Origin of the sequence: Nocardia sp. NPDC058705 (assembly GCF_042749305.1) — a bacterium.
Classification (GTDB): Bacteria; Actinomycetota; Actinomycetes; order Mycobacteriales; family Mycobacteriaceae; genus Nocardia.
Window position 1 is genome coordinate 1 of sequence record NZ_JBHYRN010000011.1, and the last position, 57,671, is coordinate 57,671.

The window sequence follows — 57,671 nt, forward strand, 5'->3', positions numbered from 1 at the left end:
GGCGAAGCTGAGAATTTAAGCCCCGGTAAACGGCGGTGGTAACTATAACCATCCTAAGGTAGCGAAATTCCTTGTCGGGTAAGTTCCGACCTGCACGAATGGCGTAACGACTTCTCTGCTGTCTCAACCACAGACTCGGCGAAATTGCATTACGAGTAAAGATGCTCGTTACGCGCGGCAGGACGAAAAGACCCCGGGACCTTCACTATAGCTTGGTATTGGTGTTCGGTACGGTTTGTGTAGGATAGGTGGGAGACTGTGAAGCTTGGACGCTAGTTCGAGTGGAGTCGTCGTTGAAATACCACTCTGATCGTATTGGACTTCTAACCTCGGACCATGATCTGGTTCAGGGACAGTGCCTGGTGGGTAGTTTAACTGGGGCGGTTGCCTCCCAAAATGTAACGGAGGCGCCCAAAGGTTCCCTCAGCCTGGTTGGCAATCAGGTGTTGAGTGCAAGTGCACAAGGGAGCTTGACTGTGAGACTGACAGGTCGAGCAGGGACGAAAGTCGGGACTAGTGATCCGGCACCGGCAAGTGGAAGCGGTGTCGCTCAACGGATAAAAGGTACCCCGGGGATAACAGGCTGATCTTCCCCAAGAGTCCATATCGACGGGATGGTTTGGCACCTCGATGTCGGCTCGTCGCATCCTGGGGCTGGAGTAGGTCCCAAGGGTTGGGCTGTTCGCCCATTAAAGCGGCACGCGAGCTGGGTTTAGAACGTCGTGAGACAGTTCGGTCTCTATCCGCCGCGCGCGTAAGAAACTTGAGGAAGGCTGTCCCTAGTACGAGAGGACCGGGACGGACGAACCTCTGGTGTGCCAGTTGTTCCGCCAGGAGCACTGCTGGTTGGCTACGTTCGGAAGGGATAACCGCTGAAAGCATCTAAGCGGGAAGCCTGTTCCAAGATGAGGTTTCTCTCCCACTTGATGGGTTAAGGCCCCCTACAGACCATGGGGTTGATAGGCCAGAATTGGAAGCCAGGTAACTGGTGTAGGTGACTGGTACTAATAGGCCGAGGGCTTACTATCGAAGGTGTTACGCGTCCACTGTGCGGTTTCTGAAACAACAGACACTGCAGCACACCCGACCAGGGGTTTGAACTCTCATGTGTGAGGGTTCGGGCTTGTTGGTGGGGGAGCGCTGTCTAGTTTCATAGAGTTACGGTAGTTATAGCGGTGGGGAAACGCCCGGTCCCATTCCGAACCCGGAAGCTAAGGCCACCTGCGCCGATGGTACTGCACTCGACAGGGTGTGGGAGAGTAGGACACTGCCGGAACATCCTTCGCGATAGGGGACCCTTCTTGGGTCCCCTATCGGCGTTTGTGGACTCGATACGAGTTCGGTACGCCAGGCGGACGATGCCCCGTCCTTCGTCCGTGGTTGAATTCTTAGTGGCGGGGCCATTGACAACACTCCCCGCAGGGTCGGGGAACCTAGAGAGGGATCGCCGTGTCGGAACACAACGACGGACGGAAGCCTTTCCGCCGGGACGGAGACGCCCCCGGTTTCGGCCGGCGCGGCGAACCGACCGATCGCCCCCGCGGCGGACACGGTGACAATCGCGGTGCGGGCCGCGGCGAGGGTGGCGGCTACCCCAAGCGCGACGACGCAGGCCGCTCGAGCAGCTCCGATCGTGGCAGCGCCAGTCGTGGTGGCTCCGATCGTGGAAGCTCCGATCGTGGCGGATTCCGTCGCAACGACGACAATCGCGGTTCCGGCCGTCCCGAGGGCCAGCGTGGCGGATACAACCGTGACGATCGTGGCGGAAGCTCCGACCGTGGCGGGTTCAAGCGCAGCGACAGTGGCGACCGCGGCGGCTACCAGCGCCGCGATGACGCCGGTCGTGGTGGCTCGAGCGATCGCGGTGGGTTCAAACGTAATGACGGCGGCAACGACCGTTCGTCCGGCGGTTTCGATCGCGGCGGCGACCGTGGTGGATACCGTGGAAACGACGATCGCCCTCGCGGCGGTTCGGATCGCGGTGGCTCCTCGGATCGTGGCGGCTATCAGCGTCGCGACGACAACAAGAGTGGCTACCCCAAGCGCGACGACGCAGGTCGCGGCGGTTACCAGAAGCGCGATGACAATGATCGCGGCGGCTATCAGAAGCGTGACGACAACGAACGTGGCGGGTTCAAGCGCAGCGACAGCGGCGACCGTGGCGGTTACCAGCGTCGTGATGACGCGGGCCGTGGTGGTTCCGGTGATCGTGGTGGGTTCAAGCGCAATGAGGGCGGTAGCGGCCGTCCGTCCGGCGGTTTCGATCGTGGCGGCGACCGTGGTGGATACCGCGGCAACAACGACGATCGCCCTCGCGGTGGCTCGGATCGTGGGGGCTCGTCGGATCGCGGTGGCTATCAGCGTCGCGACGACAACAAGAGTGGCTACCCCAAGCGCGACGACGCAGGTCGCGGCGGTTACCAGAAGCGCGATGACAACGATCGCGGCGGTTACCAGCGTCGTGACGACAATGATCGTGGCGGCTACCAGAAGCGTGACGACAACGATCGCGGCGGATTCAAGCGTAGCGACAGTGGCGACCGTGGTGGCTACCAGCGGCGCGATGACGCCGGTCGTGGCGGTTCGAGCGATCGCGGTGGATTCAAGCGTAATGACGGCGGCAACGACCGTTCGTCGGGCGGATACCGTGGCAACAACGACGACCGTCCCCGTGGCGGTTCGGGTGGCGGGTTCCGTCGTAACGAAGGCGACGACCGTTCGCGTGGCAGCTCCGATCGCGGCAGTGACCGTGGTGGCAGCTCCGATCGTGGCGGCTTCCGCCGCAATGACAGTGACGACCGTTCGCGCGGTGGTTCGGATCGTGGCGGCTACCAGAAGCGTGACGACAAGGGTGGTTACCCGCGTCGCGACGACAGCGGCAAGGGCGGCTACCAGCGTCGCGACGATGACCGCGGGCCCAGGCGTGACGACGACCGCGGCGGGTTCAAGCGTGATGCCCGTACTGCCGGCCAGGGCCGGTTCGTCGGCGAGGACGGCAAGCCGCTCAACGGCACCTACCGTGAGAAGCGCACCGAGCGCGAAAGCGATGTGCTCGGTGTCGTCTCGGCCGCGGCTGCTGACGACGTCGAGGAGTCGACCATCGAACGTGACGACAGTACGGCCACGGCCGGTGCATCGGACACCGCAGCAGCGAGCGACAAGTCGACCGCGTCCACTGAGCAGTCCGACGGCGCTGCCACCGAGCGCTCGGAGCCGAGTGCGGCTCGGGTAGCAGACGGCGACCGGACCGCGGAAGCTACGTCCACTGGTGTCAGCGATGCCGCGGACGACCGTTCGCGTGGCACGGATCGCGATGAGTCCGATAACGACGACTCGGCTCTCGACGACCGGACTCGCACTGCGGATCGTGACGAGCGCCCGCGTGCGGCCGATCTCGATAACGGGTCTCGTACCGCGGATCGCGACGAGGCCCCGCGTGCGGCGGATCTGGACGAGCGTTTGACCGACGCTTCGGATCGTGATGAGCCGTCGCGTCTTTCGGCCGGCGACGAGCCTTCGCGTGACGACCGTGCGCGTAGTGAAGCGGATCGCGACGACCGTTCGCGCGGCTCGGATCGTGACGACCGTGCGCGTAGTGAGTCTGATCGTGACGACCGTTCGCGTGGTTCGGATCGCGACGACCGGTCCGGTGGTTCGGATCGCGGCGAACGCCCGCGTAGTGACGATCGTGATGATCGCGCGCGCGGCGACGATCGCGGCGAGCGGCGTGGATTCGCGGATCGCGGTGTTCGTTCGGATCGTGACGACCGCTCGCGTGGTGGCTCGGAATCCGGCGCGGCCCGGACGAGTGGCTTCAGCGGCGGCGACGATCGTCGTCGTGGTGGTGAAGGTGCCCGTGCGGCTGGCGGGCGGCCGGATGATCGTCGGGCGGCTCGTCCCGAAGAACCCGATCTGCCCGAGGACGTGGTGGCTTCCGATCTGGATCCGGCGGTGCGCCGCGATCTGCTGAGCCTGGACAAGAACAACGCCGATTCGGTGGCCCGGCACATGGTGATGGCCGTCGAGCTGCTCGATGACGACCCGCGACTGGCGCTGGCCCACGCCCGGGCCGCACGGCAGCGTGCGGGCCGTATCGCGGTGGTGCGGGAAACCGCCGGTGTCGTGGCCTACCACGCCGAGGAGTGGGCCGAGGCGCTGTCGGAGCTGCGGACCGCACGACGCATGTCGGGTGGTGCCGGGCTGCTCGCGGTGATGGCGGACTGCGAGCGCGGTCTCGGCAGGCCGGAACGGGCCATCGAGCTCGGTCGCAGCGAGGAGGCGCAGACGCTCACCGGCGACGAAGCCGCCGAGCTGCGAATGGTCGTCGCGGGCGCCCGCATGGACCTGGGTCAGTTCGACCAGGCCGTGGTGACGCTGCAGGCCTCCGATCTGGACCCGTCGCGCACCGGTTCCGCCGCGGCGCGCCTGTTCTACGCCTACGCCGACGCGCTGGTCGCGGCAGGCCGGACCGACGAGGGCCTGCAGTGGTTCCTCAACGCCGCCGCCGCCGACCTCGATGACGAAACCGACGCCGAGGAGCGGGCAACCGAACTCACCGGCGACGCACAGTAGAACAGCACAGGCCGCAGGCAGGGAACTTCGAAGGGTTCCCAGCCTGCGGCCTTTTGCATGTCCGCAGTGTCCCGGAAAATGCCGGTGGCCGACGTGGAACCGGGCACACTGCGCCCGAACACGGCCCGCATACCCGATCATGAAGGGTGCGAGCGCTATTCGACAGCCGAGGAGAGCCGAAGCTGTCGGTGCCTTCGCCTAGGGTCGCGGATGTGTTCGACCCGGCAGTGACGACGGAGTGAGGGTGGATGAACCGGCTGCGCGATCAATACGACGCTTTGCTGCTCGACCTGGACGGAACGCTGTACCGCGGACCCGACGTGATCGCGGGTGCGCCCGAAGCGCTTGCCCCGGACGGTGATTCGGCGCAACGGCTGGTCTACGTCACCAACAACGCCGCCCGTGGTCCCGGTTCCGTGGCACACCACCTGGATGAACTCGGCTACCCGGCCACCGCCGACGACGTGGTGACCAGTGCCCAAGCCGCGGCCCGCATGCTCTCCGAACGTCTGAGCCCCGGTGACCGAGTGCTCGTCGTCGGTACCGACGATCTGGCCGCCGAGGTGAAGGCCGTCGGCCTCGAGCCCATCCGCCGGTTCGGTGACACCGCACCGGCAGCCGTCGTGCAGGGCCATTCGCCGACGACCGCGTGGCCCGACCTCGCCGAAGCCGCCTACGCCTTGCGCGCGGGCGCGCTGTGGATCGCCGCCAATGCCGACCGCACCCTGCCCAACGAGCGCGGCCTCGCCCCCGGCAACGGTTCGATGGTCGCAGCCCTGGCCACCGCCTCCGATCGCGAACCCCTCGTGGCGGGCAAGCCGTTCGCGCCGCTGATGGAAGACGCGATCGAGCGCGCTGGCACCCGCCGCGCGCTGGTGGTGGGCGACCGCCTCGACACCGATATCGAAGGCGCCAACGGCCTCGGCCTCGACTCGCTGCTGGTGCTGACCGGAGTCAGCACCCTGGACGAGGCGCTCGGCGCGTCCGCCGCCAGGATCCCCACCTACATCGCCGCCACCCTCGACGCACTCAACAACGCCGCACCGGTGGAAGCGGCCGCACCAGCAGACATCGCGGAACTGTTGCGACAGCATCCCGGCCGGGCGGTACGGGTGCGCGCAGCCGATTCGGAAATCCGATAGCGTTGACGCCACGATGAGTACAGCGAGTTCACCGCCGAACGGCGCGTCACAGCCTCCCCGGCCCGGGATTCCCGTGCCGGGCGCTCACCTGCCCGGTGCCCCGGCGCATCAGGAACCGGCCGATCCGAACCGGATCAAGGCCGACGTCGACGCACTGCTCGCCGAACTCGGCCCGCGCGCCGCGGCGAGCCCGGCGGAGAACACCGAGACCGGCGCCGACATCACCCGCCGTGCGCGCATCCTCGAGCAGGCGCACGACGTACTGGTCGACGCGCTGGCGACCGTGGACAAGATCTGAGGTGGCCAGACGAGCGCGTGTGGACGCCGAACTGGTTCGCCGCGGATTGGCGCGATCGCGAGAACATGCGGTCGAACTGATCAGCGCGGGCCGCGTCCTGATTGCCGGCACCGTCGCCGTGAAACCGGCCACGGCCGTGGAGACGGGGACCCCGCTGATCGTGCGGGAGGAACCCGACGAGGTGTCGTGGGCATCGCGTGGTGCGCACAAACTGCTCGGCGCGCTCGAGGCGTTCGAGCCCGAAGGTGTCAGCATCGCGGGAAAGCGGTGTCTGGACGCGGGCGCGTCGACCGGCGGGTTCACCGATGTGCTGCTCAACAAGGGCGCCAGCGAGGTGGTCGCGGTCGACGTCGGCTACGGCCAGCTGATCTGGCGACTGCAGAACGACGACCGGGTGACGGTGTTCGATCGCACCAACGTGCGCAACATCACCCCCGAATCCATCAGCGGCACAGTCGAAGTCGTTGTCGGTGACCTGTCGTTCATCTCGCTCGCGCTCGTCCTGCCCGCCCTGGCGGCCTGTGCTGCCGAGGGCGCCGATCTGCTGCCGATGGTGAAGCCGCAGTTCGAGGTCGGTAAGGACCGGGTCGGTTCGGGCGGGGTGGTGCGCGATCCGGCGCTGCGCATCGAAGTGGTGTGTGACGTCGCGACCGCGGCCGCCGCGCTCGGGCTTCGCACGCTCGGTGTGGTCGCCAGTCCGTTGCCTGGTCCGTCGGGCAATGTCGAGTATTTCCTGTGGCTGCGCAAGGTCGGCCCGTTCGACTACGACGCCGAACAGGTGCGGGCGCTGGTCGCGAAGGCTGTCGAGGAGGGTCCGCAGTGAGTACGCATGTCGGCGGCAGGGAGATCCTGCTCGTCGCCCATCCCGGTCGCGCGGAGATCATCGAGACCGCGCACCGGGTGGCGAAGATCTTCGCCGAAGCGGGTATCTGCCTGCGGGTACTCGCCGACGAGGCCGACAGCACCCGGTTCGAGGACGAAGCCGGGTATCCGGTGCGGGTGGTGCCGCACAGCCCGTCCGCGGCGCAGGGCTGTGAGATGGTGCTCGCCCTCGGTGGTGACGGCACGTTCTTGCGCGCGGCCGAACTCGGCAGGCCCGCCGGGGTGCCGGTGCTCGGAATCAACCTGGGCCGCATCGGTTTTCTCACCGAAGCCGAGGCCGAGAACCTCGACGAGGCACTCTCGCAGGTGGTCGACCGTGACTATCAGGTCGAAAACCGGATGACCATCGACGTCACCGTGCGCGTCGACGACACGATCGTCGAACGCGGCTGGGCGCTCAACGAGGCCAGTCTCGAGAACGCCCAGCGGATGGGTGTGCTGGAAGTTGTCCTCGAAGTGGACGGACGGCCGGTCTCGGCGTTCGGCTGCGACGGCATCCTCATTTCCACTCCTACCGGGTCGACCGCCTACGCGTTCTCGGCCGGTGGTCCAGTGGTCTGGCCGGAAGTCGAGGCGATGCTGGTGATCCCGAGCAACGCCCACGCGTTGTTCGCGCGGCCACTGGTGACAAGTCCGGATTCGCGGATCGCGGTGGAAACCGTGGCGACCGGGCACGACGCGATCGTTTTCCTCGACGGCCGACGCACCCTCGCGTTGCCGCGTGGCGGCCGCGCCGAAGTAGTGCGCGGCGAACGTCCGGTCCGGTGGGTGCGGCTCGATTCCGCGCCCTTCGCCGACCGGATGGTGCGCAAGTTCCAGCTGCCGGTCACCGGCTGGCGGGGCAGACAGCGAACGGAAGAGCACTGATGCTGACAGAGATCAGGATTGACGGACTCGGTGTCATCTCGACGGCCACCGCGCAGTTCCATGCCGGTCTGACCGTGCTCACCGGTGAGACCGGTGCGGGCAAGACCATGGTTGTCACCAGCTTGCACCTGCTCAGCGGTGCGCGCGCCGACGCGGGACGGGTACGCCTCGGCGCGGCGAAAGCCGTGGTGGAGGGCCGTTTCGTCGTCGACGACGTGAACGATGCCGCGCGCGCTGCGGTCGGGGAGGTGCTGGAATCGGCGGGTGCCGAGGCCGACGAGGACGGCAGTGTGATCGCGGTCCGCACCGTCAACAGCGACGGACGGTCGCGCGCGCATCTGGGTGGGCGCGGGGTGCCCGCCGCGGTGCTCGGTGAGTTCACCTCCCGGTTGTTGACCGTGCACGGTCAGAACGACCAGTTGCGGTTGCAGCGGCCCGAACAGCAACTGTCGGCGCTCGACCAGTTCGCCGGTGACGGCGTCGCCGGACTGCTGCGCAAGTACCAGGTGCACCGCCGGTCCTGGCTGGACGCGCGCACCGAATTGCTCGAACGCACCGCGCGCAGCAGGGAATTGGCACTCGAAGCCGACCGGCTCAAGCATTCGCTCGGCGAAATCGACGAGATCGCGCCCGAACCCGGTGAGGACACCCGCCTGGTCGCCGAGATCCGCAGGCTCAGCGACCTCGATTCGCTGCGTGAGGCGGCTGTCGCCGCGCACGAGTCACTGTCGGGACCGAGTGACGCACCGGCTGACGGTGGTGGTGTGCTCGACCTGCTCGGCGTTGCCCGTGCCCGCCTGGATTCCGCTGACGACCCGGCGCTGGCCGCGCTGGCACCACGTCTGGGCGAGGCGATCGCGGTCGTCGTCGACGCCGCCACCGAACTCAGCAGTTATCTGTCGGAGTTGCCGTCCGATCCCAGCTCACTGGACTCGATGCTCACCCGTCAGGCCGAACTCAAATCGCTGACCCGCAAATACGCACCCGATATCGACGGTGTGATCGCTTGGGCCGACGAGTCGCGTTCGCGTTTGGACTCCCTCGATGTGTCCGAAGACGCGCTGGCCAAACTGGCCGGTGAGGTCGAGACGGCCGCGGGCAAGGTGCGTGAGGCGGCCCGCAAGCTCAGTGCCGCCCGCGCCAAGTCGGCGGGCAAGCTGGCGAGCGCGGTGAGCACCGAACTCGGCGGGCTGGCGATGGGCAAGGCGCGCCTGGAAGTCCAGGTTCGCCCGATGCAGGCGAGCCCCCAGGATTCGGCGCCGCTCGACGTCGACGGTGTGCTGCTGCACGCCGGGTCCAACGGCTGCGACGAAGTGGAATTCCGGCTCTCCGCCCATTCCGGCGCGCAGTCGCTGCCGCTGAGCAAGAGCGCTTCCGGCGGTGAACTCTCGCGGGTGATGCTGGCCCTGGAAGTGGTGCTCGCGGGTTCCGATCACGGCGCGACCATGGTGTTCGACGAGGTCGACGCGGGCGTCGGCGGCCGGGCCGCGGTGGAGATCGGCAAGCGCCTCGCGCGCCTGGCCCGCACCCACCAGGTCATCGTCGTCACCCACCTGCCCCAGGTGGCGGCCTTCGCCGACACCCACCTGGTGGTGAACAAGTCCGATGACGGAAAAGGCAAGGTGGACAGCGGAGTTCGCACGCTGACCGACGAGGAACGCGTAGTGGAACTGGCCCGCATGCTCGCCGGCCTCGACGACACCGAGACCGGCCGCGCCCACGCGGAAGAACTTCTCGAAACCGCTCGCGCCGAGCGATTACCTGCCTGAAAAGCAGCGACGTCGCCTACCGCAACGGCAGGCGACGTCGGCTTCGATCAGCGCAGGGCTTTACGCACGCCGCCGAGGAGCTGGTTGGTCAGCTGACGGAGACCGAACTCCAGGACCGGGGCGGGCACGGGCAGCGACGGCTGGGACTCCATCGTGTACACCACGCGGGTGCCGCCCTCGGCGGTGTCGGTGAAGTCGATCGTGCCGACGTGGCGCTTGACCGGGGCACCCTTGACGATCTTGTACTCCATCCGCTCACCGGGGACCAGCGCGGTGATCTCCTCGGTGACGCCGACCTTGCCGAAACCGAGCAGGTGCTGGGCGCCGACGCCGGTGGCCGGGTCGCCTGCCTTGACGAGCTTGACCTGGATCGGCAGGTACGGGCTGACGCTCTCACGCTCGGTGAAGAGGCGGTAGACAATGTCGCGAGGTGCGTCGAAAACCGTCTCGACGGTGCTGCGTGGCATGAATGTGTCTCCTGTCCGAAATGTCTGTGACCCGGAGCATACGGGTAGTGGTGCGCCGGGCTCCGACCGGCGCGCCTCCACCAAAGGTTGAGGGTTTGGCTTCATCATCGGCCTCATGAAGATGCCGGCGCTGTTGTCACGGAACACGGAAACGCTGCCCGGTGTCGCCGGGATCGCCCGGGTGGATCGCGATACCGGACGATTGCTGCGGCGGGTGGGTCCAGGGGATGTCGCTGTCCTCGACGCGACCGATCTCGACCGCCACACCGCCGACCGACTCGTCGAGGCCGGGGTGCTTGCGGTGATCAACACCTCACCGTCGATTTCCGGCCGATATCCCAATCTCGGCCCGGAAGTGCTGGTGGCCAACGGGATCGTGCTGATGGACACCGTGTCCTCCGACGCGTTCGGCAAGATCAAGGACGGCGCCAAGGTGCGCATCGACGGCGGCATCGTCTACGCCGACAAGCTGACCAAGAAGGAACCCGAGGTCCTGGTCGAGGGCATCGAGTTCGACGAGGCGACCATCGCCGATCGGATGATCGAGGCGCGCAACGGTCTTGCCGACCACCTCGACGCCTTCGCGGGCAACACCACCGAATTCGTGCGCACCGAGAGCGCGCTGTTGATCGACGGTGTCGGCGTGCCCGATATCGAGTTGGACCTGCGCGACCGGCACGTGGTCGTGATCGCCGACGGCTCGGGCCATCTCGAGGAATTGCAGCGGCTCAAGCCGTTCATCAAGGAGTACGCGCCGATTCTGATCGGTGTCGGCAGCGGTGCCGACACCTTGCGCAAGCTCAAGTACACGCCTGATCTGATCGTCGGCGATCCCGACGAGATCAGCACGGAGACCTTGAAATCCGGTGCGGAGATGATCCTGCCCGCCGACACCGACGGTCACGCCAACGGACTGGAGCGCATCCAGGATCTCGGGATCGGCGCCACCACCTTCCCGTCTTCGGGTTCGCCGACCGATCTCGCGTTGATGTTGGCCGACCATCACGGCGCGTCCCTGATCGTGCTGGCAGGCGCGCACGCCTCGCTCGAGGATTTCTTCGACCGTGGCCGTCGCGACAGCAATCCGGCCACGTTCCTGACCCGGTTGAAGGTCGGTTCGAAACTGGTCGACGCGAACGCGGTGTCGACCCTGTACCGGCATCGTTCCGTGGGCGCCGCGGTGGCGCTGGTGGTGCTGGCCGCGCTGGTGGCGATCGTGGTGGTGATCCTGGCCTCGCGCAACGGTTCCGAGGTGCTGGACTGGGCGATCGAATACTGGAACAGCTTCGTCCTGTGGGTGCGTGGTCTGCTGTGATCTCGTTGCGTCAACACGCCATCTCGATCGCGGCGATCTTCCTCGCGCTGGCGATCGGGGTGGTCCTTGGTTCGCACACCCTCGCGGGTGACATGATCTCAGGCCTGCGCTCGGATAAATCCGACCTGAACACCCAGGTAGACGAGCTGTCGGCGCAGAACGCCCAACTCACCGCCCGTCTCGACGCCGCTGACCAGTTCATCGCAGGCGCGGCCCCCCGCATCCTGAACGGCACCCTGGCCGACCGCACCGTCGTCGTCCTCACCACCCCCGACGCCGACCCCGGCGACATCGACGGCGTCACCAACTCCCTGCGCACGGCAGGCGCCACCGTGACCGGCCGCGTCGCCCTCACCGACTCCTTCGTAGACGCGGGGGAGGGCGACCGCATGCGCTCGACCCTCACCAACATCGTCCCCGCGGGCGCCCAACTCAACACCGGCGCCGTAGACCAGGGCAGCCTCGCAGGCGACCTCCTCGGCCTCGCCCTACTCCAAGACCCCACAACCAACCACCCCCGCAGCACCCCCGAGGAACTGTCCCTCATTCTCGAAACCCTCCGAGGCGGCAACTTCCTCACCTACACCGACCCCCCGACGAGACCAGCGCAACTAGCCGTCGTCATCACCGGCAACGGTGTCGAATCCGACACCGGCCAGGGCGCGACTATCGCCCGCTTCACCACCGCCCTTCGAGCAAGAGCCGCAGGCACAGTCCTCGCAGGCCGCCAAGGCGCCGCCGAAGACAACGCCGCGATAGCCAACGTCCGAGCCCAAGCCCCCCTCGCGACAACAGTCACCACAGTCGACAACATCGACCGCGAAATAGGCCGAGTAACAACAACACTCGCTTTGACAGAACAGCTCACAGGCGTCGCAGGCCGCTACGGAACAGGCCCAACAGCAACGTCACTGACCCTCGTAGCAATGCCCCGCTGAGTGAGAACCTCACCACTCCCCAACGCAAGATTTCGCGCCTCGCGTTCATAACGCAACGACTGATTTCGCGAGGACATGGGTAACTCGCCGGGCACGCCCAGAAGCCTCTCACCGTCGTTCCGCCGGTCCGCGAGCTCAACACGCCGCCCGCTAACGACCGGCAAAATACGCGGAGAGGCGGACTAGCGGTACTGTGGTGGTCCGTGGGTCATCAACGGAATCAGGCTAAAAGTGCCACCAAGCACATCTTCGTGAGCGGTGGCGTCGCCTCCTCATTGGGTAAGGGTCTCACCGCCTCCAGCCTCGGTCAGCTCCTGACCGCGCGCGGCATGCGGGTGACGATGCAGAAGCTCGACCCGTATCTCAATGTCGATCCAGGCACCATGAACCCGTTCCAGCACGGCGAGGTGTTCGTCACCGAGGACGGCGCCGAGACCGACCTGGACGTGGGTCATTACGAGCGTTTCCTCGATCGCGATCTCACCATGGACGCGAACGTGACCACCGGTCAGATCTATTCGACGGTGATCGCCAAGGAGCGTCGTGGCGAGTATCTGGGCGATACGGTGCAGGTCATCCCGCATATCACCGACGAGATCAAGAACCGCATCCTCGCGATGCAGGGTCCCGATCTCGAGGGGCATGTGCCGGATGTGGTGATCACCGAGATCGGTGGCACCGTCGGTGACATCGAGTCGCAGCCGTTCCTCGAGGCGGCGCGCCAGATTCGTCACGATGTGGGTCGCGACAACGTGTTCTTCCTGCACGTGTCGCTGGTGCCGTATCTGGCGCCTTCGGGTGAGCTCAAGACCAAGCCGACGCAGCATTCGGTGGCGGCGTTGCGCAATATCGGTATCCAGCCCGACGCGCTGATCCTGCGGTGTGACCGTGAGGTGCCGCAGGGTCTCAAGAACAAGATCGCGCTGATGTGTGACGTCGACGTCGAGGCGTGCATTTCCACCCCCGACGCGCCGTCGATCTACGACATCCCGAAGGTGCTGCACAGCGAGGGCCTCGACGCCTATGTGGTGCGCAAGCTCGGGTTGCCGTTCCGCGATGTGGACTGGAAGGTGTGGGGCGATCTGCTCGATCGCGTGCATTCCCCGCGCGAGACCGTCGAGGTGGCGCTGGTCGGCAAGTACGTCGATCTGCCCGATGCCTATCTGTCGGTGACCGAGGCGCTGCGTGCGGGCGGTTTCGCGCATCGCGCCAAGGTGAACATCCGCTGGGTGCCCTCGGACGAGTGCGAGACCGAGGCGGGCGCGCAGGCGGCGTTGCGTGATGTCGACGCCGTGCTGATCCCCGGTGGGTTCGGTATTCGCGGTATCGAGGGCAAGCTCGGCGCGATCGGTTACGCCCGGCACCGGGGTATCCCGCTGCTGGGTCTGTGTCTGGGTCTGCAGTGTGTGGTCATCGAGGCGGCCCGTTCGGTCGGTATCGCCGACGCGAACTCCGCGGAATTCGAGCCCGACACCAAGAACCCGGTCATCTCGACCATGGCCGATCAGGAAGACGTCGTCGCCGGTGAAGCCGATCTGGGCGGCACCATGCGCCTGGGCGCCTACCCGGCCACGCTGAAGAAGGGCTCGGTCGTCGCGCAGGCGTACGGCACCGAGAACGTCTCCGAGCGGCACCGGCACCGGTTCGAGGTGAACAACTCCTACCGCGACGCCATCGCCAAGAGCGGCCTGGTGTTCTCGGGCACCTCGCCCGACGGGCATCTGGTGGAGTTCGTCGAGTACCCGGCTTCGGTGCATCCGTTCTTCGTCGCCACCCAGGCGCACCCGGAGCTCAAGAGCCGTCCGACGCGGCCGCATCCGCTGTTCGCGGCGCTGATCAACGCGGCGTTGAAATATAAACTGGCCGAACGCCTTCCCGTAGACTTCCCGGAGGAAGAGCTGGCTGAGCAGGCCGCGGAACTCTAGGAAGAGGCATATGAGCGAGCCCGGTAGTCACGACTTCGAGACGGTGTCGAGCCGGGTGCTCTACAGCGGCGCGATCCTGGCCCTGCGTCAGGATCAGGTCAGGATGCCGGACGGGCGGGTCGCCGAGCGTGAGGTCATCGAGCATCACGGTGCGGTGGCGGTGCTCGCGCTCGATGACGACGGCAATGTCGTGTTGATCCGGCAGTACCGGCATCCGATCGGTACCCGGTTGCTGGAGCTGCCCGCCGGGTTGCTCGATATCGACGGTGAGGACCCGCTCACCGCGGCCAAGCGTGAGCTGGCCGAGGAGACGGGCCTCGCCGCCGCGCAGTGGTCGGTGCTGGTGGATGTGGCGTTGTCGCCGGGGTTCACCGACGAGGCGCTGCGGGTGTTCTTCGCGACCGGTCTGAGCAGCACCGACCGGCCCGATCCCGAGCACGAGGAAGCCGATCTGGAACTGGTGCGGATGCCCCTCGACGAGGCGGTGCGCGCCGCGTTGGCGGGGGAGATCGTGAACGCGACCGCGGTCGCCGGGGTGCTCGCCTATGCCGCCGCGCGGGCGAGCGGGGTAGGGCTGCGGTCTCCGGATGCGCCGTGGCTCGGTCAGCCGACGAAGTTCCTGCGCCGCAAAGCCGCCGAGGCGCAGGCGAAGCCCGGTAGCGAAGCGTGAACAGCACCGCGACAGTCGGCGGGGACTAGGCGGGGCGCGTGCTCGAGCGGGAGATCGACGCCTACCTCGACCACCTGACGGTCGAGCGCGGAGCCGCGCGTAACACCCTCGGCGCCTACCGCCGCGACCTGGCCCGCTACCGGAACTTCCTCGCCGGTCGAGGCGTGGAGAGTTTGCGCGCGGTGGCCCAGGGTGACGTCGCCGAATTCACGATGGCGTTGCGTTCCGGTGGCGCCGATCATCCTGCGCTGGCGGCCGGTTCGGTGGCGCGGGCGTTGATCGCGGTGCGCGGGCTGCACCGGTTCGCCGCCGCCGAAGGCATCACCGACACCGATGTGGCGCATGCGGTCAAACCACCCGCGCCGGGTCGCCGGTTGCCCAAAGCGCTGCCCTACGACCAGGTTCTGCGATTGCTCGAATCGGCGGGCGGCGAACCGGACGGTTCCGACGGTGGACCGCGCGGGCTTCGTGATCGGGCACTGCTGGAGCTGCTCTATTCCACGGGCGCGCGCATTTCGGAAATGGTCGGACTCGACGTCGACGACATCGACACCGAACAACGCTGTGTGGTGCTGCACGGCAAGGGCGGGAAACAGCGTCTCGTCCCGATCGGCCGCCCGGCCCTCGCCGCCGTCGACGCGTATCTCGTGCGCGGTCGGCCCACTCTAGCCGCGAGCGGAAAGGGTTCCGGCGGAGCGCTTTTCCTCAATGCTCGCGGTGGCAGGCTGTCCCGGCAGAGCGCCTGGCAGGTCTTGCAGACCGCCGCCGAACGGGCCGGAATCGGGGCCACGGTCTCGCCGCACACCCTGCGTCACTCCTTCGCCACCCACCTGCTCGACGGTGGCGCCGACGTGCGCGTGGTGCAGGAACTGCTCGGCCACGCCTCGGTGACCACGACCCAGATCTACACCCTCGTGACCGTGAGCACGCTGCGCGAAGTGTGGGCAGGCGCCCATCCCCGTGCGACATGACCCGTCATCGATGTGCGCGGAGCAGGTATCGTGCGAACACGCCCGGCGTTGCCATGCCGTACCTCACCGGTCCGAGCGGTAGCGTCTACCCAGAGCTGGACCGAACGAAAGCGAGCCGGTCCCGGATCGGCCTCGCTACCCTCGACAGGGGTTACCGGCAAGGAAAACGTATAAGGAGCAGCGGATCGTGACGACAGCGGAAACACCGTGGGACGGTGGACCGGAACAGGTCACCGAGCCCGTCGAGATGGGCCCGACCGGCCGCCCGCTGCGCCTGGTGCCCGATCCACCGCAGGTCCAGCGCCATGGTGACGCGCTCGTCGTCGCCATGTGCAATCAGAAGGGCGGGGTCGGCAAGACCACCTCGACCATCAATCTCGGTGCGGCACTGGCCGAATACGGTCGTCGCGTGCTGCTGGTCGACCTCGACCCGCAGGGCGCGCTCTCGGCCGGACTCGGTGTGGCACACCACGATCTCGATCTCACCGTGCACGACCTGCTGATCGGCGGCAAGGCCAAGGTCGACGACGTGCTGCAGACCACCAAGGTCGACGGCATGGACCTGCTACCCAGCAACATCGACCTCTCCGCGGCCGAGATCCAGCTGGTCAACGAGGTCGGCCGCGAACAGTCGCTCGGCCGTGCCCTGCACGGCGTGCGCGATCGCTACGACTACATCCTCATCGACTGCCAGCCCTCGCTCGGCCTGCTCACCGTCAACGCGCTGGCCTGTTCCGACGGTGTGATCATTCCGATGGAGTGCGAGTACTTCTCGCTGCGTGGCCTCGCGCTGCTCAACGACACCGTCGAGAAAGTGCGCGACCGTCTCAACCCGCGGCTGAGCCTCTACGGCATCGTGGTCACCATGTTCGATGCGCGACTGCTGCATTCGCGTCAGGTGATGTCGCGCGTGGTCGAGGTGTTCGGCGATCTGGTCTATGACACCGCCATCTCGCGTACCGTGCGCTTCCCCGACGCCAGCGTCGCGGGGGAGCCGATCACCACCTGGTCGCCGAAATCGGGCGGCGCTGAGTCGTACCGTGCGATGGCCCGCGAAGTCATCCACCGGTCGGGCCGGTGATCGGAGCTCCACCTGCGGTGCAAGCAGTACCCGAAGACGCGGTACCGGACGCGGAGAAGTCCGGGTTCCACTTGCGGCTCACCAATTTCGAGGGGCCGTTCGATCTGCTGCTGACGCTGATCAGCTCGCGCAAACTCGATGTCACCGAAGTCGCGCTGCACCAGGTCACCGATGAATTCATCGCCTACACCAAGGCATTGACCGCCGAGCTGGCCGGCAACACCAAGCTGCGCGCGGACAAGATTCTCGATCAGACCACCGAATTCCTCGTCGTCGCCGCCACTCTGCTCGACCTCAAGGCTGCTCGGCTGCTGCCGTCGGGGGAGATGACCGACGCGGACGATCTCGAACTCCTCGACGCTCGCGATCTGCTGTTCGCGCGACTGCTGCAGTACCGCGCGTTCAAGCAGGTGGCCGAGCTGCTCGCCGAACTGGAAGCCGCGGCCCTGCGCCGGTACCCGCGCTCGGTGGCACTGGAAGAACAGTTCGAAGGGCTGCTGCCCGAGGTGACGCTCGGCGTGGATATCGCCGCGTTCGCCGAGATCGCCGCGGCCGCCTTCCGGCCACGCCCGATCGCCGAGGTCGGGCTCGGGCATCTGCACATGCACACCATCTCGGTCGCCGAACAGGCCGAGGTGGTGCTGGCCCTCTTGAAGCAACGCGGGCCGGGCGGGTGGACGACGTTCGCCGAATTGGTGGTCGACTGCACAGTCCCGGTGGAAATCGTGGCGCGGTTCCTGGCGTTGTTGGAGCTGTATCGCGGTAAGACCATCGCCTTCGACCAACCCGATCCGCTCGGGCCGCTGGCTGTCAGCTGGCTCGGCGAGCTCGACGTGGAGGCGGAAGCGGCGGCGTTGAAGTTCGAGGAGGATTACGGGTGAGCGCATCGGGCCCGCAGGCGCCGGCACAGAGTGACCACCCAGGGCCCACGATCATCCGAGGAGGCAGAGCATGACGGAAGCAGTGGCGGAATTCACCTCCGAGCCACTCGACGACCTCGAATTGCGCTCGGCCCTCGAGGCCATGTTGCTCGTCGTCGACGCCCCGGCACCGACAGAACAGCTGGCAGCGGCCCTGGACGACACCAGCGAGCGCGTCGAAACCGTGCTGCGCGCGATGTCGGCCGAACTGACCGAACGAGGCAGCGGCATCGACCTGCGTTTCGTCGGTGACGGATGGCGCTTCTATACTCGACAGGAGTACGCGCCCTACGTCGAGCGTGTACTGCTCGACGGGGCCCGGACCAAACTGACCCGGGCCGCCTTGGAAACCTTGGCGGTAGTCGCCTACCGCCAGCCGGTGACCCGCATGCGGGTCAGCGCGGTCCGAGGGGTGAACGTCGACGGAGTGATGCGCACGCTGCTGGCCAGAGGCTTGATCGCGGAAGCAGGTCAGGACCCCGAAACCAACGGCACGTTGTACCGCACCACCGAGTTGTTCCTCGAACGGATCGGGCTCGCCTCTCTCGGCGACCTGCCACTGCTGGCGCCGCTGCTTCCCGGCGTCGATCTGATCGACGAGATCAGCGAGAGCCTGGAAACCGATCCCCGGTTCACCAGGCTGAAGAAATCCGCCGAGTCCGACATGGACCTCGGCACTGACGATTGACAGGACAGATGAATAATTCCGCTCGCCGAGATGGCACACCGGATCGAAGAAGTCGCAGCGACCAGCCCCGAAGTGGCGCGAATCGAACCGCGGGTAACCGCGGCGACAGTGCGCGCACCGGGCAGGGGAGCTCCCGCGCAGGTGCTCCCGCCCGCGGCGCGGGTGGCTATCAGCGCGGCAATCAGACAGCAGCCCGGTCCGCGGGCAGCTTCCAGCGTGACGCCGAATCCGGCGGTCGTCGTGGGTCCACCGGTGGTGGCTACCAGCGTGATGACCGTCGTGGTGCGTCCACCGGTGGTGACCGTCGTGGCAGTTCGCCCGGTGGTTACCAGCGTGATGATCGACGTGGTGCCCCGGCCGGTCGCGGCGCGTCCGCCGGTGGTTACCAGCGTGATGACCGTCGTGGTGCCCCCGCCGGTGGTGACCGTCGTGGTCCGTCGGCCGGTGGTTACCAGCGTGACGACCGTCGTGGCGCTCCCGCAGGCGCGGGTCAGCGTGATGACCGTCGCGGCACCGGTGGCGGCTACCCGCGTGGTGACGTCCAGCGGGGCGGCACGGCCGGTCAGCGTAGCGGCGCTTCGGCAGGTACCCAGGCCTTCGCCGCTCGCAAGAAGACCTCCTCGAAGCCGCAGAAGAAGGTCGTCGCTCCGACGATCCTGAACAACGCCAAGCCCGCGCGTCACCAGCACGCCGAGGTCACCGAGGGCCCCAAGAAGCTCCCGTGGGGCGAAGGCGAACGCCTGCAGAAGGTCCTCGCCAAGGCCGGTGTGGCTTCGCGTCGCGCCGCCGAGGAGATGATCGCCGCCGGTCGCGTCGAGGTCGACGGCAAGATCGTGCGTGAGCAGGGTCTGCGTATCGACGCCGAGAACGCGGTCGTACGCGTCGACGGCACCCGGGTCGTCGTCCGCGACGAACTGGTGCACCTGGTGCTGAACAAGCCGAGGGGCTGGCAGTCCACCATGTCCGACGACCTGGGGCGCCCCTGCGTCGGAGATATCATCGCCGAGCGTATCGCCGCTGGTCAGCGCCTGTTCCACGTCGGCCGTCTGGATGCCGACACCGAGGGTCTGCTGCTGGTCACCAATGACGGCGAGATGGCGCATCGGCTGATGCACCCCTCGTTCGAGGTGCCCAAGACTTACCTGGCGACCGTCGACGGCGAGGTGAACTACCGCCTGGTCGGCAAGCGCCTGCGTGAAGGCGTCGAGCTCGAGGACGGCCCCGCCAAGGTCGACAAGTTCATGATGCTCGAGGCCAACCAGGGTCGTTCGCTGGTGAAGCTCGTGTTGCACGAGGGGCGCAAGCACATCGTGCGTAGGCTGCTCGACGAGGTCGGCCACCCGGTGATCCGGCTGGTGCGCACCCACCTCGGCCCGGTGGCACTGGGTGACCAGCGCCCCGGCACGCTGCGGGTGCTCGGCCGCGACGAGATCGGCAAACTCTACGAGGCGGTGCAGCTGTGAACGGTGTGGACTTTCCCCTGGAATTCGCCAGTGACCGGATGACCGGTGACGCGACGCTCGTCGTCGCGATGGACGGTCCCTCCGGCACCGGCAAGTCCAGCGTGTCGCGTCGTCTCGCGACGCGCCTCGGTGCCCGCTACCTCGACACCGGTGCCATGTACCGCGTGGCGACCCTGTGCGTGCTGCGTGCGGGCGTCGACCTGACCGACTCGGTCGCTATCGCGGAAACCGTTGCCGCGCTGCCTCTTTCGATCGGCACCGATCCCAGCCACGAGGTCATCGAACTCGACGGCGAGGACGTGTCGAGTGAGATCCGCGGCGATGCCGTCACCAAGGCCGTTTCGGCGGTCTCGGCAGTGGGTCAGGTGCGCGAGCAGTTGGTGTCGCTGCAGCAGGAGATCGCGGCCTCGTCCGGGCGCATCGTGGTCGAAGGCCGCGATATCGGCACCGTCGTGCTCACCGGCGCCGACGCCAAGATCTACCTCACCGCCTCCCCGGAGGCACGCGCCGAACGGCGCAACGCGCAGAACATCCGCGAGGGCCGTGGCGACGACTACGAGGCCGTGCTGGCCGACGTCGTCCGCCGCGACACCCTCGACTCCACCCGCACAGTGTCGCCCTTGCGCCCCGCCGCCGACGCGGTGCTCGTCGACACCAGCGACCTGACGATGGCGCAGACCATCGAGGAGCTGTATCGCGTGGTGGCTCAGCAGCTTTCGGCCACGACAGGAGGTCCGCGATGATCGAAGAGATTCTCGTAGGCGACGGAACCTGGACCGACGAGTCCGAGTGGGAAAACCTCGATATCGACGCCGACGGTGAGGGTGAACAGTTCGTCGCCATGCCGACGCTTGCCGTGGTCGGGCGCCCGAACGTGGGCAAGTCGACCCTGGTCAACCGCATTCTCGGCCGTCGCGAAGCGGTGGTCGAAGACGTTCCCGGTGTCACCCGTGACCGTATTTCGTACGAGGCCAACTGGGCCGGGCGCCGCTTCATGGTGCAGGACACCGGCGGTTGGGAACCCGACGCCAAGGGCCTGCAGGCCCATGTCGCGCGCCAGGCCGAGGTGGCGATGGAAACCGCCGACGCGATCCTGCTCGTCGTCGACGCCACCGTCGGCGCGACCACGACCGACGAGGCCGCGGTGCGCAAGCTGCGCCGCTCCAAGATCCCGGTGATCCTGGTGGCCAACAAGGTCGACGACCAGAAGGTCGAACTCGAGGCCGCGTCGCTGTGGTCGCTGGGTCTTGGCGAGCCGCGCATGGTCTCGGCCGCACACGGTCGTGGCACCGGTGACCTCCTCGACGACGTGCTCAGCGCACTGCCCGAGACCCCGCGTGAGGGCACCGCTGTCGCGGGTCCGCGTCGCGTTGCCCTGGTCGGCAAGCCGAACGTCGGCAAGTCCAGCCTGCTCAACAAGCTGGCGGGCGACGAGCGTTCGGTGGTCCACGACGTCGCCGGCACCACTGTCGACCCGGTCGACTCGCTGGTCGAGCTCGGCGGCAAGACCTGGAAGTTCGTCGACACCGCCGGTCTGCGCCGCAAGGTCTCCAATGCTACCGGCACCGAGTTCTACGCCTCGCTGCGCACGAAGTCGGCCCTCGAAGCCTCCGAGGTCGCGATCATGCTGATCGACGCCTCGGTGCCGATCACCGAACAGGACCTGCGCGTGATCAGCCTGGTCGCCGACTCCGGTCGCGCGCTGGTGCTGGCGTTCAACAAGTGGGACTTGGTCGACGAGGACCGCCGCTACATGCTCGAGCGCGAGATCGACCGCGATCTGGTGCGCGTGCCGTGGGCACAGCGCGTCAACATTTCTGCCCACACCGGCCGCGCCGTGGCCAAGCTGGTGCCGCAGATGGAGACCGCGCTCGAGTCCTGGGACAAGCGCATCTCCACCGGTCGCCTGAACACCTGGCTCAAGGAAGTCATCGCGGCCACCCCGCCGCCGATGCGTGGCGGCCGTCAGCCCCGCGTCATGTTCGCCACCCAGGCGAGCACCCGCCCGCCGACGTTCGTGCTGTTCACCACCGGCTTCCTCGAGGCGGGCTACCGCCGCTTCCTGGAGCGTCGCCTGCGTGAGGAGTTCGGCTTCGACGGCTCGCCGGTGCGCATCTCGGTGCGTGTGCGCGAGAAGAAGGAACGCAAGAAGTAATTCGAAGATCCCACGAGCGGCCTCGGCGAATATCGCCGGGGCTGTTCGCTTTTCAGGCGTCGAGCACGCGGTCGAGCAGGTGATCGACCAATTGTGGTGCGCGCGCGGCGTAGTCGTCGTTGGTGAGCATGCCCTGGGCGAGTCCGCCGAGCGCGAGCAGGATCACCTCGGCATCCGCGACGACCGTCTTCTCGTCGGCGTCGGGCCCCCGCAACGCCCGCAGTTGTCCCGCGACCGCATCGACGATGTAGTTCGGCGCGCCCACGGTATCGGCGGATTCGACGTCGGGGCCGGTGAGCGTCGCCGCATGGAAAATGCCGAGAATGACCGCGTCCCGCCGACTCGGTTCATCGAGGGGCAGTACCGACATCAGCATCGCGCGCACGACATCGCGTGGACCGGCGTCGGGTCCGAGGGCCGCGAACCCCTGTGCCATCCGGGCACCGGAATCCTCGACGACAGCGCGGTGCGTGGCGAGAATGAACTCCCGCTTGGTGCCGAAGTAATACTGCACCGACCGCACCGACACCCCGGCCAAGATCGGGCGATTCAAGAACGACAAGGCGCGCGAGGAGTACATGCGCGCATACGGCGAACTGGAAAAGCAAGTGGCCGATTCCCTGCACCATGCACGACGTCCCCACCTCCTTCGGTATGACGAAGGTACGCAAATCCGGTGTCGGACACGGTGTTCCGATCGTGATGATGCACTCGCTCGGCGGCAACAGTCTCATGTGGAGTCACCTGATCGCCGACCTCGCGCGCGACCGCGTGGTGTACGCGCCGGAGATGATCGGCGCCCCGGGACTCAGCGTGCAGACCGCGCCGATCGACGAGTTCACATTCGGTGCCTGGCTCGGCGAAGTGCTCGACGGCCTCGGCGTAGAGAAGGTGCACCTGGTCGGATATTCGCAGGGTGCGTGGCTGGCGATGGCGATCGCCGCGGGGGAGCGGCGGCGTTTGGCGAGCTTGACGATCGCCGAGCCCGGCGGCACCCTCACCAAGCTCCGTTGGAGCGTGCTGCGGACGATGATCAAGGTGGGCGCGCGGCCCACCGACAAGAATCTGCGCAAGATGCAGGAGTGGCTCAATCCCGGGGTCGCGCTGAACGACGCGGAGTTCGCCGGGGTGAAGGCCGCGCTGAAATATCACCCCGCCATCGGCTACCCGCGCATGTTCTCCGACGAGCGATTGGCCGAGATCACGGTCCCGACCCTGGGCCTCTTCGGTGCGCAGTCCCAGATCGTCGACGCCGAGCTCGCCGCCCAACGCCTTCACGACAACATCGCCATCTGCGAAACCGAGATCGTCCCGAACGTCGGCCACGGCATCCTGTACCAGATCCCCACCGTGGTGACCTCCCACATCCTCGACTTCACCCGCCGCTACGAACCGACCGACGCCCGCCACGGCGAGTAGTCGGCGCCCGCCACGTCCACGATCACGCCGAAGAACACTCCCGCAGGCCTGATAATCATCTGAGAACCACCGGGTGGTGGACACTTCGGCAATGTCGGGCACGTTGAAAGCGGTACGAGGTCGAAGCGGCCTCCGCGAGGGAGTGTGTCATGAGTCTCATCGGAACCTTGGTCGGTTACGCGTTGACGGTGTTCTTGGTGCTGTTGATCGCCAGGATGGTGGTCGACTGGATCGATGCGCTGGGCAACGGCCCGCAGTGGGCGCGCAAGGCGCGGGAGGTGACCCATGCCGCGACCGAACCGGTGATCGCCCCGGTACGGAAAGTGTTGAAGCCCATCCGCATCGGTGATTTCGGCCTCGACCTGGCGTTCACCGCGGTGTTCATCGCCGTGCTGATCCTGCGCTCGGTGGCGTTCAGTCTGTAGATCAGAGCGCCACCGTCGAGCTCGCCGAGGCGGTGTCGATGGTGCCGAGCAGCGCCAGTGACTGCTCGGCGTCGGAGCCCGGCTCGGCGTGATAGACGACGAGCGTCTGTCCCGGCGCGCCGTTGACCGTGAATGTCTCGTAGGACAACGCCAGCTCACCCACCAGCGGGTGGGTGAATCGCTTCTCCCCGGCGGTTTTCGCGCGAACCTCGTGCTTGGCCCAGAGCCGCCGGAAGTCCTCGCTCTTCAACGACAGCTCGCCCACCAGTTCCGTCAAGCGCGGGTCGTCGAGATCGGTGCCCGCGTTGACGCGCAGCGCGGCCACCGTTTCCGCGGCGATTCTCGGCCAATCCGGAAAAACGTTGCGCGCCTCGGGATCCAGGAACACCATCCGAACCTGATTGACTCCCGGCACCGAACAGGCATTCAGCGCGACGGCCAGCGGTGTCGCGGCCAGCACGTCCAGATGCCGCCCGTAGACCAGTGCAGGCGTGTCCGACCAGGTGCGCATCAGGCGCAGCAGACTCGGCGTGACCCGCTCCGGTCGTCGCGGTGCACGGGTGCGTCGCGGCGCCGGTCGCGCCAGCTCCCGCAGATGTGCGACGCCGTCGTCGTCGAGGGAGAACACCCGCGCGAGCGCCGTCACGATCTGATCGGACGGATGTTTGTCGCGGCCTTGTTCGAGCCGGATGTAGTAATCCGCGCTCATTCCCGCCAACATCGCGACTTCCTCGCGCCGTAATCCGGCCACCCGGCGCTGACCGCCGCCGGCCATCCCGAACTCTGCGGGGGTGACCTGCTGGCGGCGGGCCCGCAGGAACACACCGAGACGATTGTCGGAATCCATGCTGTCGAGGGTAGGCCGACCGGGTGCGAGCTGGGTGGCCCTCCCGCTACCAGGAAGCTTCCGACCTGGCACGCGTCGGGCACCGAGACCAACGTTGTGACCATGACAAACAACAACGAAGGCCGGGTCGCCGTAGTCACCGGAGCATCCAGCGGTATCGGTGCCGCCACCGCGCGTCGGCTGGCGGACGAGGGCATGAAGGTCGCGCTGCTCGGGCGGCGCAAGGATCGACTCGAAGAACTCGCTCACAGTATCGGCGCGAACACCCTCGCGGTGACCGTCGACGTGACCGAGCGGCAGTCCATCCTGGATGCCGCCGCCGAGGTGCGCGCCGCGTTCGGTCCTGTCGATCTGGTGGTCGCGAACGCAGGCGTCATGCTCGGCGCGCCGTTCGAGCAGGCCGAAGTCGACGAATGGGACCAGATGGTCGGCACGAATATCAACGGATTGCTCTACACCGGAAGGGCCTTCATCGATGACCTGCTCGCCGCCGCCGACGCGGGTCGCACCGCTGACCTGGTGCTCGTCGGTTCCATCGGCGGCCACGTGTCGTTCCCGAATTACGGCGTCTATTGCGCCACCAAGGCGGCGGTGGCCCACCTGACCCGCAATTTGCGCACCGAGTTCGGTCCACGCGGAGTCCGGGTCAAGAACATCGAACCCGGGTTCGTCGGCACCGAACTCGGCGCGGGCATGCGCGACGACACCCGACGCGCCGAACTCGCCGACTGGCGGGACGGACTGGAAATCCTGCTCCCCACCGACATCGCCGATGCCATCGCTTACGCCGTCTCGGCCCCACGCCGAATGAACATCGCCGAACTGATCGTCGTCCCCACCGAACAGGGATGAAGTAGTGACTGCCGCCGAAACCATTCGGCGGCAGTTACTTTCGTTGCCGAATTGGTACGGCCGTGCCCGGATTGCCTGGATACTCGAAGGGTCACCCGCCGATCGCAGGCGGGGGAGCAGGGGAGAGGACTGGCGGATGGCCCTGGTTGTGCAGAAATTCGGCGGCTCGTCGGTAGCCACCGCGGAGCGGATCCGGCGGGTCGCCGAACGGATCGTGGAGACGAAGAAGCAGGGGCACGATGTGGTGGTGGTCTGCTCGGCAATGGGCGACACCACCGACGAGCTCCTCGAATTGGCGGGCCAGATCGCGTCGGCCCCGGAACCGCGCGAGCTGGACATGCTCCTGACCTCCGGTGAACGGATCTCGAATGCGTTGGTAGCCATGGCAATTCACGCACTCGGCGCCGAAGCCCGATCGTTGACGGGCTCGCAGGCGGGCGTGATCACCACCGGCACCCACGGCCGCGCCAAGATCATCGAAGTCGATCCGGGACGGGTGCGCCGCGCCCTCGACGACGGCGAAGTGGTGTTGGTCGCCGGGTTCCAGGGCGTCAGTCAGGACAACAACGACGTCACCACCCTCGGCCGCGGCGGCTCCGACACCACCGCCGTCGCACTGGCCGCGGCATTGCGCGCCGACGTCTGCGAGATCTACACCGACGTCGACGGCATCTTCACCGCCGACCCGCGCATCGTGGCCGACGCCCAGAAACTCGACCAGGTCTCCTACGAGGAGATGCTGGAGATGGCGGCCTGCGGTTCGAAGGTACTCATGCTGCGCTGCGTCGAATACGCGCGGCGCTACCAGGTTCCCGTGCATGTGCGCTCGTCCTACACCGACGGGATCGGCACCACCGTGTTCGGCTCGATGGCCGACATCCCCGCCGACCAGGCCGTGCTCACCGGCGTCGCGCACGATCGGGACGAGGCCAAGGTGACCGTCGTCGGCCTGCCCGACGAGCCCGGCTACGCGGCGAAGGTGTTCCGCGCGGTCGCCGACGCCGAGATCGGGATCGACATGGTGGTGCAGAACACCGGCACCGGCCGCACCGACATCACCTTCACCCTGCCCGCCGCCGACGGTGCGCGCGCCGTCGCCCTACTGCGCGACCGCCGCGCGGAGATCGGTTTCGCCGACGTCCGCTACGACGACCGCGTCGGCAAGGTCTCGCTGATCGGCGCGGGGATGCGCGACACCCCGGGCGTCACCGCCACCTTCTGCGAGGCGCTGGCCGCGGCGAACATCAACCTGGACCTGATCGCCACCTCCGAGATCCGCATTTCCGTGCTGGTCCGCGACACCGACCTCGACGAAGCCGTGCGCATCCTGCATCGCGCCTTCGACCTCGGCGGTGCGGAGGTGGCTGTCGTGCACGGAGGTACCGGGAGATGAGCACCCGGTTGACCTCGTTCACCAGAGCCGGACTCGAATTCGACGTCGTCGATTCCGGCCCACTCGACGGCCCCGTAGTCGTTGCACTGCACGGCTTTCCGCAAACCGCGTCCTCGCTGCGCCCGATCACCGCGTTGCTCAATGCTCGCGGGTATCGCACCGTCGCCCCGAACCAGCGCGGTTACTCACCGCGCGCCCGGCCACGACGTCGCCGCGACTACAAGATGCCCGAACTCGTCGATGACGTGGTCGCGTTGATCGGCGCCATCGATCGTGGGCCGGTCCACCTGGTCGGGCACGACTGGGGTGCGGCGGTCGGCTGGGCGGCAGCGGCCGCACGGCCCGACCTCGTCCGAACACTGGTGGCCCTTTCGGTGCCGCATCCGGGCGCCTACTTCCGCTCGATGCTCAGCAGCGGCCAGTTCCTGCGCTCGTGGTACATCGGGTTGATCCAGCTTCCGGTGCTGCCCGAGTTCGCCCTGCGGGTGAGCGGCGCCCGGATGGACCGGACGCTGGCCGGAACCGGGATGAACCCGGAGGCGATCGCGCGCGTGCACACCGAGGTCATCGACACGGGCGCGCTCACCACGGCGATGCATTGGTATCGCGGCTTGCCGATGACCACCCGGCGGGCGGCGACCACGCGGGTCACGATTCCGGTGACGTATGTGTGGAGCACCGGTGACCCGTGGCTCACCGGCCGCGCCGCCGACCTGACCGGTGAGTATGTCACCGGCGACTATCGCCTCACCGTGCTCGACGGTTCGCACTGGCTTCCCGAGGAGTACCCGAACGAGCTCGCCGACCTGATCGTCGACCGCATCCAGTCGCTGCCGAGCTGAGACGTCAACCGATCGCCAACGGCCGCATCGATTCGGGCAGGGCAGGCATCAACGGGGCACAGCGCATCGCCCGCACGGCCAGTTGCTCGTGAATGCGACCGCGAACGCCCGGCCATTCCTCGTGCAGGATCGAATAGAACGCGGTGTCACGCACCGCACCGTCGAGTCCGCGCGAATGTGCCCGCCGCACACCGTCGCTCACCGCTCCCAGGCGTTCGATCGCCGCCCGCGAGCGCAGGTTGCGAGCGTCGGCGCGCAGCGTCACCCGCCGCACACCCCAGCTGTCGAAGGCATGCGACAGCAGCAGCAGTTTGGCGTCGAGATTCACCTGACCGCCGCGCACCGAGGGGGTGAGCCAGGTGTTGCCGATCTCCACGGCGTCGGGGATGGCGCCGCCGGGCAACGAGGTGACCGGTTCGGCCGACAACGGCCAGGTCAGCGGCCCCTGCCAGTAGTCGAGTCGGGTGAATCGGGTCGCCCCGACCACGCACTCGTCGGCGACGGTGACGATCGCGAAGGCCAGTGCCGTGCCTGCCAGTTGCGCGGCTTCGGCCTGGAAGACATAGGTGCGCGCCTCCTGTTCGCCGTGCGGGACGACGGTGAACCCGGCAGGCCCGTCGAGGGCGGCCGCCGCGGCGACCAGGCCGGGAACATGGTGGGGTGCAAGGGGTTCCAGCCGTGCGATGCGGCCATGGAGGATAACGGGTGCGGGCATGGTGACCGGCGTCCTTCGTCTGAGAGGGTCGCCGAATGCATGAGGCGTGGATGGTTCCCGCGACATCATGATTCGGCGAAGCGACACGAACGATCCAGCAGCATCGAAAAGAACTGGATGCAAGATAGCCGACGTGGTGCGGTAGCTGGAAGTGCGCACGCAGATGTCGCGGTCGGAAAGTTGCGCCGCGTGCGCTGGGCGGATCGCGTCACGGCGCCGTTGCGGCGGCTCGCGAAGGTACCAACTGGATCGCGGTGTGCGTCAGAGCACGTTTTCGCACGTCAGCGCCATAACGGTTCGATAAATGACACCGATGTCGAGAATCTGAGCAAACGTCCAGTTGTGTGGAGGTTTTGCCCGTTCCGGCCGGTGTTCTGGGGAAATGTAACGCGCGTTATCATTTCGTGTCGTACGCTTGTTCGATGTGATGCAGATCACACCGTCTGTCATCCGGTCGGCCCAGCTGGCAAGCTCGTAATTGCTGAACGTTAACCGTTCGTGATCATCAACCGGATCATCGCCGATCCGTGGTCGTGAACGCCCCGCACGTCCGCCTCGGCGCGGCGGCAACCGAAAGATCCAGTACGGATCGTTGATCGGCCGTGTCGGGACGGCTGTCCGGAAGGGACCTCGTTGTCATGAGCAGCATCTACTTCGAACCAAACAGCAACCTTTCAGTTACCGGACAGGGTCGTCGGGTCGCCGCGACCACGGCCCCCGAATCTCCCCTCGCGCCGCTGGCGACGCCGGGGTTGATCCTCGGGATGATCCTGCTCGGCCTCGGCGTGGTCTGCCTGCTGCGCCTCGGCGACTGGGCGGGCAATTACGGGCCGATTCTGGTCGTACTGGCGTATCTGCTCTATATGGCCGCAGCGGTGCGTCTGGCGCTCTGGGGTGCGGTGACCGTCTGGTCGCTACATCGCCGATAGTCCGCTGTTCGGGGTCACGGTTTGACGGATGAATGGTGTCGGAAAACTACACGAAACTTCCCGTCGAATCGGTACACGGTGAATATTTCGGCACCCGAAAATACGATAAGAGCGTGTTGATCGGGGAATGTTGTTCCACGCAGGGGGTGGGGCAGCATTCAGCCGCACGGATTTCGAGCTATCGCAGAACTATTGAGCTCGATTAAGGTGCAGGAATCGACTTACTCCATCGGCGGAGGTGTGGACATGCCCGATTCCTCTCGTGGATCCACCGATAAGGAACCAGAGCGGCACGGTGCCGTGATGAATCCGTCCGTGCCGCCTGCGAAGGGGCCCGGCGGACTGATCGGACCGAATACCGACACCCCCGTCCGGGTACCCAATCCGGTCCAGGACGACACCGAGAAGGTGGTGGTGTCCCCGGTCACCGAACCACCGGTCCCGCAGCCGGACGAATCACCCGAGCACGCCGCGATGCGGGCCAAGATCAAGAAGTTCGTCCTCACCGTCGTCGTCATCGCCGCACTCGGCGGTGCGCTGTTCGGCTACGACACCGGCGTCATCTCCGGCGTGCTGGTCTACCTCACGCCCGACTTCGGACTGAGCCAGACTCAGGTCGGCATCATCACGAGTTCGCTGCTCATCGGTGCCGCGATCGGCTCGATCACCGGCGGCTGGATGGCCGACCGGTGGGGCAGGCGGATGACGCTGCTGTTCGCCGGCTGCCTGTTCTTCATCGGTGCGATCGCCCAGGCACTCGCGCCCGATGCCACGGTCATGATCATCACCCGGCTGTTCCTCGGCGTCGCCGTCGGCACCGCCTCGCTGGTGGTCCCGATGTACGTCTCCGAGATCTCCCCGCCGACCTATCGCGGTCGCCTGGTCTCGATGAACTCGCTGATGATCGCCAGCGGGCAGTTGCTCGCCTACATCGTCAACGCGCTGCTCGCGCCCACCGGGAACTGGCGGCTCATGCTCGCGATGGCGGCCATTCCCGCCGCGGCACTCGTGATCGGCATGTATTTCATGCCGGATTCACCGCGGTGGTATCTGAAACAGGGCCGCACGGCCGACGCGAAGAAGGTGCTCGAACAGTCCTATTTCCCGGAGAATGTCGAGCCGACGATTACCGAAATCAAACAGTCCGAAGCCGCCGACGCGGCGGTCAAGGCCAGTTTGGGCGACCAGTTGCGCAAACCGAAGGTGCGCGCGCTGTTCTGGACCGGTGTCGGATTGGCCTTGATTCAGCAATTCGTCGGTGTCAATACCGTCATCTACTACGCGCCGTCCACGCTCACCCAAGCCGGGATGGGTGACAATGCGGCTATCACCTCGTCGATCGGTATCGGCATCGGCGCGGTGCTCGGTGTGATCCTCGGTATGAGTCTGGTCGACAAGATCGGCAGGCGCCCACCGATGTTCATCGGCCTGGCGATCATGATCGTCGCATTGGTCGGCATGGGTCTGATCGAACAGCTCACCCAGAGCACGGCCACCGGCTACATATTGCTGGCCTTGATGATCGTGTACGTGTGCGCCTTCCAGCTCGGCGTCGGTGTGCCCACCTGGTTGCTGATCTCGGAGATCTTCCCCGCCCCGATCCGCGCCACCGCGATGAGTATCTGCACCTTCCTCATCTGGATGGGAAATTTCACGGTCTCGCTGGTGTTCCCGCCGCTGGGCGAACTCTGGGGCGCGTCGACGATGTTCTTCATCTTCGCCGCGGTCTCGGCGATCTCGCTGTGGTTCTGCTACCGCCGGGTGCCCGAGACCATGGGCGAGTCGCTCGATGACATCACCAACGAAGCGGAGAGCTGAAAGGGCCTGCGGGTAGGCTGACCAGGTGAAGCAACTGTGAAAGACCTGACCGTCGGCGTCGTCGCGACCTCTCGCAAGGAAAACGAACACCGGCTGGCGATCCACCCGGCTCACCTCGACCGCATCGATCCCGGACTGCGCGGTCGGATCTATCTCGAACATGGTTACGGCAATCGATTCGGTTACCCCGACGAGGTCCTCGCCCCGCTGGTAGCGGGCCATCGCACGCGCGAAGAGCTCTTCGCAGAGTGCGATGTGCTGTTGCTGGCCAAGCCGCTGGCCGAAGACCTCGCACAGATGCGCCACGGCACGATCGTGTGGGGCTGGCCGCACTGCGTGCAGGACCCGCGGATGACCCAGCTCGCTGTCGATCGCGACCTCACGCTGATCGCGTGGGAGGCGATGAACCACTGGACGAAGTCGGGTGCGTTCAATGTTCACGTGTTCCACAAGAACAACGAACTGGCCGGGTACTGCTCGGTCATGCACGCACTCCAATTGCGTGGCGTGACAGGGGATTACGGTCGCCGGATGCGCGCGGCGGTGATCAGCTTCGGTGCCACCGCGCGCGGTGCGGTGCGGGCGCTGTCGGCCCTGGGGATCAGCGATGTGACGGTGCTGACCCAGCGCAGCGTGTCAGCGGTGGCCTCGCCGTTCGCGTCGGTGCGGATGCAGCATTTCCAGCGTGACCCGGCCCTGCCCGGCCGGACATTGGCACTGAAGGCACCAGAGCCTGGACCGCTGGCGGAGATGCTGGCCAACTACGACGTGGTCGTGAACTGCATGTTCCAGGACACCGAGGACCCGCTGACGTTCGTCATGAACGACGACCTCGAACTGTTCACGCGCGGAACGCTTTTCGTCGACGTGTCCTGCGACGAGGGGATGGGCTTCGAATTCTCGCGCCCGACCTCGTTCGCGGACCCGATGTTCACCGTCGGTGACGATCTGCACTACTACGGCGTCGACCACAGCCCCTCCTTCCTCTGGGACTCGGCCACCTGGGAGAACTCCGAAGCACTGCTCGAGTACCTGCCGGTGGTACTCGGCGGCCCCGCAGCGTGGGACAGCAGCGAAACGATTCGCCGGTCCATCGAAATTCGCGACGGGCGGGTGCAGAATCCACGGATCCTGTCGTTCCAGGGCCGCTCGGATGTGTATCCGTACGCGGTGAACTGATGCTCGACGATCGGCGGCGCGTGGGATATTTCCCGCGCGCCGCAGGTCTGTCCGCTTGTGAGCTCCAGCGTGCGGACTTTGCGCAGCTTCCGGGGTCAGTTCCCGGTGTGCCCCACCAGGCCTGTTGACTGCAAGGGAATCCGCGCATGCCAGTGTGGTGGCAGTCCTTTTCCGAGCGTTCGTTCGGCAACACTGCTACGAGGGCGCGGCGACCTGGGGTCGACCCGAGCCCGCCATCGACGACCTGCGCGCGTCGTTCCGCGACTACCGCGGGTAGTCCGACGACAGCGCCGATTCGATGGCGTCGAGGTGTGCGCGAACCGGGCCAACGCTGAGAAATCCACTCTGCGCACTGGTTTCGGCCGCTGCGGGGGACAGCTGGGTTCGGGCTCGCTGCATGATCTCGACGTCGTCGACGGCGATGGCCGCCTGCGCCACGATGGCCCACAGCGCTTCGAACAGCAGGTCGCGCGGTGGGGAGGCGATGTTGTGCAAGGCCTTTCGCGCATCGTCGAATTCACCTCGGGCGACCAGCAGGGTGGGCGTGACCCAGGATGTGTAAGGGCCCCAGTCGGTGTCGGGGGCGATCGCGGCGATTCGTCCGGTGTCGTGATGTCGTAGATACAGACTCAGCTGGGCGAGCGGCAACAGACCACGTTCGAGTCCGGGCATGCCGGCGCCGGTGAGGGCCGCCGCTGCTGCTTCGTACGCCGCTTCGGCAGCGGCGAGATCTGTTGTCGCACTGGTACGTAGGGCGCGGAACCAGCTTGTGAATACCTCGACGAGCGGTAGTTCGTAGCGCTGTGCGAGCGCGTCGGCGGCCTCGGCATGCTGGTCGGCCCCGGTGTAATCGGCTAGGGCGCAGCGGGTTTGGATGAGGACGAGGTGGCCGAGTATCTCGTAGGTGGCGAGTTTGCGCTGTGCCGCGACCGCGACGATCTCGGCGCCGACGGCTTCGCGGCGCTGTGCCAGTCCGGCGCGCTGGAAGCTCTGCATGAACACGCCGTTGAGTGCGAAGGCCAGCAGCGCTGGGTCGTGTAGTCGGCGGGCGATTTCCTCGGCCTGGCGGGCGGCACGCAGGGGTCGAAGTCCGGCTTCGGTCGGGTTGTCCACCGGCAGACCGCCGCGAGATTCGACGGCGATGGTGGCGAGCAGCCGAGCCCGGTCGGCATCGTCGTGGGCGGGTAGTCGGTGCAGTGTCTTCTCGGCGATGTTCACGAGCCGTTCGGCCTGCGCCGGGTCATCCGAGCGGGTCCAGATCGCGGGCACGTCGTAGATGCCGATCACCCGTGCGGTCAGTTCGGGGTCACCGAGTTGGTCGGCGGCCACGACAGCCGAAAGCCGGTGTGTTCGAGCAGCTTCCAGTCCGCCACCGCCGGTCACCGCCAGATCGCGCATCAGGCCCGCAGTCGATTCCAGACGCGTCCGGGTGCCCGGTGGGACGGCGCTGTCGTACGCGGCGCGTGCCTGTTCCCAGACCTGAGCGGTGGGATCGGCAGCGACCGGGTCGAGATGTTCGGCCTGACGCAGCAGGTCGTTTTCGAGGCGGCGCAAGGCCGGTCCCGGGTCGATTCCGAGATTCTCGGCCAGCATTCGGCGGGCCCTGGCGAGGACAGCGAGCGCATCGGCTTGTCGGCCCGAGCGGTACAGGGCAGTGGCCAGCAGTGCCCACGCGTCTTCGCGCCAAGGATGTTCGGCGACGTGCGCGTCGAGGTCGGGAACCGCCGCCGCGGCGGCACCCAGCGTCAGTTGCGCTTCGGCGCGGCGCTCGACCGCCAACAGTCGCTGCTCGGTGAGCCGTGACCGTTCGGCCTGAGCCCATCCCGCGTCGGCGAAGTCGGCGTAGGCCGGTCCCTGCCACCAGCCGAGTGCATCGGTGAGCAGTGAGAAGGCCTGCCCCGCAGGAAGAGTCGAAGCAGACCGCACCGCGTCGTCGAATCGCCATGCATCGACAGCGTCGGGTTCGGCACGCAGCGCGTAGCCGAGTCCTTCCGTGACCAGCAGGCGGGCCGGGCTGCGGGGCCGGCGGTCGGGCTCGAGCGCGCGCCGCAGTCCCGCGACGAAGGTGCGCACCGCGCCCACCGCGTCCGCAGGCGACACGTCCCACAGATCCTCGACCAGCAGGCCCACCGGCACCACCCGCCGACGAGCGAGGATCAGCCGGGCGAGCACCTCGCGGTAGCGCGGACCACGCAGCGCCACCGGTTCGCCGAGGTCGTCGTGCACGAGCACCGGACCCAGCACCTGAAACCGCATCAGGCCAATGTAGTGCGCGTTCATCGGTTGCTCATCGCCACACCGCACGCTCGAACTCGATCCGCCCAGACCTCGCGGACTCGCCTTCGAACGAAAGGGCTCACCCGATGACCCGCACCATTCCAGGCTTCGACTACCACCGCGTCCCTGTCGCCGACGATGTCGCGCTCAACGTCGCCGTCGCCGGTTCAGGATCCCCGATCGTGCTGCTGCACGGCTTCCCGCAGACCCACCTGATGTGGCGTCACGTCGCCGCCGACCTGGCCGCCGACCACACCGTGATCGTCCCTGACCTGCGCGGCTACGGCGACAGCGACAAACCCACTGCCGAGCCGGATACCTACTCCAAGCGGCGGATGGCAGCTGACATCGTCACCGTCGCAGCATCTTTCGGTCATGAACGCTTCGCGCTCGCCGGGCACGACCGCGGCGCGCTCGTCGCCTTCCGTGCCGGACTCGATCACCCCGACGCGGTCACCCACCTCGCCTGCCTGGACGTACTGCCCATCCTCGACATGTGGGAGGTGCTGCACGGCACCACCGCCGCCGTCGGATTCCACCTCTACCTGATGGCGCAGCCGCCGGGACTGCCCGAACAGATGATCGCCGCGAGCGCCGACGCGTTCTTCGCCTATTTTCTCGACCAGTGGGCGAAAGATCCCGCCGCGATCCCCGCGCCCGTGCGCGCCGCCTATCTGGACGCCTGCCGCGCGGCGGTCCCCTCGATCGTGGCCGACTATCGCGCCTCGGCGACCATCGATGTCGATCACGACCGCGCCGACCGTGCCGCAGGCAACCGGCTGTCCATGCCGGTGACGGTGTTGCAGCAGGACTGGGGCGCAGCCCTCGGATTCGAGGCGGCGGCTCTGTGGTCGAGTTGGGCACCGAACCTCGACCACCGCACTGTCGACGCGGGTCACTTCATGGCCGAGGAGGAGCCCGGAGTCGTCGCCGCCGCCCTGCGCGAGCTGGGCAGGCGCTGAGGTCACGGAGCGCGTTGTTCGGCGCGGTAGGCGAGGGCGTCGACGATGCGCTGCCAGGCCGGGGACGACTCGGCGATCCGGGCAGCCACCAGTTTCGTCGACTGGCCGGGGTTTCGCCGATGGTCGATTTCCCAGGCGTCCAGGTCGTCGATCAGTCGGGCGAGCCGTGGATCGTCGGGTTCCCAGTCGAACGATCGGTCCACCGCCAGGTAGAGGCGGGTGGTTTCGGGGTCGTCGAATTCGGCGTTCTTGTCGCGGATCCGCTGCGGTAGGGCGTCGGCGTCCAACGCCTGCAACAGAATCCAGGAGTCACGTTCGAGTCGCACCCGCCGTTCGCTGACGCCGAGGCCGCGCATGCGGTCCAGGATGGCCACCACTTCGGTAGGGAGGAAAAGGCTTTCGCCGCCGGCCAACTGGGCGATCCGATGGCGGTACTCGGCGAGTTGATCGATCTTGCGCTGCAACTGCGCATCGATATCGCTGATGGCCGCGGCGAATTCGGGTGGCTGCGCGCGAAGCAGCGCGTCGATTCGCGACAGCGGGACTCCGGCATCGGCGAGGGTTCTGATGCGGATGAGATCCACCGCGGTCTGAGCGGGGTAGCGGCGGTAGCCGGAGGCGTCGCGTTCGGGCTCGGGCAGCAGGCCGACTTGGTGGTAGTGGCGGACGGTGCGCACGGTCACGTCGGCGGCTGCCGCGAGTTGGCCGATGGTGAGCACCGCGCCGATTCTAGTGACGGCGAACCAGGTCGACGACATCGTGGATCGCTTGGACAACGGCATCGGGACGGTCGAAGCAGAGGCGGTGATGTGCGGTATCGGTGAGGATGCGCTGTTCGGCTCGCGAATTCCCGCGCACGATGGCCTCGTCCATGCGCCGTCTGCCGTCGCGGATCTCGGCCGCTGCCTCGACCGGTTGGCTGGGGTCGGCGCCGAGAACGCTGAGCGCCACCAACGGAATATCGGGCAGGTCCGGCCCGGTGTGCAGTTCGGCGGCCACCGCGGGCAACCCGTTGCGTTCGGCGAAGCCCGAACGGATCCATTCCGCACTCGCCTTGGCCTCGGTCAGCGCGTGCCGTACGCGATCGGGGTAGTCCGCGAGCAACTCGAGGTGCATGTTCCGCAGGTCCGTGCGCATCTGATCGATCTGCGCGCGATCAGGAGCGGGTGCGGCCGCTGCGGCCAGTCGCATCGCCGGTGGCATGAATTCGTCCCAGTCGCGGTGCAGGCCGTCCAGCCAGACGAGTCCGGCCACGTCCTGCGGGAACATCTGAGTGTACCGGTGGGCGTAGAGAGCGCCGAGTGAGTGTGCCGCGAGAATATAAGGGCCGGTGATGTTTTCAGCACGCAGTAGGTCGTGTAGTTCGGTGGCGACCGCGGTGGCGGTGCGTGGTAAGGGGTGCGGATCGCTGTAGCCGGTGCCTGCGCGGTCGTAGACCACGGCGGTGGTGAATTCCGAAACACGGTGCTGCACACCGAAATAGTCGAGGCCTACCGCGCTCGCACCGGGCAGGAACACTACGGCGGGTCCGCCGCTGCCCGACCGGTGTACGAAGAGGCGCTTCCCGTTGATTTCGGTGAACCCGCCGACCGGTGGTGCGTGCCGCGTCGAGGAAGTGTTGGATTTCGTCATGCGACCAGGTTGCAACCCTGACGCAGCGTCAGGGTCAAGTCTTCCGGCCGATGAGTTTCGGTGGCGGCGGTCGTCTCTTCATCAGATGCAACGCAGGAGGAGTCGCCATGTCGCTTCATGGTCAACGGTCGGTCGAGCAGGTGGTCACCGTCGGTGACGTCGAGCTGGGGCTGACCACGTTCGGTGATCCGAGGCAGCCGCCGGTGCTGTTGCCGAGCATGTCGAGCCTGTTCTGGGAGGACGAGTTCTGTGACCGGCTCGCAGGCGCAGGCCGGTTCGTCCTGCGCTACGACCTGCGCGACACCGGTCGGTCGACCGCCTACCCGACCGGCGCTCCCGGTTACGGCTTGCGTGACCTGGTCTCGGACCTCGTCGGGCTGATGGATGTCTTCGAACTTCCGCGAGCCCACCTGGTCGGCTTCTCCGTGGCTGGCTGGATCTGCCAGCTCGCCGCCCTCGACCACCCCGACCGGGTGTCTGCGCTTACCCTGATCAACACCCGCCCGACGGCCCCCGGTCCGGCGGACCCGGACCTTCCCGAACACTCGGACCGGGTCATGACGTCGACCGCACCGACAACATGGCTTCCAGCGTGCGTAACCTGGCATTCGTCGACTCGGGCGAGCGCTGGCGCGAGCGCTTCGGCGAACTCACCGTGCCGACCCTCGTCGTCCACGGCACCGATGACCCGTACTTTCCCTACGGCAATGGGGAGGCCTTGGCTCGCGAGATTCCCGGCGCCGACCTGCTTGCGTTGAACGGCATCGGCCACGAACTTCCGGACGCCACATGGGATCGAGTGCTCGCCGCCATGGTGGCCTTACCGTGATCAGAGGGCGAGTGGGGGCGGTGCGGTGCCCGGTGTGACCGGCGGGCGGTAGGTGCGCCAGGCCTCGGCGAGACGGTCGACCGCGGCGGTGAGTATCTCCGGCGGATGCAGGAAATGGAGCCGCAGGTAACGTTCGCTGCCGCCGGTCGGGTCGAGGCCGCTGCCCGCGAGGGTCGAAACCCGTTGGCGCAGTGCGGCTTGCGCGAAGGAGGCGCCGTCACCGCGTGGCAGCCTGATCCAGAGGGTCTGGCCGCCCTCGACCGGCGGTACGACCCAGTCGGGCAGTCGGCGGGCGAGTTCGGCGCGCAGGTGGTCGTGGCGGCGTTCGCGTGCGGCGGCTTGGCTGTGGAGCAGGATGTCGAGGCGGGGGAGTAGCTCGGCCGCGGCCAGTTGGGCGGGCAGGTTGCCGCCGAGATCGTGCACCGCGCGGAGCCTGGCCAGTGTGCCGATGACGGGCGACGCGGCGCGGATCCAGCCGACGCGCAGTCCGCCCCAAACGCTCTTGCTCAGCGAACCGACGGTGATCACGGTGTCGGCGAACGTAGCGAGGGGTGGCGGGGTTTCGCGACCGGGGAAGCCCAGCTCGGCGAGCACTTCGTCGTCGATGAGCGGAATCCCCGCTGCGGCTGAGGTTTCCGCTAGTCGGCGCCGGGTGAGCGTGGACAGGACCGAGCCGGTCGGGTTCTGGTAGGTGGGGATCACGTAGGCGAGAGCCGGTCGCTGATCGCGGATCGCGTTCGCGAAACCGTCCAGTCCGGGCGGCAATCCGGACACGACGGCCGCTTCCGCACGGAAGGCCTCCAACGCCCCCGGGTAGGTCGGAGTCTCCAGCAGCACTCGATCGCCGGGCCGGAGATACGCTGTGGAGAGCAGCGAAAGTGCTTGTTGCCCACCGGTAGTGACGAGTATCTGGTCGGCCGCGGTCGGCAGGCCGCGCCCCCGGTAATACTCGGCGACAGCCTCCCGAAGCGCCGGATGACCCGCCGGGTAATAGCCGATGTCGTTGGTTGTCGCGGCCAAGGCAGGCAGCATCGCGGCGTAGGACTCGGCCAATTCCACGGGAGGCCGGTCCGGTGCCGCACACGCCAGCGAGATCACATCTGACCGTGGCTCGAGCAGGTCGAGGAACATCGGCTCACTGGTGGTGTCCGGGGGATCGTCACGCGGCGTCCCCGCAACGCGAGTGCCACTGCCCTGCCGTCGCACGATCCGCCCTTCGTCCTGCAGCAGTCCATAGGCCGCGACCACGGTGCTGCGTCCGACCGACAGCGAGACAGCGAGCGTCCGATCCGGCGGCAGCAGTGCGCCAGGCGCCAGCTCACCGTCATCGATCAGCCCACGCAACCGTGCCGCGAGCAGGGCATACAACGGCCCACGCCCCGCCGACCAGCGTCCGAGCCGATCCGTCACATCAATTGGTTCCATAGCCAAACCAATTATGCTCGATTGGCGCTGGATCGGCGCCCCGAGCGGCCCGACGATGGTCACCATGAGCGCCACCGGTTCCGTTTCGATTTCCGCAGCCATCGCTGCCCTGCCCGGGCCCTTCCAGCAGCACGAGCTCGCACTGGTCAACGACACCGTCGTCCGTGTCGCCCAGCTGAGGGGCGAATTCCCGTGGCACCACCACGAGGAAGACGAACTCTTCCTCTGCTGGGACGGCACCTTCCGCATCGAACTGGAAGATCGTGCTCCCGTGATCCTGCATCCGGGCGAATTGTTCGTGGTGCCCAAGGGGGTTCGGCACCGTCCGGTCGCGGACGAGGTCGCACACGTCCTCTTGATCGAGCGCCCGGAGACCGCGCAGTACGGCAACTGACATTCTGCTGCGAACGCGGGAGCGGCCGTTACTGTTCGGTGCCGGGTTCGATGGGCACAGCGTGCAGCAGTTCGGCCACTTCCGCTGGCGTCGCGGCCGGAAACAGTTGTCGCACACCGATCATCGCCAGGAGTCGATCCTGATCGGCACCGGCTCCCATTCGCGACACCACATCATGTGCGGCGCGGTTGGCCTCGGCGATCTCGTCGGCTTTGCTCAGTCGCGTGAGGTTCTCACTCACCATCTTGTCGAGATCGGTGGACCGCTTGTAGAACAAGGCGGTGATCCCCACCGGCACCGCACCCATGATCGACGTCGCGGCCGCCGCGTCCCGATTCCCGAACGCCACCATCGACGCCGCCGCCAGCACCACGACAACCCCGCAACAGCCACTGATCATGTACGCCCAGAAGAACGCCGTGCTCTGCGCTTGCGCACTGCGCACCTGCCGGAGGTATTCGTCGGTTCGATTGCGGATCGCCGGTGCGTTGTGGATCGTCGAGCCCACCCGGCGCCCGGTCAGCTCTGTCGAATCGCGGGTGGATTTCGCACCCGTGGACCGGGTGTCCAGAAATTTGTCCAAGGCGTCGGCCTCGGCAGGTGTCATCGTTGTCGGCCCAGCACCTGGCCGAGCGTTCTTGGGCGGCGATCCATTCGTGGAGGTAGGCCGCCGGGTCCTGATCCGGTCCTGGTCGTCGGCGATGGTCACTTCGATCGCCTGCTTGTTGATCCGGCGACTGAACGCCGTCGACCACCAGGCCGACACCGCCGCGACAACCGTCGGAATCAGTCCGCCCACACCGACCAGAGCCAGTATTTCGTCCATCGCATTCCCCCGAAAACAAGCGCTCACCCCGGAAAAGATCCAGGCGCACTCTACCGCGACCCGATCGGATACGGCGTGTTCGAAACCTTGCAAACAAGAATTCTTGTTAGAAACAAGGAGTCGTGCTGTAATCAGCGTCACCGAATGAAGGAGAAGCCATGCAGCGCAGCACGGCCGCTACCGTCCGCCCGAGGCGCCGCCCGCTCGCCGGGAGGGTGGCAGCGCCCCTGGCGGCGATCTGCCTCGCGATAACCAGCGCGGGTTACGCCGGCGCCGACCCGTATCCGAGTTTCCCGCCGGATCAGAACCAGCTCCCGCAGTTGCCCGCCGAACCCCAGCTCTACGACATGCTCCCGATCCCGGTGCCCGCCGAAGACCCATGGTACGACGACCCGGCCGATCTGAATTCGTATGCACCGGGCCAGATCATCCGCTCCCGCACGGTGCAGACACGCCTGCTCGGCCTGCCCTTCCCGGTGCACACCGAACAGCTGCTCTACCGCAGCAACGACGTGCACGACAACCCGATCGCGACGGCGACCTCGGTGATCGTCCCCGGCATTCCATGGTCTGGCAGTCCGCGTCCGGTGGTGTCGTTCCAGGAAGCCATCGACGCAACCGATTCCTCGTGTAATCCGTCCTACACCCTGCAGACGGGCACGATGAAAGAGGCCGCACTGGCGGTGTATTGGCTCGCGCAGGGATTCGCGATCAACGTCGCCGACTTCGACGGCAAGTTCAATACCTTCAACACCTATGACGAAGGCAAGATGGTGCTCGACAGTTTGCGCGCCATGAAGAACTCCGCGCTGGGCCTGACCGACTCCGGGATCGCGCTCTACGGGTACTCCGGCGGCGGCTCGGGCTCGATCCGCGCGGCCGAACTCCGCGCGAGTTACGCCCCTGATGTGCGACTGCTCGGCACCGCCGTTGGCGGATTTCCCGCCGACCTGCGCGCCCAGGCTCGATACGCGATCGCGCATCAGCCAGGCCTCACCGGCGCCAGCAACTTCACCATGTGGCTCGGCTTCGCTGCGTTGTCGCGAGAATTCCCCGACCAGTTCGATGCGAAGGAATTGCTGACGCCGGAAGGTCAGGCGATCGTGGCGGATATGCGAAGTCGCTGCGTTTACACGATCGCGGCTGCGGGGGCATATCGGCCGATCAGTGCGTATTTCCAGCCGGGGAAGTCACTGGAAACGGCGCCGGGCGTAATGGAGGTGCTCGCGGAACAGAGCCTGGGACACCATATTCCGGACAGCCCGATCTTCTGGTGGCACGGAATCTGGGACGAACTCATCCCCACGTCGGCGGTACTGCCGACCGTGAACGACTACTGGAACCGCGGCGCGGATCTGCGGTTCTACACGATGCCGCTGCCCGAACACCTGGTCAACGCCGTCGCAGGCTGGCCGCCCGCGGTGGCCTGGACCAGTGCGGTGCTGCGCGGACTGCCGCCGGGCGAGCGCTTCAAAGCCGATATCCCGCTGCCCAACTGAGACGAAAACGGCACGGTGCGCAGGGAATGCGCGCCGTGCCGTTCACGAACCGAAGCTTTACGCCGAAGCCTGCTCGTAAGCCGAGATGACGTCCGCCGAAATCCTGCCGCGGCTGGACACCGTGTGCCCGTTCTGCGAAGCCCACGCCCGGATCTCGGTGAGATCGTTGCGGCGAGTGGATTCGGCTGCCGGTGCCGAGCCGAGGCGACGAGCGGCGCCCGCCTTCGCCCGGCCGGTGCGACGCGCGTACGGAACCCACTGTTCGAATACCTCACGCAGCTGTGCCGCGTTGGCATCGGACAGGTCGATTTCGTAGGCGGCGCCGTCGATTCCGAAGGTGACAGTCGCATCGGCAGCGGACGTGCCATCGAAATCATCGACCAGTGTGACAACGACTTTGCGCGCCATGGGAGTCCTGTTCGTTCGGGTGCCGAGAATTACCGTCGCCGATCCTAGTTGATCGACGCGCGGGTTATTCGCTCGGCATCCGTGGCGATCAGCTCGCGCGGCGGTGGGGCTCACCGCGGTAGCGGGTTTGGCCGCCGTCGACTTTCAGTACTTTCCACAGCTGCCGGGTGACCGGGTTCATCAAGCCGAGTTCGTCGACGAGGGTGCGGATGTCGCCGAAGAATCCGCTGAGGATGTGCCGCGAGGCGGGGCTGCGCCAGAATGCGTCGCGGAAAACCTCGTCGGGGATGTCGAACTTGGTGGCGAAGGATTTCGGCGGCTTGACCAGTTCGTCGGCCAGCCAGCGCATCGCGATCGGGAACGCCACCGCGCACACCGCGGTGCGCACCGGACCCATGCGGGCGATGTGGGTGCGCACGAACTCGTGGGCGAACGAGATGTGGCGTGCCTCTTCGGCGATGTGGATCTGCATGATCCGATGCAGGGCGGGCTGGGTCTCCTGGTCGGAGCGGATCAGTGCCTTCTGATAGTGGTCGATCGGTTCCTCGCCGCCGAGGATGCCGATGAACAGAATGACCCAGAAGTAACCGCCCGCGACGCCGATGAACGGCGACATCACCCGGAACATCGGCCGCATGCCGGGCACGTCGTCACCGATGCGGTTGACCAGCTCCTGGAACATCTGGATGTGGTTGCACTCCTCGGTCATCTCGTGGAGGCAGTATCGGAATTCGGGCGAACCGTTGGGCAGCGCCATCGCGTACTGCATCATCCCGCGGATGAGGATGGATTCGAACGCGAGCCCGACCTTGGCGGCGTTGGCCTGACGCCATCGGCCGATCTCGATGCGGCGTTCCAGCGGCAGGTTCTGATACCAGCTGGTCGCGCCGAGCGGGTCCAGTTCGGGTGAGAGCGTCCAGCGTGGGTCGTCGCGATCGATCGCGAGTTCCGGTGCGTCCCAGTCGATATCGAGGTAGGGGTCGAACCGGCGATGGACCGAACCCTCCGACAGCATGTGCAAGGTCTGGGCGTACTCGGACTCGGCAGCCGCGGTTTTCGAGAACGTCATTGTATCTCTTCCGTTGTCACCTGGATCGCCATCGAGCAGTCGATCCTCAAGGTAACTGTAACGCACTGTTCCAGGTATTTCCAGGGGAAGTCGTCGGGTGCGCGGTCGGAAATATTGCTCGGTCGAAAGTCGCGCAGTGGCGGTACTTTTGGTGGGAGGCACATCGGCGGGACCAGGTGAAAGGATGCGGCCTCTTGAGGAAAGCAAACGATCGGGCGGCGAGCTAGTGTTCGCGCGCTGGGGCGAGGCAGTACATCAATTCCGGTTCGCGGTGCTCGGCGTGGTCGTAGCCGCCCTGCTCGCGCTCGGCGGATATGGGCTCGGGCTGCAGGATGAACTGAGTTCGGGCGGCATGGACGATCCGGGGTCGGAATCCACCCTGGCTTCGAGGCTGGCGGACAGCGCATTCGGCCGCAACCACGATCTCGACGTGATCGTGCTGTACACCGCACCGCCCGGCAAGACCGTCGACGATCCCGAGTTCGGGCGCAAGATCGTCGAGAACCTCAACAGTCTGACGCGCGAGTATCCCGACGCGGTCGCCGGCGTCAACGGCGCCTATTGGCGGACCGAGTCCGGCCGGGCGAGCGGGTCACTGTTCGCGACGCCGGACCGCACGCGCGCGGTCGCTTCCGTTGCGATCGTCGGCGACAACGACACCGAGATGCTGCGCAATACCCGAAAGGTGAAGGACGCCTTCGCGATCCCCGGCATCGACGTGGCTGTCGGCGGCCTGCAACCGGTGACGGGAACGCTCAACGACACCCTCTCCGACGATATCCGCCGCATGGAAGTCCTCGCGTTCCCGGTGGTCGCCGTGCTGCTGTTCTTCATCTTCGGCGGCGTGGTCGCTGCCGCGCTGCCGTTGATCGTCGGCGGGCTGACTATGGTGGGCGCGAGTGGGATCGTGCGCTCCTTCACCTACTTCACCGAGGTGAACTCCTTTGTCGCGCCGGTTGTTTCGATGATCGGTGCCGGATTGGCCATCGACTACGGGCTGTTCGTCGTCAGTCGCTTCCGGGAAGAACTCGCCGAAGGTCACGACAGCGCCGCGGCGGTGCGGCGCACGATGACGACGGCAGGGCGCACGGTGGTGTTCTCCGCGACGATGATCATCGCCAGCGCAGGCGGCATGCTGCTGTTCCCGCAGGGATTCCTGAAGTCGATCGCGTACGGCGCCATCGCCACCGTGTCGTTGGCCGCGCTCACCGCGATCACCTTGCTGCCCGCGATGCTCGCGATTCTCGGTGCGCGCGTGGACATGTGGGGATTCGAGCGGCTCAGGCGAACCAAGTCCGCGCACGAAGTGGAGAACGGTTTCTGGGGCCGCAGTACCGGGTGGGTGATGAAACATCCGGTGAAGGTCGCGGGCATCCTGGTCGTCATTCTGGTGCTGTTGATCCTGCCCGCCCGCAATCTCGCCTTCGGCGGTCTGAGCGAACGATATCTCCCACCGGACAACAGCACTCGCCTCGCCCAGGAACACATCGACGAGGCCTTTCCCGGCCGGAGGTCCGATCCCATCGACCTGATCTTCGTCTCGGGCGACAGTGTCGCGGTCGGCGCGGCCCTGAAACAGGCGAACCTAGCGCCTGGTCTGGCGGAGAAGTTCGACCTACCAACACGTTCGCCGGTTCAGCAGGACGTATACCGCACCACAGCGGTACTCGCCGACTCCGATTCGGCCGACGCCACCATCGATTATCTGCGTGCCATCGAACTCCCCGATGGGGTACAGATGCTCGTCGGGGGTATCCCCGCCATCCAGAAGGACAGTCTCGATGCGCTGCTCGAGCGGATGCCGTGGATGATCGCCCTGGTCCTGCTCGTCACCACCCTGCTGATGTTCCTGACCTTCGGCTCGCTGATCCTGCCGATCAAGGCCGCGCTGATGAGTGCGCTCGGCCTCGGCTCGACGCTGGGCATTCTCACCTGGATATTCATCGACGGTCACGGTGCGAGCCTGCTGAACTTCACCCCGCAACCCATCCAGGCGAACATGCTGGTGATGATCGTCGCGATCATCTACGGCCTGTCCACCGACTACGAGGTCTTCCTGCTCTCGCGGATGGTCGAGGCCCGCGCCAAGGGCGCCTCGACTTCGGAGGCCGTGCGCATCGGCACCGCGCACACGGGCCGCATCATCACCGCCGCCGCGCTGATCCTGCTCGTGGTCACCGGCGCCTTCGCCTTCTCCGACCTGGTCCTCATGCAATACGTGGCCTACGGCATGATCGCCGCCCTCATCATCGACGCGACCGTGCTCCGGATGCTGCTTGTTCCCGCGACCATGAAACTCCTCGGCGACGACTGCTGGTGGGCACCGGCCTGGATGAAATCCATCCACGCCGAATTCGGCCTGGGCGAGCCCGCCCTGCCTGCGGAGCCGGTCGAACTCGTGAAACGGTCGCGCTGATGAACGAGCCACGTCCGGGTCTTCGGCGAGGCGACCGGTCGAGCGGTTGTCCGGGCAGAATTGTCGGACGGTAGGCATACGGTGACGGCAACGTTGCACACCCTGCCTTCGACCCGCCATGAATGGAGCAACGATGAGTCGCCACCTCCAGATCACCTTCGACGCGCACGACCCGGCCGCGCTGTCGACCTTCTGGCGCGACGCGCTGGGGTACGTGCACCCGGGGCCGCCCGGCGTCGAGGTCCCTCCCGGCGTCGATCCGCTGGCCGTGTGGGACCAGTTCCTCGCGCGCCTCGGTGTGCCCGCCGAGGAACGGAACTCGAAGTCGGCCATCGAGGACCCGGAAGGGCACGGACCCAGGGTGTTCTTCCAGCGGGTGCCCGAGGACAAAGTCGCCAAGAACCGCGTGCACCTCGACGTGCGTGCGGCACCGGGACTGCAGGGGGACGATCGGATGTCGGCGCTGGAGGCGGAGTGCGATCGGCTGGTCGCACTCGGAGCCACCCGGGTTCGACGCTTCGAACCCGAACCTCCGATGAGTGCGGGCTGGATCGTGATGACCGACCCCGAGGGCAACGAATTCTGCCTGGACTGATCCCGATCGAGTCGACGACAGCGGCGAACCTGCGAACCGAGGCAGGTGAGCGCAGCACGGGTGGGCGTCAATTCTCCGGTCGGATCGGGTGGAATCCGGTAGTCGGTCGGTGAAGGGGCGATTTTGCCGGGTGATGCCGCGGGGTCGAGTTACCGTGGATCGACCACGATGACGTGGTTGTTCGGCTGCCACTGGAAGGAAGCCCGGGATGGGGTATTTCGACTTCGGTGGGACCTCGATCGCTTACGACGAGGCGGGGGTGGGGGCGCCGGTTGTTTTCCTGCACAACCTCGGCGGGGACCGGCACATCTGGCGGGCGCAGTTCGACGTGTTGAAGCGGACGCATCGGGTTTTCGCGATCGACCTCATCGGGTACGGCGACTCGGACGCTCCCGATGACGGGTACACGGTCGAGAACTATCTGTCCATGGTCACCGCGTTCGTCGAGGAGCGGGAGCTGCGGGACGTGACGTTGGTCGGGCACTGTTTCGGGAGTGCGTTGGCGCTGCTCTACACGCAACGCCATCGTGAACAGGTGCGGTCGCTGGTGCTCAGCAGCCCGCTCACCCCGGCCACGCTGCGACCGACCAGGACCGCGTTGGCCGCGCAACTCGGTCGGCGACTGCGCATCGATTCGCTGCTCGCGCACGTCCGCATTCCCGGCCCGCTGGCGGGGCTGATCGTGGCGGAACAGCTCGGATCCGAGCGCGCGCCGCATGCGGCCGAAGTCGTTTCGCACCTGCGCGAGAGCTGGACCGAACCTCGTCGATTGATGGTCACCGCCGCGATCTCTCGCGAGATTCCGCTGCTCGGCGAGCTGGACACCTTCGTGCCGCCTGCCGATTTTCCGGCCGTCACCACGGTGTGGGGGAGCCGAAATCGAGTGCTGTGCGCGCAAGCCGGAGCTGCGCTGAACCGCACATTGCGGCCGTCGCGGGCGGTGGTCATCGACGGTGCGGGGCACCTGGTGATGGTCGAGGCGCCCGATCAGTTCACCGCCGTGGTGGTCGCCGCGACGATGGGCCCGCGCGTGGTCGATACCTAGTCCAGCGCGACATGCGGCCGCAGCGGGCGCTGTTCGGCGGTGAACCGAACTTGTCGGTGCGCACCTCTAGTCTGCTCACATGGACGGACCGGATTCTGCGCTACGCCGCCTCACCCGCGAGGCAGGAAAGTTGTTGCGGCCATACGGCTTTCAAGGAACAGATGCCGCCTGGACGCAGGTCACCGCAGGTGGGGTGGCCTCGATTCGGCGCACCCGCACCCAGCGGGCCTGGACCGACGGTCAGCAGGTGCTCGGATTCGGCCTGGAACTCAGCGCCACACCGATAGCCTGGTGGGAATTCTGCAACTGGCGCGATGCGGTGCGCGGTCTCGAACCGACCGCGCTCGAACAGGGCACCGGCCCCGGTTTGATCGACGAGCGTGGTCTGAGCGCGGAACTGACCGAATGGTGGTCGCTGCGAGTCGATCCGACGCACCGTGAGCGCCCCGCGCTCCAGACCGACGTCGACACCGTGCGCGCTGATCTGCCCGTGCGCGTCCACGCCTTCGCACGCCGGGCACTGCGACTGCTCGAACCCGACGCCTACCTTGACGAACTACTGGCGGACCCGAACCCACAGCCGGCCACGCTGGAGGCGATCGTCGTGCTGCTGGCCGAACACGGGCCGGGACCGCGACTCGATGACGCGGTGAACCGGTTCCGATTATCGGGCCCGGCGGAGTCCGGCGCCGACGACGTCATCGCCTATCTGCGCGGCCGAGCCGTTCCTGTCTGACTGTCCGCTCGACCAGCCCGACCGACGGCTCGCGATTATCATTGTCGACCGTGGGAGATGCGGTACAGGGCAGTGCTCGGCGAGTTCGTCCTGGCAACAGGAAAGACTTCGGCGTGGCCGCCGAACTGCTGGCGGCGTCGTTGGCCGACGACCCGGCGACACTGTGGTTGCACCCGAACGAATCCACCCGCAGGACCCGGAGCGTCCGCGGGTTTCGGACCTCGCTCGATGATTCCCGCGATTGCAGCGACGGAGTGGATCTCGCGCTCGACAGCACCGGCGCGATCGTCGGCGTCGCGGTGTGGCTCGCGACCTTTCACATCCTGCCGCGAGCAACCATCGGTCGTCAGTTGAAAGAGTTGCACACCTACGGTTCACAGGCCGCCCGCGCCAACGCGGATACGTACGCGACCTACGCGGCAGGCGTGCAGGAGCAGCACTGGCACCTGTTGGCGGTCGGTGTCGCCGCGGCTGCCCGCGGACGTGGGCACGGGCGGGACCTGATCGCGGCGGGAATGTATCGAGCGGCCGCCGACGGTGTCCCCGTGCACCTGGAGACGACCAACCCGAACAACCTCTCCTTCTACGAACACCTCGGATTCGACACAACCGCAGTGATCGACCTCCCCGGCGGCGGCCCCCGCAGATGGCTCATGCGCCAAGTGCCGCAACCGATCTCGGATCACGTCCGGAGTAGACGGCCCCGCAATACCTGAAGCCGCGGCGAAACGCGAGAATTTCGGGGCAGAAATTGTTGTGGATACCTATGACAATTTCGCGGAGACGGAATTGGAAGGTCAAAAACTGTGCTCGGTGATAGCGATCGGCGGGGCGGCCGTGATCTGATCGAGATGTCCCGAAGCTGGGATGCCTCACAGAGCAAGAATAAGGATGACCGTATGAACTCCAGAATTTCCCGCCCGCTCGCCATTGTCGCCATCGCACTGTCCGCCGGCGCCATCGGTGCCGGTCCGGCTGCCGCCGCGGCTCCGGCGCCTGTCATGGGTTCGGTGGAAGTGTGTCTGCCGCTTCCCCTTCCGGTGCTCGAGGTCAGCCTTTGTCTGTAACTGGCTAACACGGCTATTTTGCGGCGGTGGCGACACCGTTCACGGAGTGAAGATGTGCGCGGCTCCAGTTCGGATCCGCCACCGCCGCACCGCCGAAGACCCGCAGGCCGACGGGTTTCTTTGTCGGAAAGCATCAATGATTCAGTGTTCTGTTGATCCTTGTCACAAGCGAAGCTCGGACGAGGGATTGTCCATCACGGTAGTTTGGGGGCTTGCCCAGTGACCTGGGCGGGAAGGATTCATCATGGCTGGCGCAACTTCCATCGAGCCGTTCCTGACCGTTTCGGGGCGGCCTGTGTCGAACCCTTTGAAGGATGTGCGGGCGATATCCCGCCAGATGGTGGTGCATTTCATCGAGAATGTCGTCCCGTGTGGCACGCTGCCCGGTGAAGCGCTCAACGGTGACGTCACCACGGTGACCCGCGTCTGCCTGGAACTGACCAGGAGCATGCTCGACGGCCGTGACATCCCGGGGCGGATGGAGCGCGTGCAGGCCGCCGCCGCCGACTGGGCGCGCGAGGGCATCCCGATCGACACCATCCACGACGCGGTGCACGAAGGCTTCAAACTGGGCTTCGATCTCATCATCACCAATGTCACCAACCACGACTACGACACCGTCGTCGGGGTGACACGGCGGTTGATGGACGCCCAGAACATGATCACCTCGGCGGTATCGGTGGCCTACGTTCGTGAGCTGCGCTCGGTGGACAGCGAACACCACACGGCGGTGCACACGCTGACCTCGGCGCTGCTCGGTGGCCAGAACACCTCGACGATGGCACGCGAATGCGGCATCGAAATCGCCGAGCGTTATCACGTGATGGCACTGGAACTTCCGCCGCACGCCGAGGAATTCGACCCGACCCTCGATACGAAAGTCGTGGCTCGACGGAAACTGCGCCGAGTTCAGGCCGAACTGGCCGACCGGTGCGACGGGAAGGTGCTGTCGTTGTTGAGCGTCGACGGCGGCACGTTACTGTTTCCCGTCCCCGAATTCGCCGAAGCGGATCTGGACGAGTTGATCGTTCACCTGTCCGCCGCCGCGCAGGTGCCGGTGCGTGCCGTGGCCACAACGGCGACGCCGTCCGAAATCCCGCAGACCGCCGAGCAAGTCCACGAACTCGTCGAAATCGTGCATCGCTTCGGTGGTCCGAGCAAGGTATATCGCCCGCACGAATTGGCTTTCGAATATCAACTGACCCGACCCGGCCCCGCGCGCGACTATCTGAGCTCGATCGTCGATTCGCTTGAAGCGCACCCGGAGCTGTTACGCACGCTCGAGGTGTACATGGCGACGAATATGCAGCGTGCCAGGACCGCCCGCACCATGTTCATCCACACCAACACCGTCGATTACCGATTGAAGCGGATCGGTCAGATGACCGGGTTCGACCTCAATGATGTTTCCGGTCTCTGCCATTTGCGTGCGGCCCTGTTGATCCGGGCCCATCGTGGGTCCGGATCAACAGAGCTGTATCGAGGTTCGCGCGAAACCAGTTCCCGCGCAGGGTGATCGGAGCAGGGTGATCAGATCGGGTACAGCGGGTGCTTGCGCGGGTTGAACTCCGGTTTGACCGGCGGCTTGTCACGCAGCAGGCGCAGCGCGTGCCGGATCTCGAGGCGTGAGCGTGAGGGTTCGATGACCGCGTCGATGTAGCCGCGTTCGGCCGCGATCCACGGGGTCGCGATCGTCTCGTTGTACTGGTTGATCATCCAATCACGTGCCGCGGCGCGGTGTTCTTCCGCGACAGCGGCCAATTGGCGTTTGCCGGCGAGGTCGACCGCGCTCTCGGCGCCCATCACCGCGATGCTGGCGGTCGGCCACGCGAAGCTGACATCGGCGCCGACCTGACGGCAACCCATCATCCCGTACGCGCCGCCGTAGGACTTGCGCACCACAAGGTTGATGATCGGCACGGTCGCCTCGATGATCGCGCGCGGCACCCGGCCGCCACGGATGATCACGCCCGCGTCCTCCTGCTCGAGCCCTGGCAGTACGCCGGGTGTGTCGACGACGAAGATCAGCGGGATGTTGAAGGCGTTGCACAGGCGGATGAAGTAGGTGGCCTTGTCGGAGGCGACGGCGTCGACGGAACCGCCGAGAACCAGCGGCTGGTTCGCGAGCACACCGACCGGATGGCCGTCCACCCTGGCGAAGCCGGTGATCATGTTCGGGGCGAAAGTGGCTCGGATCTCATGGAATTCGCCGTCGTCGAACAGGCGGAGCAGGATGTCGTGCATGTCGTAGCCCGAACGATCGGAATCCGGGATGATCGTGTCGAGTTCCAGGTCGTAGGCGGTGATGTCCGGTTCCAGACCTGGATTGACGATCGGTGGCTGTTCCAAGCAGCTCGACGGCATGTAGCTCAGGTAGTTGCGCGCCCACTCGAAGGCTTCCTTCTCGTCCTCGGCGACGTGATGCAGAGTGCCGCGCTTGGCCTGCACCTCCGCGCCGCCGAGCGCCTCGGCGCTGACGTCCTCGCCGGTGACGGCCTTGATCACGTCGGGCCCGGTGACGAACATGTACGTATCCTTGGTGCCGATCAGCACATCGGTGTTGATCGGCCCGTACACCGAACCGGCGGCGCATTTGCCGAGCAGGATCGACACCTGCGGCACATAGCCGGACAGCTTCTCCAGCACCGTGGTCATATCGCCGAACGTGGCGAGCGAACCGACGGCGTCCTGCACGCGCGCACCGGGGGAGTCGTTGATCGTCACCACCGGGCAGCCGGTGTCGAACGCGAGTTTCAACGCGCGCATGAACTTTCGCGCACCCGTGATGCCGACGGACCCGCCGTACACGGTCGGATCGTGAGCGATCACAACCACCGTGCGGCCACCGATCAAACCGCGACCGGTCACCATCCCGTCACCGTAGAGGGTGTCCGGTTTGTCGCTCTGACGTGCCAACGCGCCGATCTCGATGAATGTCCCGGGATCGAGCAGCATGTCCATCCGCTCGCGGACGCTGGGAATGTCCCTCTTGGCTCGCCTCGCGATTGCGGTCTCACCTGCGGGTTCCGCGGCGATCGCCAGAATCTCAGCGAGTTCGTCGAGCTTCGCCTTGGTACTAACCACGCTTACTGCCACCTTCCAACCAACTCAAGTGCTCTGCGCGACGGTAGTCGAACCGCCGCGTGACAGCGAGATAAGCCTCGGAGGCAGGAGAGATCACAAAGTCTGAGCCGGCTATCTCATCGCATTCTCTACAAACGATCAGCGATCTTCGCGTGCAGGCGCGGTGACCGGCCAGATCGGCAGGCGAAGCGCGGCGGTCGCGGTGGCGGGGACGACGGGGGCGTTCGGTGCCACCGCGGTGAGCCGCTCGTAGGGACCGCCTATGGTCGGGCGCGGATCCGGTTCGCCCTTGTTGGGCCACAGCGCGGCCGCGCGTTCGGCCTGGGCCGCGATCGTCAGTGACGGATTGACGCCGAGGTTGGCCGAGATCGCCGACCCGTCGACGATGCTGAGACTCGGGTAACCGTGGACGCGGTGATAGGGGTCGATGACGCCGGTGCCCGCATCGGTGCCGATGACGCAGCCCCCGATGAAGTGCGCGGTCATCGGGACATTGAACACATCCGGCCACGTACTACCCGGTGTCGCACCGAGTTTCGCGGCCACGTGCCGGGTCGCCTCGTGACCGGGCGGAATCCAGGACGGATTGGGCTCGCCGAAACCTTGCTTGCTGGTGAACCGGCGACCGAACACCCCGCGACGGGTGTAGGTGGTGATCGAATTGTCCAGGCTCTGCATCACCAGCAGGACCAGCGTGCGTTCGCTCCACCGCTTGGTGCGCAACAAGCGCACGGTCCGCACCGGGTGACGTCCGGCGATCAGCAGCACCCGCGACCAGCGCGGCAACCGCTGGTCGCCGTCGACGAGATAGGTATTGAGCAACCCCATCGCATTGGAGCCCTTGCCGTAGCGCACGGGTTCGACGTGGGTGTTCGGCGTCGGATGGAACGACGACGTGATCGCCACGCCCTTGGTGATGTCGAAGGCCGGGTCGACTTCGGTGCGGCCCGCGCCGAGAATGGCTTCGGAGTTGGTGCGGGTCAGCACCCCCAGACGCGGCGAGATCTCGGGAAGTACCGCGGCGTCGCGCATCTCGAACAACAGGTGCTGGGTACCCCAGGTGCCGGCGGCCAGCACCACATTGCGCGCCGAGATCGTGGCGCGGTGCTTGCGGACCCAGCTTCCGGTGCGTTCGGTGTCGACCAGCCAGCTGCCGTCGGACTGCGGCCGGATCGCGGTCACCGTGGTCATCGGCGAGACCACCGCCCCGGCCTGCTCCGCCAACCCGAGATAGTTCTTGACCAGGGTGTTCTTGGCGCCGTGGCGACACCCGGTCATGCATTCCCCGCACTCGATACACCCGGTGCGCTCGGGCCCGACGCCACCGAAATACGGGTCGGCGGCCGTCTTGCCCGGCTCACCGAAGTACACGCCGACCGGGGTCGGCACGAAGGTGTCGCCGACGCCCATCTCGTGAGCCACCGACTCGATGATGGTGTCGGCCGGAGTCATGTGCGGATTGCGCACCACGCCGAGCATCCGCCGCGCCTGGTCGTAATGCGGGCTGAGCTCGGCGTCCCAGTCGGTGATATCGGCCCACTGGCGATCGCCGAAGAACGCCTCGCCCGGCTTGTAGAGGGTGTTGGCATAGTTCAGCGAACCGCCGCCGACCCCGGCACCAGCCAGGATGAAGCAGTCACGCAGGCGATGGATCCGCTGAATTCCGTAGCACCCCAATCGTGGAGCCCACAGGTATCGGCGCAGGTCCCAGTTGGTGGCGGCGAAATCGGCATCGGCGAAGCGCCGCCCGGCCTCTAGAACGCCGACGCGGTAGCCCTTTTCCACCAGGCGCAGGGCAGTGACACTGCCACCGAAACCCGACCCGATGATCAGTACGTCATAGTCGTAGGAGGGGCCGGCGCTGTTGGTGGACTCTTTTGACACGGACCGACGGTAGAAGCCCCCGCTCCGTAACGACCCCTTCGGCGCGTCCGCCTGGCAGAACTCACGATCTCCGCCATTCGGGTCTGGTAAGCGTGACAAAAAGGGGCGGAAACCGACTAGGCAGCCGAAGAACTCGTCACGAATTCCGCCGGGCACGGTTGAACCGGCACCTACTTCGATCCGAATGCCGATCCAGACCGAGGACGGCTGCTGATCGGTCGGGAGGAACGAGAGGGAGATCACGTCGAATATGTTGTCGGTCAACATGATTGATAGGATCTCGCGGTGAGTGGATGGCCCGGGACCGCAGACCTGGGCCGTCCACTCGCCTAGGGTTGTGACTGTTTTCCCGCGTGGCATCGCGATGCCCGCCGCTGGTCATCTCGTCGTCTTCGACCGCTCGCATTCGTCGGGTTGTATGGTGCTCGGCGGCCGCTCGTGTCATGGCTACGTGCCGGTAACCCGCGCACGGTGCTTGTATATGAGACACGGGGGTGCAGACTGCGCACGGACCGGGAGTTGCAAACCTCACCCGTCAGGACGATGTCCTGGGGAAATGGAAGGAGTCGGCGAGTGTTCAGCCGTATCGCCATCGTGAATCGGGGCGAGGCCGCCATGCGCCTCATCCACGCCGTCCGTGATCTGGCGGCGGCGACCGGGCTATCGATCGAAACCGTCGCGCTGCACACCGACGTCGACCGGAATGCCACCTTCGTTCGGGAAGCCGATATCGCCTATGACCTCGGTCCGGCGTCGGCACGCCCGTACCTGGACCTCAAGGCCCTGGAGAAGGCACTCGTCGCCACGAAAGCAGACGCCGCCTGGGTCGGCTGGGGTTTCGTCGCCGAAGATCCCGCGTTCGCCGAGCTGTGCGACCACATCGGCGTCACCTTCGTCGGGCCGAGTGCCGAGGCGATGCGCAAGCTCGGTGACAAGATCGGCGCCAAGCTGATCGCCGAGGAAGTCGGCGTGCCGGTCGCGCCGTGGAGCCGGGGCGCGGTCGACACCGTCGAGGACGCCATCGAAGCGGCCACCCGGATCGGCTACCCGCTGATGCTGAAGGCCACCGCCGGTGGCGGCGGTCGCGGCATCCGCGTGATCACCAACGAAGCCGAACTGGTCGACGCCTACGAGCGCACCAAGCAGGAAGCCGCGCGTGCCTTCGGCAGCGGTGTCGTGTTCCTCGAGCGCCTGGTCACGGGCGCGCGCCACGTCGAAGTCCAGGTCATCGCCGACGGTCAGGGCACCGCGTGGGCGCTGGGCGTGCGCGACTGCTCGGTGCAGCGACGCAATCAGAAGGTGATCGAGGAATCGTCCTCTCCCGTGCTGAGCGCCGAGCAGACCGCCGAACTCAAGGCCTCCGCCGAGCGCCTGGCGATTGCGGTCGGGTACTGCGGCGCCGCGACCGTCGAATTCTTGTACCACCCCGGTGACCAGCTGTTCGCGTTCCTCGAGGTGAACACCCGCCTGCAGGTCGAGCACCCGATCACCGAGCTCACCACCGGTTTCGACCTGGTGCACGCGCAGTTGCGGGTGGCCTCGGGCATCAAGCTCGAAGGTGAGCCGCCGGTCGAGCGTGGCCACGCCATCGAAGCCCGTCTCAACGCCGAGGACCCCGACCGCGACTTCGCGCCCGCTCCCGGCCGCATCGTGCGCCTCGACCTGCCCGCGGGCCCCGGTATCCGCGTCGACACCGGCGTCAGCCAGGGCGACACCATCCCCGCAGACTTCGACTCGATGATCGCCAAGATCATCGCCTACGGCCGCGACCGCGACGAAGCCCTCGGCCGCCTGCGCCGGGCCATGGCCCAGACCCGTGTGGTCATCGAAGGTGGTGCGACGAACAAGAGCTTCGTGCTCGACCTCCTCGATCAGCCAGAGGTGATCGACGCCAGCGCCGACACCGGCTGGATCGACCGGGTTCGTGGTGAAGGCCGCCTGGTCACCCACCGTCACTCGACCGTGGCGCTGGCCGTGGCCGCGATCGACGCCTACGAGGAAGACGAGCGGGTCGAACGCCAGCGCCTGCTCTCGACCGCGTCCGGCGGTCGTCCGCAGGTGCAGCACGAATCGGGACGACCCCTCGACCTGAAACTGCGCGGTGCGGGCTATCGCGTGCGCGTCGCCCGGATCGGTGCGCACCGGTTCCGCGTCGGCATCGAAGCCGGTGGCGACCTGCGCACCGCCGACGTCGACCTCGAGCGTTTCGATCATCACACCGGTCAGATCATCGTCAACGGCACCCGCTACCGCCTGATCACCGGCACCCACGGACCCACCCACGTGGTCGACGTCGACGGCGTGACCCACCGGATCAGCCGCGACGAAGGCGGCGTCGTCCGTTCGCCCGCCCCCGCGCTGGTCGTCGGCACGCCACTCGAGGTCGGCGCCGAGGTCGAAGCCGGTGCACCGGTGCTCGTGCTGGAGAGCATGAAGATGGAGACGGTGCTGCGCGCACCGTTCCGCGCCCGGCTGAAGGAATGCGCGGTCTCCGTCGGCACCCAGGTCGAAGCGGGCGCGCCGCTGCTGCGCCTCGAGCCCCTGGCAGACGACGACGAAACCGCCGAGACCGCGACCACCGGCACCGTCGAACTCGATCTGCCCAGCGCGACAACACCTTTGGACGCGCACGAGCGAGTGACCCGCGGCCTGCAGGACCTGAGCAGCCTGCTGCTCGGCTTCGACGTGGACCCGCACGACGACCGTCGCGTCCTCGACGACTACCTCACGGCCCGCCGCGAAGCCGTCGCCGACAGCCTGCGCCCGCTCGCCGAAGAGCTCGAACTCGTGCAGATGTTCGCCGATCTCGCCGAACTGAGCCACAACCGCTCGGCCGACGACGATCACGGCCACGGACACGTCCACAGCGCCCGCGAGTACTTCCACACCTACCTGCAGAGCCTCGACGTCGAACGGGCCGGGCTCCCGGAGTCGTACCAGGCCAAACTCGGTACGGCACTGCGTCATTACGGGATCACCGA

The 57,671-nt window shown here is 66.5% G+C and carries 49 protein-coding genes, 2 rRNA genes and 2 pseudogenes (1 of these 53 running past the window's edge); 40 read left to right on the forward strand and 13 right to left on the reverse strand.

The window, feature by feature from the left end; all coding sequences use genetic code 11:
• The 8 genes from ACFW6D_RS15220 to recN form a co-directional block, all read left to right on the forward strand.
• Nucleotides 1–1,028 (forward strand): 23S ribosomal RNA (locus tag ACFW6D_RS15220); the annotation flags it as partial.
• Nucleotides 1,029–1,159: 131 nt separating this feature from the next.
• Nucleotides 1,160–1,276: ribosomal RNA gene (gene rrf, locus ACFW6D_RS15225) — 5S ribosomal RNA — on the forward strand.
• A gap of 2,183 nt (nt 1,277–3,459) precedes the next feature.
• Nucleotides 3,460–4,572, forward strand: a complete 1,113-nt coding sequence (locus ACFW6D_RS15230) for a hypothetical protein (protein ID WP_379328765.1) — start codon at nt 3,460–3,462, stop codon at nt 4,570–4,572.
• A gap of 248 nt (nt 4,573–4,820) precedes the next feature.
• The gene (locus ACFW6D_RS15235; RefSeq protein ID WP_379328506.1) at nt 4,821–5,714 is read left to right on the forward strand and encodes an HAD-IIA family hydrolase; all 894 of its coding nucleotides are present in this window, start codon (nt 4,821–4,823) and stop codon (nt 5,712–5,714) included.
• 13 nt (nt 5,715–5,727) lie between these two features.
• Nucleotides 5,728–6,012, forward strand: a complete 285-nt coding sequence (locus tag ACFW6D_RS15240) for a hypothetical protein (protein ID WP_379328508.1) — start codon at nt 5,728–5,730, stop codon at nt 6,010–6,012.
• A gap of 1 nt (nt 6,013) precedes the next feature.
• A complete protein-coding gene (locus ACFW6D_RS15245) occupies nt 6,014–6,835 on the forward strand; it encodes a TlyA family RNA methyltransferase (protein WP_379328510.1) in 822 nt (273 codons plus the stop codon).
• A complete protein-coding gene (locus tag ACFW6D_RS15250) occupies nt 6,832–7,761 on the forward strand; it encodes an NAD kinase (protein ID WP_379328512.1) in 930 nt (309 codons plus the stop codon). The genes ACFW6D_RS15245 and ACFW6D_RS15250 overlap by 4 nt, the downstream gene beginning before the upstream one ends.
• Nucleotides 7,761–9,530: a DNA repair protein RecN gene (gene recN / locus ACFW6D_RS15255; RefSeq protein ID WP_379328514.1), complete on the forward strand. Its 1,770-nt coding sequence runs from the start codon at nt 7,761–7,763 to the stop codon at nt 9,528–9,530. The genes ACFW6D_RS15250 and recN overlap by 1 nt, the downstream gene beginning before the upstream one ends.
• Nucleotides 9,531–9,577: 47 nt before the next feature.
• Here recN and ACFW6D_RS15260 read toward each other — a convergent pair whose 3' ends face one another.
• On the reverse strand, nt 9,578–9,997 hold the full coding sequence (locus ACFW6D_RS15260) for an SRPBCC family protein (protein WP_379328516.1): 420 nt from the start codon (nt 9,995–9,997) through the stop codon (nt 9,578–9,580).
• Between the two features lie 115 nt (nt 9,998–10,112).
• Here ACFW6D_RS15260 and steA point away from each other — a divergent pair, with 115 nt between their 5' ends.
• The 11 genes and pseudogenes from steA (at nt 10,113) to der (ending at nt 22,123) form a co-directional block, all read left to right on the forward strand.
• Nucleotides 10,113–11,312, forward strand: coding sequence for a putative cytokinetic ring protein SteA (steA, locus tag ACFW6D_RS15265; RefSeq protein ID WP_379328518.1), 1,200 nt, complete (start codon nt 10,113–10,115; stop codon nt 11,310–11,312).
• Nucleotides 11,309–12,250 carry a copper transporter gene (locus tag ACFW6D_RS15270; protein ID WP_379328520.1) on the forward strand — a complete coding sequence of 314 codons (942 nt, stop codon included), beginning with the start codon at nt 11,309–11,311 and terminating at the stop codon, nt 12,248–12,250. The genes steA and ACFW6D_RS15270 overlap by 4 nt, the downstream gene beginning before the upstream one ends.
• Before the next feature lie 203 nt (nt 12,251–12,453).
• Nucleotides 12,454–14,175: a CTP synthase gene (locus tag ACFW6D_RS15275; RefSeq protein WP_379328522.1), complete on the forward strand. Its 1,722-nt coding sequence runs from the start codon at nt 12,454–12,456 to the stop codon at nt 14,173–14,175.
• Nucleotides 14,176–14,185: 10 nt separating this feature from the next.
• Nucleotides 14,186–14,845, forward strand: a complete 660-nt coding sequence (locus tag ACFW6D_RS15280) for an NUDIX domain-containing protein (RefSeq protein WP_379328524.1) — start codon at nt 14,186–14,188, stop codon at nt 14,843–14,845.
• Between the two features lie 38 nt (nt 14,846–14,883).
• Nucleotides 14,884–15,816 (forward strand): site-specific tyrosine recombinase XerD, encoded by a 933-nt coding sequence (xerD, locus tag ACFW6D_RS15285; protein ID WP_379328526.1) that lies wholly within the window; start codon nt 14,884–14,886, stop codon nt 15,814–15,816.
• Between the two features lie 247 nt (nt 15,817–16,063).
• Complete coding sequence (locus ACFW6D_RS15290) at nt 16,064–16,897, forward strand: ParA family protein (RefSeq protein WP_228538008.1); 834 nt, start codon at nt 16,064–16,066, stop codon at nt 16,895–16,897.
• Between the two features lie 17 nt (nt 16,898–16,914).
• Entirely contained in the window at nt 16,915–17,778 is an 864-nt protein-coding gene (locus ACFW6D_RS15295) for a segregation and condensation protein A (protein WP_379328528.1), read from the forward strand.
• A gap of 70 nt (nt 17,779–17,848) precedes the next feature.
• The gene (scpB, locus tag ACFW6D_RS15300; RefSeq protein WP_379328530.1) at nt 17,849–18,505 is read left to right on the forward strand and encodes an SMC-Scp complex subunit ScpB; all 657 of its coding nucleotides are present in this window, start codon (nt 17,849–17,851) and stop codon (nt 18,503–18,505) included.
• Between the two features lie 659 nt (nt 18,506–19,164).
• Nucleotides 19,165–19,968, forward strand: a pseudogene (locus ACFW6D_RS15305) (pseudouridine synthase); the annotation flags it as partial.
• 38 nt (nt 19,969–20,006) lie between these two features.
• Complete coding sequence (gene cmk / locus ACFW6D_RS15310; protein ID WP_379328767.1) at nt 20,007–20,711, forward strand: (d)CMP kinase; 705 nt, start codon at nt 20,007–20,009, stop codon at nt 20,709–20,711.
• Complete coding sequence (gene der / locus ACFW6D_RS15315) at nt 20,708–22,123, forward strand: ribosome biogenesis GTPase Der (protein WP_379328532.1); 1,416 nt, start codon at nt 20,708–20,710, stop codon at nt 22,121–22,123. The genes cmk and der overlap by 4 nt, the downstream gene beginning before the upstream one ends.
• A 52-nt stretch (nt 22,124–22,175) precedes the next feature.
• Here the strand turns inward: der and ACFW6D_RS15320 are convergent, their stop codons facing one another.
• A complete protein-coding gene (locus tag ACFW6D_RS15320; protein WP_379328534.1) occupies nt 22,176–22,703 on the reverse strand; it encodes a TetR/AcrR family transcriptional regulator in 528 nt (175 codons plus the stop codon).
• Between the two features lie 47 nt (nt 22,704–22,750).
• Between ACFW6D_RS15320 and ACFW6D_RS15325 the strand changes: the two genes are divergently transcribed.
• Together ACFW6D_RS15325 and ACFW6D_RS15330 are read left to right on the forward strand one after the other, a co-directional pair.
• Entirely contained in the window at nt 22,751–23,542 is a 792-nt protein-coding gene (locus ACFW6D_RS15325) for an alpha/beta fold hydrolase (RefSeq protein WP_379328536.1), read from the forward strand.
• 149 nt (nt 23,543–23,691) lie between these two features.
• Nucleotides 23,692–23,967: a YggT family protein gene (locus ACFW6D_RS15330; protein WP_379328538.1), complete on the forward strand. Its 276-nt coding sequence runs from the start codon at nt 23,692–23,694 to the stop codon at nt 23,965–23,967.
• 1 nt (nt 23,968) lies between these two features.
• On the opposite strand, the gene ACFW6D_RS15335 is transcribed toward ACFW6D_RS15330, so the two are convergent.
• Nucleotides 23,969–24,814 carry a helix-turn-helix transcriptional regulator gene (locus tag ACFW6D_RS15335; protein ID WP_379328540.1) on the reverse strand — a complete coding sequence of 282 codons (846 nt, stop codon included), beginning with the start codon at nt 24,812–24,814 and terminating at the stop codon, nt 23,969–23,971.
• A 102-nt stretch (nt 24,815–24,916) separates the two neighbouring features.
• Here ACFW6D_RS15335 and ACFW6D_RS15340 point away from each other — a divergent pair, with 102 nt between their 5' ends.
• The 3 genes from ACFW6D_RS15340 to ACFW6D_RS15350 all read left to right on the forward strand — a co-directional run bounded on the left by ACFW6D_RS15340 (nt 24,917) and on the right by ACFW6D_RS15350 (nt 27,901).
• The gene (locus ACFW6D_RS15340) at nt 24,917–25,666 is read left to right on the forward strand and encodes an SDR family oxidoreductase (RefSeq protein WP_379328542.1); all 750 of its coding nucleotides are present in this window, start codon (nt 24,917–24,919) and stop codon (nt 25,664–25,666) included.
• A gap of 136 nt (nt 25,667–25,802) precedes the next feature.
• Nucleotides 25,803–27,059, forward strand: coding sequence for an aspartate kinase (locus ACFW6D_RS15345; RefSeq protein ID WP_379328544.1), 1,257 nt, complete (start codon nt 25,803–25,805; stop codon nt 27,057–27,059).
• Nucleotides 27,056–27,901, forward strand: a complete 846-nt coding sequence (locus tag ACFW6D_RS15350; protein WP_379328546.1) for an alpha/beta fold hydrolase — start codon at nt 27,056–27,058, stop codon at nt 27,899–27,901. The genes ACFW6D_RS15345 and ACFW6D_RS15350 overlap by 4 nt, the downstream gene beginning before the upstream one ends.
• A 4-nt stretch (nt 27,902–27,905) precedes the next feature.
• Here the strand turns inward: ACFW6D_RS15350 and ACFW6D_RS15355 are convergent, their stop codons facing one another.
• Complete coding sequence (locus tag ACFW6D_RS15355; RefSeq protein WP_379328548.1) at nt 27,906–28,616, reverse strand: GNAT family N-acetyltransferase; 711 nt, start codon at nt 28,614–28,616, stop codon at nt 27,906–27,908.
• Between the two features lie 638 nt (nt 28,617–29,254).
• Between ACFW6D_RS15355 and ACFW6D_RS15360 the strand changes: the two genes are divergently transcribed.
• From ACFW6D_RS15360 to ACFW6D_RS15370, 3 genes are all read left to right on the forward strand, one after another.
• Entirely contained in the window at nt 29,255–29,545 is a 291-nt protein-coding gene (locus ACFW6D_RS15360; RefSeq protein ID WP_379328550.1) for a hypothetical protein, read from the forward strand.
• Nucleotides 29,546–29,848: 303 nt separating this feature from the next.
• Complete coding sequence (locus tag ACFW6D_RS15365; RefSeq protein ID WP_379328552.1) at nt 29,849–31,363, forward strand: sugar porter family MFS transporter; 1,515 nt, start codon at nt 29,849–29,851, stop codon at nt 31,361–31,363.
• 36 nt (nt 31,364–31,399) lie between these two features.
• Nucleotides 31,400–32,542, forward strand: a complete 1,143-nt coding sequence (locus ACFW6D_RS15370) for a N(5)-(carboxyethyl)ornithine synthase (RefSeq protein WP_379328554.1) — start codon at nt 31,400–31,402, stop codon at nt 32,540–32,542.
• Nucleotides 32,543–32,806: 264 nt separating this feature from the next.
• Here the strand turns inward: ACFW6D_RS15370 and ACFW6D_RS15375 are convergent, their stop codons facing one another.
• A complete protein-coding gene (locus ACFW6D_RS15375; RefSeq protein ID WP_379328556.1) occupies nt 32,807–34,798 on the reverse strand; it encodes a BTAD domain-containing putative transcriptional regulator in 1,992 nt (663 codons plus the stop codon).
• A gap of 107 nt (nt 34,799–34,905) precedes the next feature.
• On the opposite strand from ACFW6D_RS15375, the gene ACFW6D_RS15380 reads away from it, so the two are divergent.
• Nucleotides 34,906–35,781, forward strand: coding sequence for an alpha/beta fold hydrolase (locus tag ACFW6D_RS15380; protein ID WP_379328558.1), 876 nt, complete (start codon nt 34,906–34,908; stop codon nt 35,779–35,781).
• Between the two features lie 2 nt (nt 35,782–35,783).
• On the opposite strand, the gene ACFW6D_RS15385 is transcribed toward ACFW6D_RS15380, so the two are convergent.
• Both ACFW6D_RS15385 and ACFW6D_RS15390 read right to left on the reverse strand, forming a co-directional pair.
• On the reverse strand, nt 35,784–36,539 hold the full coding sequence (locus ACFW6D_RS15385) for a MerR family transcriptional regulator (protein ID WP_379328559.1): 756 nt from the start codon (nt 36,537–36,539) through the stop codon (nt 35,784–35,786).
• Nucleotides 36,511–37,413, reverse strand: coding sequence for an alpha/beta fold hydrolase (locus ACFW6D_RS15390; protein ID WP_379328561.1), 903 nt, complete (start codon nt 37,411–37,413; stop codon nt 36,511–36,513). The genes ACFW6D_RS15385 and ACFW6D_RS15390 overlap by 29 nt, the downstream gene beginning before the upstream one ends.
• Nucleotides 37,414–37,631: 218 nt before the next feature.
• Here ACFW6D_RS15390 and ACFW6D_RS15395 point away from each other — a divergent pair.
• Together ACFW6D_RS15395 and ACFW6D_RS15400 are read left to right on the forward strand one after the other, a co-directional pair.
• A pseudogene (locus ACFW6D_RS15395) lies at nt 37,632–37,973 on the forward strand (alpha/beta fold hydrolase); the annotation flags it as partial.
• Nucleotides 37,974–38,005: 32 nt separating this feature from the next.
• On the forward strand, nt 38,006–38,242 hold the full coding sequence (locus ACFW6D_RS15400) for an alpha/beta fold hydrolase (RefSeq protein ID WP_379328563.1): 237 nt from the start codon (nt 38,006–38,008) through the stop codon (nt 38,240–38,242).
• Here the strand turns inward: ACFW6D_RS15400 and ACFW6D_RS15405 are convergent, their stop codons facing one another.
• Nucleotides 38,243–39,667 (reverse strand): PLP-dependent aminotransferase family protein, encoded by a 1,425-nt coding sequence (locus tag ACFW6D_RS15405; RefSeq protein ID WP_379328565.1) that lies wholly within the window; start codon nt 39,665–39,667, stop codon nt 38,243–38,245.
• A 64-nt stretch (nt 39,668–39,731) separates the two neighbouring features.
• Between ACFW6D_RS15405 and ACFW6D_RS15410 the strand changes: the two genes are divergently transcribed.
• The gene (locus ACFW6D_RS15410) at nt 39,732–40,061 is read left to right on the forward strand and encodes a cupin domain-containing protein (protein ID WP_379328567.1); all 330 of its coding nucleotides are present in this window, start codon (nt 39,732–39,734) and stop codon (nt 40,059–40,061) included.
• Nucleotides 40,062–40,089: 28 nt separating this feature from the next.
• Here ACFW6D_RS15410 and ACFW6D_RS15415 read toward each other — a convergent pair whose 3' ends face one another.
• Nucleotides 40,090–40,887, reverse strand: a complete 798-nt coding sequence (locus ACFW6D_RS15415) for a hypothetical protein (protein WP_379328569.1) — start codon at nt 40,885–40,887, stop codon at nt 40,090–40,092.
• Nucleotides 40,888–41,045: 158 nt separating this feature from the next.
• Between ACFW6D_RS15415 and ACFW6D_RS15420 the strand changes: the two genes are divergently transcribed.
• Nucleotides 41,046–42,386 carry a lipase family protein gene (locus ACFW6D_RS15420; RefSeq protein ID WP_379328571.1) on the forward strand — a complete coding sequence of 447 codons (1,341 nt, stop codon included), beginning with the start codon at nt 41,046–41,048 and terminating at the stop codon, nt 42,384–42,386.
• 57 nt (nt 42,387–42,443) lie between these two features.
• On the opposite strand, the gene ACFW6D_RS15425 is transcribed toward ACFW6D_RS15420, so the two are convergent.
• Both ACFW6D_RS15425 and ACFW6D_RS15430 read right to left on the reverse strand, forming a co-directional pair.
• On the reverse strand, nt 42,444–42,794 hold the full coding sequence (locus tag ACFW6D_RS15425; protein WP_379236124.1) for an Lsr2 family protein: 351 nt from the start codon (nt 42,792–42,794) through the stop codon (nt 42,444–42,446).
• An 88-nt stretch (nt 42,795–42,882) separates the two neighbouring features.
• Nucleotides 42,883–43,863 carry a diiron oxygenase gene (locus ACFW6D_RS15430; RefSeq protein ID WP_379328573.1) on the reverse strand — a complete coding sequence of 327 codons (981 nt, stop codon included), beginning with the start codon at nt 43,861–43,863 and terminating at the stop codon, nt 42,883–42,885.
• 226 nt (nt 43,864–44,089) lie between these two features.
• Between ACFW6D_RS15430 and ACFW6D_RS15435 the strand changes: the two genes are divergently transcribed.
• The 7 genes from ACFW6D_RS15435 (at nt 44,090) to ACFW6D_RS15465 (ending at nt 51,238) form a co-directional block, all read left to right on the forward strand.
• A complete protein-coding gene (locus tag ACFW6D_RS15435; RefSeq protein WP_379328769.1) occupies nt 44,090–46,279 on the forward strand; it encodes an MMPL family transporter in 2,190 nt (729 codons plus the stop codon).
• Nucleotides 46,280–46,412: 133 nt separating this feature from the next.
• Nucleotides 46,413–46,874, forward strand: coding sequence for a VOC family protein (locus ACFW6D_RS15440; protein ID WP_379328575.1), 462 nt, complete (start codon nt 46,413–46,415; stop codon nt 46,872–46,874).
• A 208-nt stretch (nt 46,875–47,082) separates the two neighbouring features.
• Complete coding sequence (locus ACFW6D_RS15445; protein WP_379328577.1) at nt 47,083–47,919, forward strand: alpha/beta fold hydrolase; 837 nt, start codon at nt 47,083–47,085, stop codon at nt 47,917–47,919.
• A 79-nt stretch (nt 47,920–47,998) separates the two neighbouring features.
• Nucleotides 47,999–48,655 carry a hypothetical protein gene (locus ACFW6D_RS15450; protein WP_379328579.1) on the forward strand — a complete coding sequence of 219 codons (657 nt, stop codon included), beginning with the start codon at nt 47,999–48,001 and terminating at the stop codon, nt 48,653–48,655.
• A gap of 50 nt (nt 48,656–48,705) precedes the next feature.
• Nucleotides 48,706–49,371, forward strand: coding sequence for a GNAT family N-acetyltransferase (locus ACFW6D_RS15455; protein ID WP_379328581.1), 666 nt, complete (start codon nt 48,706–48,708; stop codon nt 49,369–49,371).
• A 183-nt stretch (nt 49,372–49,554) separates the two neighbouring features.
• Entirely contained in the window at nt 49,555–49,722 is a 168-nt protein-coding gene (locus ACFW6D_RS15460; protein ID WP_379328582.1) for a hypothetical protein, read from the forward strand.
• A 244-nt stretch (nt 49,723–49,966) separates the two neighbouring features.
• Nucleotides 49,967–51,238 (forward strand): PucR family transcriptional regulator, encoded by a 1,272-nt coding sequence (locus tag ACFW6D_RS15465; protein WP_379328584.1) that lies wholly within the window; start codon nt 49,967–49,969, stop codon nt 51,236–51,238.
• A 14-nt stretch (nt 51,239–51,252) separates the two neighbouring features.
• On the opposite strand, the gene ACFW6D_RS15470 is transcribed toward ACFW6D_RS15465, so the two are convergent.
• A complete protein-coding gene (locus ACFW6D_RS15470; protein ID WP_379328586.1) occupies nt 51,253–52,806 on the reverse strand; it encodes an acyl-CoA carboxylase subunit beta in 1,554 nt (517 codons plus the stop codon).
• 138 nt (nt 52,807–52,944) lie between these two features.
• On the reverse strand, nt 52,945–54,690 hold the full coding sequence (locus tag ACFW6D_RS15475; protein WP_379328588.1) for an FAD-dependent oxidoreductase: 1,746 nt from the start codon (nt 54,688–54,690) through the stop codon (nt 52,945–52,947).
• A 573-nt stretch (nt 54,691–55,263) separates the two neighbouring features.
• Here ACFW6D_RS15475 and ACFW6D_RS15480 point away from each other — a divergent pair.
• Nucleotides 55,264–57,671: the 5' portion of a carboxyl transferase domain-containing protein gene (locus tag ACFW6D_RS15480; RefSeq protein ID WP_379328590.1), read on the forward strand. Its footprint extends 3,055 nt past the window's final position; the window shows 2,408 of its 5,463 coding nt (coding positions 1–2,408); its start codon is at nt 55,264–55,266; the stop codon falls past the right edge of the window.

Coding starts and splice junctions, on each gene's coding strand:
- ACFW6D_RS15425 (WP_379236124.1), bottom strand. CDS start 42,794: ATGGCGCGCAAAGTCGTTGTCACACTGGTCGATGATTTCGATGGCACG.
- ACFW6D_RS15350 (WP_379328546.1), top strand. CDS start 27,056: ATGAGCACCCGGTTGACCTCGTTCACCAGAGCCGGACTCGAATTCGAC.
- ACFW6D_RS15290 (WP_228538008.1), top strand. CDS start 16,064: ATGGGCCCGACCGGCCGCCCGCTGCGCCTGGTGCCCGATCCACCGCAG.
- ACFW6D_RS15390 (WP_379328561.1), bottom strand. CDS start 37,413: ATGACGAAATCCAACACTTCCTCGACGCGGCACGCACCACCGGTCGGC.
- ACFW6D_RS15460 (WP_379328582.1), top strand. CDS start 49,555: ATGAACTCCAGAATTTCCCGCCCGCTCGCCATTGTCGCCATCGCACTG.
- steA (WP_379328518.1), top strand. CDS start 10,113: ATGAAGATGCCGGCGCTGTTGTCACGGAACACGGAAACGCTGCCCGGT.
- der (WP_379328532.1), top strand. CDS start 20,708: ATGATCGAAGAGATTCTCGTAGGCGACGGAACCTGGACCGACGAGTCC.
- ACFW6D_RS15365 (WP_379328552.1), top strand. CDS start 29,849: ATGAATCCGTCCGTGCCGCCTGCGAAGGGGCCCGGCGGACTGATCGGA.
- ACFW6D_RS15465 (WP_379328584.1), top strand. CDS start 49,967: ATGGCTGGCGCAACTTCCATCGAGCCGTTCCTGACCGTTTCGGGGCGG.
- ACFW6D_RS15335 (WP_379328540.1), bottom strand. CDS start 24,814: ATGGATTCCGACAATCGTCTCGGTGTGTTCCTGCGGGCCCGCCGCCAG.
- ACFW6D_RS15405 (WP_379328565.1), bottom strand. CDS start 39,667: ATGGAACCAATTGATGTGACGGATCGGCTCGGACGCTGGTCGGCGGGG.
- ACFW6D_RS15450 (WP_379328579.1), top strand. CDS start 47,999: ATGGACGGACCGGATTCTGCGCTACGCCGCCTCACCCGCGAGGCAGGA.
- ACFW6D_RS15385 (WP_379328559.1), bottom strand. CDS start 36,539: ATGTCGTCGACCTGGTTCGCCGTCACTAGAATCGGCGCGGTGCTCACC.
- ACFW6D_RS15280 (WP_379328524.1), top strand. CDS start 14,186: ATGAGCGAGCCCGGTAGTCACGACTTCGAGACGGTGTCGAGCCGGGTG.
- ACFW6D_RS15420 (WP_379328571.1), top strand. CDS start 41,046: ATGCAGCGCAGCACGGCCGCTACCGTCCGCCCGAGGCGCCGCCCGCTC.
- ACFW6D_RS15330 (WP_379328538.1), top strand. CDS start 23,692: ATGAGTCTCATCGGAACCTTGGTCGGTTACGCGTTGACGGTGTTCTTG.
- ACFW6D_RS15440 (WP_379328575.1), top strand. CDS start 46,413: ATGAGTCGCCACCTCCAGATCACCTTCGACGCGCACGACCCGGCCGCG.
- ACFW6D_RS15410 (WP_379328567.1), top strand. CDS start 39,732: ATGAGCGCCACCGGTTCCGTTTCGATTTCCGCAGCCATCGCTGCCCTG.
- cmk (WP_379328767.1), top strand. CDS start 20,007: ATGACCGGTGACGCGACGCTCGTCGTCGCGATGGACGGTCCCTCCGGC.
- recN (WP_379328514.1), top strand. CDS start 7,761: ATGCTGACAGAGATCAGGATTGACGGACTCGGTGTCATCTCGACGGCC.
- ACFW6D_RS15320 (WP_379328534.1), bottom strand. CDS start 22,703: ATGTACTCCTCGCGCGCCTTGTCGTTCTTGAATCGCCCGATCTTGGCC.
- ACFW6D_RS15360 (WP_379328550.1), top strand. CDS start 29,255: ATGAGCAGCATCTACTTCGAACCAAACAGCAACCTTTCAGTTACCGGA.
- ACFW6D_RS15375 (WP_379328556.1), bottom strand. CDS start 34,798: ATGCGGTTTCAGGTGCTGGGTCCGGTGCTCGTGCACGACGACCTCGGC.
- ACFW6D_RS15260 (WP_379328516.1), bottom strand. CDS start 9,997: ATGCCACGCAGCACCGTCGAGACGGTTTTCGACGCACCTCGCGACATT.
- ACFW6D_RS15445 (WP_379328577.1), top strand. CDS start 47,083: ATGGGGTATTTCGACTTCGGTGGGACCTCGATCGCTTACGACGAGGCG.
- ACFW6D_RS15355 (WP_379328548.1), bottom strand. CDS start 28,616: ATGCCCGCACCCGTTATCCTCCATGGCCGCATCGCACGGCTGGAACCC.
- ACFW6D_RS15340 (WP_379328542.1), top strand. CDS start 24,917: ATGACAAACAACAACGAAGGCCGGGTCGCCGTAGTCACCGGAGCATCC.
- ACFW6D_RS15430 (WP_379328573.1), bottom strand. CDS start 43,863: ATGACGTTCTCGAAAACCGCGGCTGCCGAGTCCGAGTACGCCCAGACC.
- scpB (WP_379328530.1), top strand. CDS start 17,849: ATGACGGAAGCAGTGGCGGAATTCACCTCCGAGCCACTCGACGACCTC.
- ACFW6D_RS15325 (WP_379328536.1), top strand. CDS start 22,751: ATGCACGACGTCCCCACCTCCTTCGGTATGACGAAGGTACGCAAATCC.
- ACFW6D_RS15235 (WP_379328506.1), top strand. CDS start 4,821: ATGAACCGGCTGCGCGATCAATACGACGCTTTGCTGCTCGACCTGGAC.
- ACFW6D_RS15415 (WP_379328569.1), bottom strand. CDS start 40,887: ATGGACGAAATACTGGCTCTGGTCGGTGTGGGCGGACTGATTCCGACG.
- ACFW6D_RS15240 (WP_379328508.1), top strand. CDS start 5,728: ATGAGTACAGCGAGTTCACCGCCGAACGGCGCGTCACAGCCTCCCCGG.
- ACFW6D_RS15345 (WP_379328544.1), top strand. CDS start 25,803: ATGGCCCTGGTTGTGCAGAAATTCGGCGGCTCGTCGGTAGCCACCGCG.
- ACFW6D_RS15380 (WP_379328558.1), top strand. CDS start 34,906: ATGACCCGCACCATTCCAGGCTTCGACTACCACCGCGTCCCTGTCGCC.